The sequence below is a fragment of the Megamonas sp. genome (assembly GCF_986095205.1).
Window position 1 is genome coordinate 1 of the sequence record NZ_CFQVBI010000036.1, and the last position, 57,671, is coordinate 57,671.

The window sequence follows — 57,671 nt, forward strand, 5'->3', positions numbered from 1 at the left end:
TAAAAGGACTTAGTCCCGTAGAATACAGAACTAAGTCTCAATTAGTAGCTTAATTAATATGTCCAATATTTTGGGTGCATGTCAAATTTAGTACAGTTCTTTTTTTATAATTTTACATAATATACAACATTTAAACAAATTTTAGCAACATAAAACATTGCTATTGGTAACGATATAAAATATAATAATAACAAAGCTTTTAGATAGAAATGTACATTTCAGGTTAATTGTAAACGTTTTCAAAATAAAAATTTTCAAAAAAATCATATACTTTTATTTATTATTATATATTTGATAAGTTGAGCATTTTCTTATTTATTATATTTTAATATTAAAGAGAGGGATTTAATATGAACTCAAATACAGTAATTACAATAAGTAGACAGTATGGTTGCGGTGGTCGTGAATTAGCTGAAATTTTAGCTAAAAAATTAAATGTAAAATTGTACGATAGACAAATTGTGCATATCGCAGCAGCTAAATTAGGTATCAATGATTTATCTGAACAAGATTTATTAGATTTAGAAAATACTGTTCATCCATTGACATTGACATTCATGCCATTCCATTCTTTTGGTACTCGCATGGGTGAATCTAGTAGAGGCATGTTCTTATCTGAAGCTAGTGTAGTAAGAAAACTTGCTAATGATGGACCATGTGTTATCTTAGGTCGTTGCGCTGATTATGTATTAGAAGATATGCCAAATCATTTCTCCATCTTCGTTTGTGCAAATGATGAATATAGAGAAAAAAGAGGTAAAGAAGTTTACGAAGGTAAAACTTTAAAAGAATTGGATGCAGAAAACGAAAAAAGAGCTAGATATTACAATTATTACACAGGTAAAAAATGGGGCGAAGCTTCTAACTATGATTTAATTGTAAATACTAGCAATGCTCCTTTAGATAAAATAGCTGATGCTATCATCGAATATATTAACACAGTTAAATAATTTTTAGTGTAGTCATTAAATTTTTAATAACATAATGGGAGGCCTTTATATGTCAAGATTTTTATCACGTGTGGCATATGCGTGCGGTACCTTTGGGCATGACTTTTTCTATGCAATGATTGGTACTTATTTTATGATTTTCGTAACAAGTAATTTATTTAATACAGATGATACAAGTTATAATGAATATATGATCGGTCTTGTAACAACAGTTATTCTTGTTATTCGTGTTGCGGAACTTTTCATTGACCCATTCATTGGTAATACTATCGATAAAACAAAAACTAGATGGGGTAAATTTAAACCTTGGGTTCTTTCTGGTGCAGTTATTGCCGCAGTTACTTTAGCTATCTTATTCACAGATATTGGCGGTTTAGCTGAAACAAGCCCTATAATGTACTTAATTGTTTTCGCTATTTTATATATAATTATGGATATTTTCTATTCAGCAAAAGACGTTGCTATTTGGTCCATGATACCAGCACTTTCTTTTGACTCTCGTGAACGTGAAATTACAGCTACTTATGCACGTATTGGTTCTGTATTCGGTGGTCAGCTCGTAACTATCATTGTTATTCCAATTGTTTTAGCTTTCTCTGAAAATAGCAATGGTGGTGCAGGTGATGCTACAGGTTGGTTCGCATTTGCTGCAATTGGTGGTTTAATTGCTACTGTAGGTGCTATTATTCTTGGTATTGGTACAAAAGAACATGACTCTGCTCTTCGTGAAAACAAAACAGATACATCTTTTGGACAAGTTTTCTCTGTATTAATGAAAAATGACCAGCTCTTATGGATTGCATTTGCTTATCTTATCTTTGGTTTAGGTCAAAACCTTATCAATAACTTCAACCTTTACTATTTCATTTATGTATTAGGTGATTCTTCTCAGTTCTCCTTCTTAGGTGTAATCAACGTTATCATTGGTTTAATGGCAGTTGCTTTATTCCCATCATTAACTAAAAAATTCAGCAGACGTAATTTATTCTTCTATTCTATCGCTATTATGTTAATTGCAGTAGTTATTTACTACTTTGCAGGTCAAAATGTATATTTAACATTACTTGGTGCTGGTTTATTTGCATTACCACAGCCACTTATCTTTCTTGTTGTATTAATGACAATCACAGATACTGTTGAATATGGTCAATTAAAACTTGGTCATCGTGATGAAGCACTCGTACTTTGTGTACGTCCTTTAATTGATAAATTAGGCGGTGCTATCACATCTGCTATCGTAGGCTTCACAGCTGTTTGGGTTGGTATGTCTGGTAATAAAGTTACAGCAGAAAGCATAACTCCTGATAATTTACTCAACTTCCAAATTATCATGTTTGCAATTCCATTTATCTTACTCATCATTGCAACATTCATTTACAAAGCTAAAGTTAAATTAACAGAAGAAAAACATGCTGAAATTGTTAGAGAACTTGAACGTACTTGGGGTAAAGATAATAAATAATTGATATAAAATTTATAAAAAGGATATTCTTTTTAAAGAATATCCTTTTTTTTATGTTCAAATATAATTATTAAAAATTAAAATTTTATTGAATTTTCATTTAAATAGACGTTTTATAAATATAATGGTATTATTATTATTAGAAATTTGAAGAGAAAAGAGGCCTGGCACTAAATGAAAGTTTATCTCTATATTAATAAACAAGGGTTTAAAGAAAATACTTTTAGAGTAGCTTTTAAAGAATTGGTAAAAGTTGTGAAAGACGAGCAAAGTAAGCCTACTGCTTATTTAGTAGGTAAGTATGAAGTAAGGGATTATGAACATAGTTACGATGTGCCTTATAATAAAAAATACGAAAATAGATATTTTGCTATACCTATCAGCGACAGAGAAAAAGGTTTCTTTAATTTAACAACTATTTTTTGCAATAATGATTTGAGCGATTATGAAGTAATTAATGAAGCAACTTTAAATGCAGTGATTAATACTTTACTTAAAGAAGCAGATGAAAGATTATCTAGTAGTATTAGCTTAGAATATGTGGGTGGACGTTCTAAAGAAAATCAGAATATCATTGAAGATATTTCAGCTTCTTCTTTTATTGCTATGATTAATATGTTAAATACTTGGGCAAAAGAAGAAAAACAGGAAACTGAATTTAAATTACAAATTGAATTTTAATAATATTAATAATGGAATTATATTTAAGGGATTGGCTTTATGCTTAATCCCTTTTTATTTTTGTTTAATTAGTTGTAAAAACAACAGAATTTATATCTTTTTTATTTATAATGATAATTAATTTATAAGAAAAGAGTGTGTATAATGAAAAAATGGTTGATAGTTTATTCTAGTGTAACTGGAAATACAAAACAGATAGCAGAGGCTATTTATGATGGTTTTGGTGAAGATATGGCAGATATTTTTGCTATACGAGATGAATTTAATTTTGAGGATTATGATAATATTGCTGTAGGATATTGGCTCACTCGTGGCGAACCAGATAAAATGGTACAGGAATTATTGAAAAAATTAAATAATAAAACAGTAATTTTATTTCAAACACAAGGGGCAGAATTAAATAGTGAACATTCTATAACTGCTTTTGCTAGAGCTGCTAGTTATTTAGGAGAAAATTGCAAAGTATTGGGAACTTTTGCCAGCCAAGGAAAAATAAATCCAGCAATGCTGGAAAGACGTAAAAATGCTGATAAAAATGATCCTCATGCAGCGATACCACGTAATCTTGAACGTTGGCAAAAAGCTTCAATGCATCCTAATGAAGAAGATTTTTCTCGAGCAAAAGAATTTGTTAAGGCCATGCAACGAAAAATAGCTTTGAGAGAAAAATATTTAAATATGAAAAAATAAAAAAGACGGTTTTAATACCGTCTTTTTTGTTGTGTTTTAAGTTTTAGATAAGAGATTTAATATCTTCTTCTACACTATTGATACCAGAAATACCGAAGTTATCCACAAGAACTTTAGCTACATTTGGAGATAAGAAAGCTGGAAGTGTAGGGCCAAGTTTTATATTTTTTACACCAAGATAAAGAAGTGCTAAAAGAACGATAACAGCTTTTTGTTCATACCATGCGATATTATAAGCAATTGGTAATTCATTGATATCATCTAAGCCAAATACTTCTTTAAGTTTTAAGGCAATCAAAGCGAGTGAATAACTGTCATTACATTGACCAGCATCTAAAACGCGAGGAATACCATCGATATCGCCTAGATTTAATTTATTGTATTTATATTTTGCACAGCCAGCAGTTAAGATAACTGTATCTTGAGGAAGTGCTTTAGCAAAGTCAGTATAATAATTTCTAACTAATTGACGACCATCACAGCCTGCCATAACTACAAATTTTTTGATAGCACCAGATTTTACAGCTTCAACTACTTTATCAGCAAGAGCTAAAACTTGATTATGGGCAAAACCACCTACGATAGAGCCTGTTTCAATTTGTGTTGGTGGTGGGCATTTTTTTGCATGTTCAATAATAGCAGAAAAATCTTTAGTTTCGCCGATTTCACCAGGAATATGTTTGCAACCTGCAAAGCCAACAACACCTGTAGTATAAATTCTGTCTTTATATTCAGATTTTGGTGGTACAAGACAGTTAGTAGTCAATAAGATTGGGCCGTTAAAGGATAAAAATTCTTCTTTTTGTTTCCACCAAGCATTACCATAGTTACCTGCAAAGTTTTTATATTTTTTGAAGAATGGATAATAATGTGCAGGAAGCATTTCGCTATGTGTATATACATCAACACCAGTTCCTTGAGTTTGTTCAAGAAGCATTTCTAAATCGCGTAAATCATGACCAGAAATCAAGATTGCTGGATTATTGCGAACGCTGATATCTACAGATGTGATTTCTGGATTTCCATAGCGAGAAGTATTAGCTTCATCTAAAAGTGCCATGACTTTTACACCGAAAGCACCAGTTTTTAAAGCAAGAGCTGTTAATTCTTCTCCAGATAAATTATCATCAACAGTTTTAGCTAAAGTAGCTTGTAAAAATGCGTCAATTTCATCATTAAATTTACCAAGGGCATTTGCATGTTTATTATATGCTGCCATACCTTTTAAACCATAAGTGATTAATTCACGAAGACTGCGAATATCTTCATTTTCAGTAGATAATACACCGATAGTAGCACCTTTTTCTAGGTAGGAATTTTCATCATTAGTAGTCCAAAGAGCTACAGGAGATAAATTATCTTTATTTTGTAATTTTGCAAGTAGTTCTTGTTTATAAGTTAAAGTATCTGTGATGCGTTTTTTGATAATATCATCATCAAAATTGGCATTAGTGATAGTGATAAATAAACTTTCACAAATGAATTGATTTAATTTACGACTGATATCTTGTTTTTCTTGACGAAGTTTAGTAGTGATTTCGCAAAGACCTTTAGTTGCATAAATCAATAAATCTTGAAGTGTAGCAGTAGTGGCAGATTTTCCGCAAACACCTACACGTGTACAACCTTTGCATTGAGCTGTTTCTTGACATTGAAAGCAAAACATTTTATTTTCCATAATTATCTCTCCAATAATTTTATTTGTAATTTAATTGATATATTTATTATAATTAGGCTTAATTTAAAAGTATGTTGTAAAAACAACAAAATTTATAAATTAAAAATAAAAAAGCTAGAATATATAAAAAATTATATTCTAGCTTCTAAAATTTAGAAATTATTTGTATTTATTACCATAAACCTAAAAGGTGTTGAACAAATAAACTTACGCAGGCAATAGCTACCCAACAGCAAAAACCCATGATGATAGGACGGCCACCATTTTTTATTAAATCGATGATATCAGTGTGTAGACCAATAGCTCCCATGGCCATGATGATAAAGTATTTACTACAGAATTTCATTAAAGCAAAAAACGTTAAAATAGCCGAAGATAATTCAGCAGAAAAAATATTTACATCCATAAAATAGTTTAAGATAGTTGTAATGATAGAGGCAATAATGAAATATAAAATAAACATTGGAAAAGCAGATTTTACACTAGCCTTATTTTGACCAGAGGCTTTTTTGGACTGATAAAAACCTAAGATTAATGTGATAGGAATGATAGCAAGTGTTCTTGTGAGTTTTACAATAGTGGCACTATCTAAAACTTGTGTACCAGTATTGTGCATGCTATCCCAAGAAGAAGCTGCTGCTGTAACCGAAGAAGTATCATTGACAGCAGTACCTGCAAAAAGTGCAAATCCATGGTTGGATAAACCTAAAAGATTACCTAAAGTAGGAAAGATTAAAGCAGCGATGATATTGAATAAGAAAATAACAGAAATAGCTTGAGCGATTTCCTTATGATTAGCATCAATAACAGGTGCTGTTGCAGCGATTGCAGAACCACCGCAAATAGAAGAACCTACACCAATTAAAATAGAAGATTTTGCAGGAATATTGATTAATTTAAAAATTATGTAGGCTGTAATTAATGAAGTGGCAATTGTAGAAATGATGATTGGCAAAGATGTAGCACCTACAGCGATAACAGTGCTTAAGTTTAGACCAAAGCCCAATAAAATAACAGCATATTGTAAAACTTTTTTAGAAGTGAATGTAATACCACTTTTTAAGATATCTTTTTCGCGAACAAATTTTGATAATAGCATACCAAGTAAAATGGCAAAAACAGGACCGCCAATGATTTCAAATTCTTTACCTAAAAAATAAGCAGGTAATGCTAGGACAAAACAAAGAAGAAGTCCTTGAATGCGGTCTTTAATTAATAACATATAATAATACCTCCTATATTTAATTACCTATCAAATATTTATATTTAATCGGTAATTTTTATAACAAGGAGATATTTTAACTTATTTTTTTGATTTGTGCAAGGTTATTGATTTTATTTTTGTCTTAATTCATAGATATCTAAACGACGATGTCTTAAAAGTGGTATTTGTTCACGAACGAGATTAATTTCATTTAAATCTATAGTTGTAAATAAAAAGTTTTCTTCAAAATCTGCTTGATTTAAAACTTTTCCCCAAGGAGAAACGATGATGCTATGACCATAAGAATGGTAAGAAGCATTTAAATCTCTAGCAGGAGCGGTACCAATGGTGAATACTTGATTATCTACAGCACGACTTTGGAATAATAATTCCCAATGAAGTGGGCCTGTAGTCATATTGAAAGCAGCGGGAACAAGGATAGTTTTTGCTCCTAAATCTACCATTAATCGAGCGAGTTCGGGGAAGCGAAAATCATAACAAATGCATAATCCCATTTTGCCCCATTTAGTGTCAAAGACAGTGATATTATTACCAGCAGATAAAGTATCTGATTCTTTAAAGCGTTGACCATTTTTCACGTCAATATCGAATAAATGCATTTTGCGATGTTTAGCGATGCAATTACCATTATTATCAAAGACATAAGCTGTATTAAATAAATGATTTTGGGCATCTTTTTCAGGAATGGAGCCTGCACTTAAATAGATATTGTATTTTTTAGCTAGATTTTGACAAAATTTGTAAGTAATATCTCCTTCGAATTCAGCATATAAAAGAAAAGATTTATTATAATAAGGGCAGTTAAACATTTCTGGTAAGGTTACAATATCAGGCTGAAGATGAAGAAATTTTTTGAGATAAGCTTCAATGTAATTTAATGTTTGTTCCTTTGAAGATAAGACTTTTGTTTGTAATTGTAAAATATTAAGCATAGATACCTCCAAGAATATTATTGTTATATTGACAATTATAAAGCTAAATCATATAATTTCACTATGAAATATTAAATAATAAGAGGTTGGAAAAATGAAAAAAATAATTTTAGCTATAACTTGTGCGTCAATTATTAGTAGTGTAAATAGTTTTGGTGTGGCAAATGCACATTATCACGATTATCATGGACATCATGATATGAATATAAATACGCAGACAAATCGTCTAAATTTTGACCCATTAATCAATAATGAAATTGTAGATAGTATGCATATGCCAATGATGAATGAAGAATTTGTACAAAGTGGCAATGTGGACAAAGATTTTATCGCTAATATGATACCACATCATCAAGGTGCAATAGATTCTGCAAAATTAATTTTAGAATATGGCAGTAATGAAGAAGTAAAAGCAATAGCTCGTAATATCATAAAGACACAGACAAAAGAAATTGAAGATTTCAATGAGCTTTTAGTTAATGGAGATTTTAGCAATAGTAATTTAAGTGAAAAAGCTTATGCTGAATTTGTGGCTAAAGAAAAAGAAAATATGGCGGAAATGATGAATAAAATGATTGCTGTAACTAGAACTCGCGATAAAAAAACGGCAGATTATACTTTTGTTTTGGCAATGAAATATCATCATGAAGGTGCGCTAGAAGCTAGTAAACAGATATTAGCATATACAAAAAATCCGCAAATAAGAAAAATTGCTAAAAATATCATTAAAGACCAAGCAAAAGAAATAAAACAATTTGATAAATTAATAGAGCAAGGTTTATAATAAATGAGAATGTAAATTAAATATATTTTTTATAATGAATGGTTTACATTTGTCAAAGCAAAACGTATAATAATCTTTATGTGTTTTGATTTAGTATTTATTTAAGGAGGAATTTACCTGTGAAATGGGCTGAAATTAGCATTCAAACTTCACATGAGGCTACTGAAGCTGTAGCAGAGATTTTTCATGAACTTGGAGCATCTGGTGTATTGATTGAAGACCCAGAACTTGTGAATACTTATATTCATTCTGGAGCTTGGGACTATACAGATATACCACTTGCTGAAGAAACAGAAGTTGTTACAGTGAAAGCATGGCTTCCTACTGATGAGGATTTACCAAGTAAATTAGAACAGTTGCGTTTGCATATTGATGAAATGAGCCAATTTTTAGATAAGGGTTCAGGCGTGATTAATTGCAGTGAAATCCAAGATGAAGATTGGGCTAATAATTGGAAGCAATTTTTCCATCCAGAACGCATTGGTGAAAAAATTGTAGTAAAGCCATCTTGGGAAGAATACACTCCATTAGATAATGATATAGTAATTGAATTAGACCCTGGTATGGCATTTGGTACAGGTACACATGCTACAACATCTATGTGTATTCAATTATTAGAAGAATATGTAAAACCAGAAATGAAAGTTTTCGATGTTGGTACAGGTAGTGGTATTTTAGCAATTGCTGCTTCAAAATTAGGAGCAAAAGATATCGAAGCTGCTGATTATGATAATGTGGCAGTTGATGTTGCTAGAGAAAACATCGAAAAAAATCATGAATGTGAAAATATTAAGATTTTCCAAAGCGATTTATTAAAAAATATGAATGGCAAAGCTGACTTAATCATAGCTAATATTATAGCAGATATCATTATTCGCATGTTTAATGATGTAGATAATTATTTAAATCAGCATGGTGCTATTTTGACAAGTGGTATAATTGCTGACCGTATAGCAGATGTTACTAAAGCTGCTGAAGAACATGGCTTTATGGTAGAAAAAATGAATGAAAAAGCTGGTTGGGCTGCGATTATTTTCCGTCGTAAGGAAGATATGCAATGAGACGTTTATTTATAGATGAATGTCTAAGTGAAGATATCACGATTAAAGGCGATGATGCAAAACATCTTCTTTATGCTATGAGAGTAAGACCTGAACAGGTTTTTACTATTGTTGATAGAGAAAGTAAAGTAGCACAGGCAAAAGTTATTTCTTGTACAAGTGATACAGTGCAATTAAAATTATTGCAGTATATAGAAGATGCTGATACAGAAGCACCTATAGAAGTAGTCGTTGCACAATGTTTGCCTAAAGGCGATAAAATGGAATTTATCGTGCAAAAAGCGGTGGAATTAGGAGCATCAAGTGTTGTTCCTGTAGTTAGCCGTCATTGTGTAGTGAAATATGATGATAAGAAAAAATTAGCTCGTCAACAAAAATGGCAGAAAATCGCTGATGAAGCAGTAAAACAGTGCGGTAGAACAATAAAGCCGACAGTTGAAGCTATTGTGAGTTTAGAGCAATTAGCAAAAGATTATGCGGATTATACTCGTTTTATTTGCTATGAAGCAGAAGATGAGCAAAGTTTTAAAGAGATGTTGCAATCAGTAGATAGTAAAAAATATCTTATCTTGATTGGCCCAGAAGGTGGTTTTGCTCCAGAAGAAGTGCAATTATGCAAAGATGCTGGATTTAAAAGTATATCCATGGGAAAACGTATTTTGCGAGCTGAAACTGCATCAATTGCAGCACTTACTATCGTCATGTATGAAAAAGGCGATTTAGGTGGCATTTATTAATTTTTGATTTAGATTTAATATTAAAGATTTTTGTTTAGTATAACTATTTTATGGGAAACTGTAATTTAGTTATACTAATTTTATATTAGTAGTTTTTTAGTTTTATTTTAATTGAGGAAGTGAAATTTTGCCAAAAGTTGCATTAACAACACTTGGTTGTAAAGTTAATCAAGTAGAAACAGAAATTATGGAAGGTCTATTTCGCAATCGTGGCTATGAAATAGTGGATTTTTCTGAACCTGCTGATTTTTATATTATAAATACTTGTTCTGTTACTCATTTAGGTGAGCGCAAATCTCGTCAATTAATTCGCAGAGCAAATCGTTTAAATGATAATGCTATCATAGCTGTAACAGGGTGCTATGCACAGATTGCTTCTGATGAAATCAGTAAAATTGAAGGTGTTCGCGTAGTAATCGGTACTAAACAGCGCGATAAAATTGTTGATTTAGTGGAAAAAGCAGCTCGTGAAGATGGTTTATTTAATGAAGTAAATGATGTTATGCATATGCATGAATTTGAAGACATTCCTCTTTATGGTACACCACATCGCACAAGAGCTTTCTTAAAAATTCAAGATGGTTGTTGTAATTTCTGTTCATATTGTATTATTCCATATACTAGAGGGCCTATTCGTTCACGTAAATTGGAAAGTATAAAAACAGCAGTAGACCAATTAGTAGAAGAAAATTTCCATGAAATAGTATTTACTGGCATTCATTTAGGTGCTTATGGTAGAGATTTTAAAGGTGAAAATATTTCTTTAAGCGATGCTGTAGAAATTTGCTTAGCCAATGAAAATTTAAAAAGATTGCGACTAGGTTCTTTAGAGTCTATTGAAATATCTCCTAGATTATTGGAATTGGTGAAGACTCATAAACGTTTTACTAAGCATTTACATTTGCCACTACAAGCTGGTAGTGATGAGATTTTAAAAGCTATGAACCGCCATTATACTACTGATGAATTTGCTAGATTGATAGAAAATATTCGCCGTGAAGTTCCAGATATTGCTATATCTACAGATATTATCGTTGGTTTCCCTGGTGAAACAGATGAATTATTCCAAAAATCTTTGGAATTTGCTAAATCTATGAGATTTATGAAAATGCATGTATTCCCTTATTCTAAACGAGCAGGTACTCCAGCTGCCAAAATGACAAATCAAATTGATGAAGCAGTGAAAAAACAAAGAGTTCATTTGATGCAAAAAATGGCAGAACAATCAGCAACTGAGTTCTATCAAAGATTTTTAGGACGCGAATTAGAAGTTTTATTTGAACAAGAACAAGATGGATATATGGAAGGTTTAACTTCAAATTATATAAGAGTGTATATCAAAAATGATGAGAAAATAACATCTGGTGATATTCGTCTTGTAAAATTAGTTAAATTATTTAAAGATGGTATTTTAGGTGAATTAATTTAAAATTTGTCTAAATAAAAAAAGGATTTTACTAATTTTATAACGAATATATATAAAGTTATAGAGTTAGTATTAAAGTTTAAGTAAATTTTATTTAAACTAGGTATATATTAAATATTTATTTGATATGTCAATTCTATACTAATTAAACTATAAAAGGAGGTGCCTTATATGTCAGATTGTATTTTTTGTAAAATAGCAAATAAAGAAATTCCAACTCAAGCTGTATATGAAGATGACATGGTCATTGCTTTTAATGATTTAGAGCCACAAGCTCCTGTTCATGTATTAGTTATTCCTAAAAAACATATTGCTAGTCTTCTTGCAACAACTGCTGAAGATAAAGAACTTTTAGCACATATCACTTGTGAAGTAATTCCTATGCTTGCTAAAAAATTGAATATTGCAGAAACTGGCTTCCGTACTGTAGCAAATACAGGGGAAGAGGGTGGCCAAACAGTTCAGCACCTTCATTTCCACCTACTTGGCGGTCGCTCTATGCAATGGCCACCAGGCTGATAAAAAAATCATATCAAATTTGTATATAATTGCAGGTTATGGTTGACAATGCACTTATAAGCAAGGTATAATATTTGGGTATGATTATTAAGTACAACACTCCCGTGTTAGGTGGAGGGGAGGGAAATATAAATGTCATCTGAAATCAAAGTTGGTAAAAACGAAACAATTGATAGCGCTCTCCGTAGATTTAAACGTACTTGCCAGAAAGCTGGTACTTTAGCTGAAGTTAGAAAACGTGAGCATTATGAAAAACCAAGCGTAAAACGCAAAAAGAAATCAGAAGCTGCTAGAAAACGCAGATACAGAGCTTAATTAGCTCACAAACGGAGGTAATTCATATGTCACTTAAAGCCCAGTTAATGGACGACATGAAAGCTGCTATGAAAGCCAAAGAAGATGGAAAACAGAAACTTGCTGTTATCCGCATGGTTCGTTCAGCTATTCGTCAGACTGAAATTGATGGTCAAAAAGAACTTGATGATAACGATATAATTGCACTTATTAGCAAAGAAGTAAAAATGCGTAAAGATTCTATAGATGAATTTAAAAAAGGCGGTCGTGAAGATTTAGTCGCACAGACTGAAGCTGAAATTGCCGTTTTAATGCCATATTTACCAGAACAGTTATCAGAAGAAGAAGTTAGAGCGTTGGTTAAAGAAGCAATTGCTGCTACTAATGCAACAACTCCTAAAGATATGGGTAAAGTCATGGGACAGCTCATGCCTAAAGTTAAAGGACGCGCTGACGGAAAAATGGTTAATACCATCGTCAAAGAATTACTAGGTTAATTATGAAAACAGATAAGATTACTAGATAGTGGTCTTATCTGTTTTTTTATATAAATTTATTAGGTGTAGGTGAAGGAATATGCAAGAAAAACAAAATGATTTTACTAAAAATAGTATGGCTTATAATATTATGAGTTTAGCTATTCCTATGACCATAGCACAGTTGATAAATGTTTTATATAGTCTTGTAGATAGAATGTACATAGGGCATTTGGCACAAAATTCTACTTTAGCTTTGACGGGATTAGGAATTACTTTTCCTATTATTATGTTAGTTACAGCAGTTACTAATTTATTTGGTATGGGTGGAGCGCCACTTTGTTCTATCGCTAGAGGTAGAGGCGATGATGAAAGGGCAGAAAAAATAATAGGTAATTCTTTTGCTATGCTGATTATCTGTAGTTGTATTTTGATAATTATTGGCTTGGTGATGAAAAAGTCCTTATTATATTTATTTGGGGCAAGTGATGAAACATATCCTTATGCTAATGAATATTTTTCTATTTATATTTGGGGAAGTATTTTTGTAATGGTAGGACTAGGCATGAATACTTTTATTAATGCTCAAGGTTTTGCAAAAAAAGGAATGCTCACTATATTAATTGGTGCGATAATTAATATTATCTTAGACCCTATTTTTATCTTTGGTTTAGATTTAGGTATAAAAGGTGCTGCTATCGCTACTGTCATTGCACAATTTATTTCAGCATCATGGGTATTGCATTTTTTATTTAGTGATAAGGCAATTTATCGCATTAAAAAATCTTGCATGAAATTAGATTTTAAATTAATAAAAGAAATTGTTTCTCTAGGATTTTCAGGTTTTGTTTTTGCCACTACAGGGAGTTTAGTGCAGATTGTCTGCAATAATGTATTGTTATTTTGGGGCGGAAATATTTATGTAGGCATAATGACAGTACTAAATTCTATACGTGATGTTTTGCAAATGACAATAGAAGGCATTCGCTCAGGTGCTCAACCTGTTATCAGTTATAATTATGGTGCAGGGCAATATTTACGTGTAAGGCAGGGCATAAAATTTTTGACAAAGATAGCACTATTATATACAAGTATAGCTTGGTGCATATTAGATTTTTTCCCAGAGTTTTTTATTCATCTATTTAATAGTGAAGAAGAAATGTTATTGCTTGGCGTGCCAGCATTACATATATATTTTTTAGGATTTTTTATGATGGCTTTTCAATCTGCTGGACAGACAACGTTTATATCGTTAGGCATGGGAAAATATGCAACGTTTTTTTCGCTGTTTCGTAAAGTCATTTTAGTTATCCCATTGACGATTTTTTTACCAAATTTATGGGATTTAGGTGTATATGGAGTCTTTTATGCTGAAATGATTTCAAATTTTGTGGGCGGTATAGCATGTTTTTCTACTATGATGATGGTCGTCTGGAGACGATTAGGAAAATTAAATAAATAAGTAAGAATAAGTAATTTAAACTATTGTTTAGATTACTTATTTTTTTATAAAAAGGTTTATTATGAGATATTGTCGAATATATTATTTATATTGTTGAATAGAAAAATAAAAGGAAGTGATAATATGGACTTTATTATAGATTCAAGTATATTGCAATCATTGCTTTTGAGTGTTATATTTCTAGCTATTTTAGTAGAGATAAAAACAGGAGGTACAGGCATAGGGGCATTACTAGGTATCATAGCAGCTGGCGTATTTTTTGGCAGTAGTTATGTGAAAGGTTTAGTCAGTTTATATCAGATTGCAATATTTATTGTGGGGATTATTTTTATCATAATTGAAATATTAACCCCAACAATAGGATTACTTGCAGGACTCGGAGTAGTAGCCATATTATATAGTTTGATTTTAGCTATGGGTGGCGATATTGATGCAATGTTGATGATGGCAATTTCTTTTGTTATTGCGATAATAATTTTTGCATTGATAATAAAAAAATTACCTACGAGCAAATTATGGAGTAAAATAATTTTGACAAAGACATCTTCTAGTGAAGAAGGTTATGTAAGTAGCGTAGATTATTCAAGATATTTGCATAAAGAAGGGATTGTTTTGACAGAACTAAGACCTTCTGGAAGTGTGAAAATTGATGATGATGTATTAGATGTTGTATCTGAAGGTAGTTATATCAGTAAAGGCGAAAAAATTCGTGTAGTAAAAATTGAAGGTATGCGTATTATTGTACGTAAAATCTAAAATAAATTTAAGGAGGATTAATCATGGAAGCGATTATCGGTTCTGGTTTTATCGTAGTAATTGTCATTGTGGCGATTATGTTATTTTTGCATTTTGTACCTATAGGATTGTGGATTTCAGCATTAGCATCAAATGTTCATGTAGGTATATTTACATTAGTTGGTATGAGAATGCGTAGAGTTCCGCCACAAAAAATTGTATTGCCACTAATTAAGGCAAATAAAGCAGGATTAAATGTCAATGTAAATCAACTTGAAGCACATTATTTAGCTGGCGGTAATGTGGATAAAGTAGTTGATGCACTCATTGCTGCTCATAGAGCACAAATACCTCTTCCATTTGAACGCAGTGCAGCTATTGACCTTGCAGGTCGTGATGTATTAGAAGCAGTACAAATGAGCGTAAATCCAAAAGTTATTGAAACACCTGTTGTATCTGCTGTGGCTAGAAATGGTATAGAATTAAAAATTAAAGCAAGGGTTACAGTTCGAGCTAATATTGATAGATTAGTCGGAGGTGCTGGTGAGCCTACAATTATTGCTCGTGTTGGCGAAGGGATAGTAACGTCAGTTGGTTCTTCAGAAGCTCATACAGATGTACTTGCTAATCCAGATGATATATCTAAAACTGTACTTGGCAAAGGTTTGGATGCAGGAACTGCTTTTGAAATTTTATCCATTGATATAGCCGATGTTGATGTAGGCAGAAATATCGGTGCAGAACTTCAGACAGACCAAGCAGAAGCTGATAAACGTATAGCTCAAGCAAAAGCCGAAGAAAGACGTGCTATGGCTGTGGCTAAAGAACAGGAAATGAAAGCATATACGCAAGAAATGGAAGCTCGTGTAGTTGAAGCTCAATCAGAAGTTCCACACGCATTAGCAAAAGCTCTTCGTGAAGGCAAACTCGGTGTAATGGATTATTATAATTTAAATAATATCAATGCTGATACGCAAATGCGAGAAGCAATAAGTAAAACAGGAGATAGTACAGTCCCACAAGGACAAGTACCAATAAAATAATTTATCATGGAAGGATTAGCACCTTTTCTGCTCTTTTTGTTTTTTATGATAATAAATATCTATACTGGCCAAAAACGTAGAGAGCAAAAAAAGAAACAAAAACAAGAATTTCCTGATATATATGATAATCCATCACCAAGACAAAATAGAAAAAGAAATCTTGATTATATGATGGCAAAGCCAAGGGGGAACAATGATAATATTGAAATTGTGGCAAATGATTTACAACAAGAAAAAATAAATGATTTAGCACAATATATCGATAAATATGAACAGGATTTGCAAAATAGATATCAAGAAAAATTAAAGCAAAATAGAACTAATCTACAGGCAAAAGATTTTATTCAACAAACAGAGATAAAAGCTGTAGATAAGGATAAAAAAATACAAATAGATATTGAAAAAGAGCATATAATAAAAGCAATAACGTATGCTCAAGTTTTAGAACAACCAAAATCACTGCAATATTTAAAGCGATTTGGTATAAAACGCGTAATTCATAAAGATTAAAATAAAGCTATAATCATTAGGAATTTTAAGAAAAATAAAATTTTGTAATGGTTATAGCTTTTTTTATTTATATAATTTATAATAGAAAAGGATTGATTTTCATAAAAGTTGAATAAGAAGTCTTTAAGTAATTTTTTGGTAAAAAGATTTAGCACTATAGAATGAATATGTTATAATGAGAATATGACTATTACTTTAAAAATAATGGAGGGCGAATGCTTTTGCCAAATTTTGCAGAAATAAAAATACCTTTTCAAGACAGAGCAGAAACAATTGGTATTCTTGGTGAAAATGATGAATTTTTGCGAGTTTTAAATGATAGTTTTGCCTGTCGTATTGTTGGTAGAGGTACAGATTTATCAATCAATGGTGAAGAAGGAGAAGTAAATGCTGCCAGTCAAGTCATTGAAGCTTTGCTTTTATTGTATAGACAAGGTACAAAGCTTACAATGCATGAGGTTCGATATAGTATAAAACTGGTTAAAGCAGGTCAATCTAATGAATTAAAATCTTTATTCACAGATGTATTGACTGTTACTTCAAGAGGAAAATGCGTTCGACCAAAGACTATTGGACAGAAAATTTATATTGATGCTATTCGTCGTCATAGCATAACTTTTGGTTTAGGTCCAGCTGGTACAGGGAAAACTTATTTAGCTGTAGTCATGGCTGTTATGGCACTTCGCAATAATGAAGTAGATAAACTTATTTTGACTCGTCCAGCAGTTGAAGCAGGAGAACGTTTGGGCTTTTTACCTGGTGATTTACAAGAAAAAATCGATCCATATTTAAGACCGCTATATGATGCATTACAAGATATTTTAGGTTTAGAAGCTTATCAAAAATTATTAGCTAGAAATATCATTGAAATAGCACCGCTTGCATATATGCGTGGTCGCACATTAGAGAGAGCTTTTGTCATCTTAGATGAAGCTCAAAATACTACACCTAGACAGATGAAGATGTTTTTAACTCGTTTAGGTTTTGGCTCAAAAATGGTAGTAAATGGAGATTTGAGTCAGATTGATTTGCCAAGAGGTAGTGGCTCAGGTTTGACACAGGCGACAAAAATATTAGATGGATTAGAAGGTATTTCTGTGATACATTTTGATGATAGAGATGTTATTCGTCATGATGTTGTTGCACGAATTATTAGAGCTTATGATGCTTATGAAGCTGCTAATCCGCCTAGTGAGAATAAAGATAAGAATTTCTATAAACATAGTTGATAAAGTAATAAATAGCAAAATTAATTTACTAAATGGGAGATTTTATTATGGAAATAATTTTAAGCAATTTACCTGAAAATCTTGAAGTAGATGAAAAATTAAGTGATACAGTGAAAGAAGCTGTAGAAAAAGTTGGTCAATTATATGCTTTAGATAATGCAGAAGTGAGCATTACGCTTACAGATAATGAACATATTCATGAAATAAATCGTGAATATAGAAAAGTGGATAGACCAACAGATGTAATATCTTTTGCTTTGAATGAAGGTGATGAACCTAATATTGAAGGAGAAATTCCTGTAAATATGTTAGGTGATATTATTATTTCTGTAGAAAAAGCGATAGAACAAGCTGGCGATTATGGTCATAGTGTTCGTCGTGAAATAGCATTTTTGACAGTTCATGGTATGCTTCATTTATTAGGATATGATCATATAGAAGAAGCTGACCGTGTAGAAATGCGAAAAGAAGAAGATTTTGTTATGGAACAATTAGGAATAAGTAGAGATTAAAAAGGAGTTAATTTTTTGGAGAATAAACATTTTAAATCAGGTTTTGTAGCAGTTATTGGTAGACCAAATGTAGGAAAATCTACATTGATAAACAGTCTTATTGGACAGAAAATAGCGATAATGTCTGATAAACCACAGACTACACGCAATAAAATTATGTGTGTATTGACTACAGATAATGAACAAGTAATTTTCTTAGATACGCCAGGTATTCATAAACCTTTGCATAAATTAGGTGAATACATGGTAAAAGCGGCAGAAGGCACATTAAAAGAAGTTGACGCTATTTTATTTGTGGTTGATGCTACTGAAGATTTAGGTGGCGGTGAACGTTATATTATGGAACGATTGCAAGCTACAAAAAAACCAGTTATTTTGATTGTAAATAAATTGGATTTAATTGATAGACAATCCGTATTGCCGATAATTGAAAAATATACAAAAGCATATGATTTTGCAGGTGTAGTGCCAATTTCTGCTAAAGAAAAAATGAATTTGGATAGCTTACTTGCAGAATTAAATAAATATTTACCAGAAGGGCCACAGTATTATCCAGCAGATACAGTAACTGACCAACCAGAACGTTTGATAGCTGCAGAAATGATACGTGAAAAGGTACTTCATTTGACTCGTGATGAAATACCACATGCTATAGCTGTAGATATTGAGGAAATGAAATCCCGTGCTAATGATAAAGTTTATATTCGTGCAACTATCTATGTTGAACGTGAATCACAAAAGGGAATTGTCATTGGTAAACGTGGTGCATTATTAAAAGAAATAGGGGCATTAGCTCGCAAAGATATCGAGACAATGCTTGGCTCTAAAACTTATTTAGATTTGTGGGTAAAAGTCAAGAAAGATTGGCGCGACCGCAGTAATGTACTTCGTGAATTAGGTTTTAGAGATTGATAAAGGAAGACGTGCTTAACATGATGAATAGATTATCACATTATTTTATTAATGGGCTTATAGTATTAGTACCAATTGTTATAACTTACTTTGTAATTGCTACAGTATTTGCTTTAGTAGAAGGTATAGTAGAAAGTTATATACCACTTAAATTTCCAGGTGCAGGTGTAGCCTTATTAATTATCGTTATTTTAGTTGCTGGCTGGATAACATCAACTTGGACATGGGCTTCTCAGCGAATTATCAGCTATTTTGAAACAGTAGTAGATAAAATTCCAGTTGTAAAATTTATTTACAATAGTGTTAAGCGTGTTTCTACAATGTTATTTGAATCAAAAACGATGTTTAGTCAAGTCGTTTTAATTCCTTATCCACATCCAAATGTAAAAACTATTGGATTTTTAATGCCAAAACCATCATCATTACTTGCTCCATATTTAAGTAAAGATGAAGAATATGAATCTGTATTTTTACCATGGAGTTTAAATATGACTTCTGGATTTAATGTATTTGTACCCAAAAAAGATATAATTTATGTGGATATCTCTGTAGAAGATGCTTTTCAATATATATTGACAGCTGGTGGTGTAATGCCAGGTGCTGATGTAAAAGCAGATTTAGCAAAAATACAAGAAGTTAAGGAAAAAATGGAAAAAGCTCAACAAGAAAAAAATATAGATTCTGTTGAAAACAAGTAAAATATTAAAAGGGAAAATAAACTAATATGGCTATTTATACAACAGAAGTATTAGTTTTAGGTGTAAAAAATTGGGGTAACGCAGATAAAATCGTTACCCTTTTATCACCTACTTATGGAAAAATAACAGCAGCAGCATATGGTTGTCGACGTCCTAAGAGTCCACTAGCAGCATCTATGCAGCCTTTTTCATGGTTAGATATTCAATTATCTAAAGGGGAAAAGATGGATACAGTTCGCCAATGTGAACATAAAGGATTTTTTTCTGATTTATATGAGGATTTGACGGCAATGGCATATGCTTCTTTTATTGCAGAATTAGCTAAAGAATTATGCAGTGAAGATGAACCACAAGCAGAGATTTATGAAAAATTATTAAAGATTTTACCTTGTCTAACAAAATTTAATCCTCGTATTTGTGCTTTGGCTAGTGCTTATCAGATTTTTGAATATACTGGCTGTCAACTTCATTATAGCCAATGTGCATTATGTGGAAGTAAAATCGAAGGTGATTGTCATTTTGATGCCATGCAAGGTGGAGCAATCTGTACATCTTGTAGTCAAGGAAAGCAGATAAATTATCCATCTTCAGTAAGATTATTTATAGAACATCTTTTACATTTAGATTGGGACAATCCACCTAAATTTCAAGTAAAAGGTATTGATTTGATAAATGCTGAAAAAATTCTATTAGATTATATACAATCCTTAATTGGCAAGCCTTTTAAATCGCTTACTTTTATTAAGCAAGTTACAAGTTTATCGTAAATAAATTTTATAAAAATATTTGCAAAATTTATTCAAAAAAGCAGGATTTTTAGCTATATATATAGAATATAACTAATATAAAATAACTTGAAAATATATTATAATCAAGGCACCAAGGAGGGTTTGGTTATGGATAACGTAAAACGTATTTTAGTTCCAATCGATAGCTCTGAAATTGCTGAACGTGCTATGCAACAGGCTATAAAAATTAATCGCTTTAATGAAGCAGAAGTTCATATTTTATATGTAGCAGATATTAATAAGTTAGCAATTAATGCTTATTTATCTGGTAACGTATTGATTGAAATTGAAAAAGCAGGTCAACGCATTTTAAATGCAGCAAAAGAATTGTTCCCAGAAGGAATGAAAATTGTTTGTGCATATAGAACTGGAGACCCAGCTGAAGCAATTAGAGATTATGAAAAAGAAATTTCTGCAGATTTAATTGTTATGGGTAGTAGAGGTTTAGGTCTTGTACGAGGTGTATTGCTTGGTAGCGTAAGTAAATATGTGTTAGAACATGCCAAATGCCCAGTTTTGATTGTAAAATAATATAAATATTAATTAAAAAACTAACCCCAATAATTAGTACATTCTAGTTATTGGGGTTTTTGTTTTGTATTGAATTTAATTTGTATTAATAGGGTTAATATCCACTGTTATATTTTTATCAATATCTACTTTACATTCACGCAAATAATTTCGTAAGGTATCTAAATCATTTGTTTTTAATAGTAAATTAAAGCGATACATTCCTTTAAAATTTGCGATTAAAGATGGAGCAGGGCCCATGACAATAATATTTTTATTATCTTGGAATTTATCTTTGATGAGTTTTTTTAAATTTTGTGCTTTAGTTAAAGCATTTTCTTCATTTTCGTCTTGAATTATTAATTTTATGAGTTGACAGAAAGGCGGATAATACATAGCTTTACGCAATAAAATTTCTTCATTATAAAAATGATTATAATCTTGTTGAATACCGCATTGTACAGCATAATGTTCTAAATTATACGTTTGTACGATTACTTGTCCACGTTTATTTTTTCTACCAGCACGACCAGCCGTTTGAGTTATTAAACCAAAACAACGTTCTCCTGCTCTAAAATCTGGTAAATTTAGGCTAGAGTCTGCACTTATGATGCCAACAGCTGTTACAGTAGGTATATCATGACCTTTAGCGACCATTTGTGTACCTAATAAAATATCATATAGACCAGCTTTAAATTGCTTTAAGATATCTAGATGAGCGAATTTTTTGCCAGTAGTATCTCTATCTAAGCGAATTATTCTAGCTTGAGGAAATAAAGTGGATAATTCTTCTTCAAGTTTTTCTGTTCCTGAGCCGAAAAATTTAATATATTTACTATTACATTTTGGGCAAATAGTAGGAACAGCTTCTGTAATATCACAATGATGGCATTGTAAGATACCACGGCGATGATAAACAAGAGGTAAACCACAGTACTTACACTTGATAACATGACCGCAAGCTCTGCACATTACAAAAGTGGAAAAGCCTCTGCGATTTAACATGATGATAATTTGTTCTTTTTTAGCTAGAGTATCTGCAATTAATTCTTTTAATTTTAAAGAAATAATTTTTCGATTGCCCATGCGTAGTTCTTCACGCATGTCTACTCCTTCAATATATGGTAAAGGTAGGTTATCTATACGATTGGGCATTTTTAATAAAACATATTCACCTATTTGCGTTTTATAATAACTCTCTAAAGAAGGTGTAGCACTACCCATGATTAAAGTAGCATGATAAATTTTAGCCATTTTTTCAATGATATCATGACTGTGGTATCGAGGTGATTCATCTTGCTTATATGAAGGGTCATGTTCTTCGTCCATTACAATTAAACCTAAATCTTCAAATGGAGCAAATAATGCTGAACGAGCTCCAATGATGATACCTACTTGTTTCGTGCGAATTCGCCAAAATGTATCATTTCTTTCTCCAACGGATAATCTACTATGAATAACAGCGACATCATCAGTAAAATATTCTTTAAAGGAAGTTACTAATTGCCCTGTAAGGACGATTTCAGGAACTAATATAAGAACTTGTTTACCTAAAGCACGTGCTTTTAAAGCAATTTCTATATAGATTTGAGTTTTGCCACTACCTGTAACGCCATATAGTAAAAATTTTTGCTTGCCTTGATGTTGAGCTATTTCTATATTTTCTAAGGCTGTCATTTGGTCTGATGTCAGCTTTTTATTTGTATTTTGTTTAGTAGTTATGTGGTAATAGCTATCTCGCAATATTTGTTTCTTTTCTAATTTTATATAGTCTAAATCAGCAAGTGCTTTTAGTGTAGGTAGAGAGATTTTTTCATTTGCTAAATCTTTAGTAGAAGCTTCTTTTATTTTAGCTAAATATAATAGAGCTTTTTTTTGAGCTGGTTTATTTTTTAAAGTTGCTAAAATATCATCATTAACTGTTACATTTAAAGAGGCATAAGTGATATAAATTTTATTAGCTTTTGTTTTATAAGTATAATCTCGGATAATTAGTTTTTTTGCGATGAGTTTATCTAGTAAAGAAGATAAATTATCAATTGTATTGAATTTATGTCGTAAAGTCAATAAATCAGTATTTTTTTGTAGAGAAAGATATTCAAGCAAAGATATTTCAATAGGTGATAGTTTATTTTTAAGGAATAAATCATATTCTTGTTGGTTGATATTAAAAATAGGGCGAATTTGTACACTATTTTTTCCAGGGATAAATAACCGCATAGTTTCGCCTAAAGAACATAGATAAAAATCAGCCATCCATTTGGCGGTAGTATACATTTGAGATGTAAACCAAGCTTCCGTATCAATAATATCTTTGATTTCTTTTAATTTAGTTATATCTATATTATGTTCGTTATTTGCATATATTTTAATAATAAAGCCTTCCATAATTCTATTGCCGAAAGGCACTAAAACACGACAACCTTCTTTTAAAATATCAAATTTCTCAGGAATTATATAAGTGTAAGCCTTAGCAATACTTTTAACGGGAATATTAATATATATATCTGCAAGTTTTTTCATATAATCACGTACCTAATCAAGTAATATGTTTATATTATAATATATCTATTTAATTTTAGAAAACAGATCTTAAATAAACTATCATATATTTAGTTACAACTTGACAGCATATAGATTAATTTATATACTTTTAATAATGTTATAAAGTAACATAGTAAATAATGAAGGGATATGAACTAATGTTTTTTTGTTTAAAAAAAACTATAAGTAATATATGTATTAATATTCCTTTTAAATTTTATTATGTAATAAGAGAGAGATTAATAGTATATTTATATCATTTGGAAATATATAAAGTAAAGTTAGTATTATAAAATATATATAATTATCTTATTTAAAAATATATTTAGATAATAAGTAATATTATATAGTAGATGTGATTTTTTACTTTATGATTATATTTTCTATATGAAGTAAAAAAACTGCATCCAAAAGGAAGCAGTTTTTTTTATGCATAATTCGTAGAGTAACTCACTATACGAAATTTAGTTACAAAATTACAATAGATTATAGTAAAAGTATATAAAGTAATAATTATCTTGTCAAGACAATTAATAGTAAATTTTTAAAGTTATAGAATATATGATTAAAGGTATATATATATTATTTATTTTTAATAAATAATATATAAAAACCGTCAAAAATATTGTCAAAAGGGGTCTTTAGATTATGCCAAGAAAAGGTGAAAATATTTATAAAAGAAAAGATGGTAGATGGGAAGGTAGATATACTATAGGTAGAACTATAGAAGGAAAAATTATTTATAAATCTATATATGGACATTCATATCTTGAAGTGAAAGAGAAACTGATTATTCAAAAATCTATGTATCAAAAAGATAATGTTATTATATCGAATAAGATGATTATAACTACTATTAGTAAAGAATGGCTGACTTTTATAAGAGAACATGTAAAAGAATCTTCATTTATAAAATATAATAATATTATTGAAAATTATATTATTGTTAATTTAGGAAATTTGAAAATAAAGGATCTTAATATTGAATATATTAATTTATTTATATTAAATTTAAAAAAAAGAGGAGGTAAGAAAAAAAAGCAGCTTTCAATAAAGACTGTAGCTGATATATTTTCTGTGTTAAAGCAAATATTAAAATATGCAGAAAGAGTATATCAGATAAATATTTGTGATTTGAGTGGATTAAAAATAAAATTAAAAAAACAACCTATAAAAATATTGACTCAAGATGAATGTAAAATTTTAATAAAATATTTAGTAAAACATGCAAATAAAATAAATATAGGAATATTATTAGCCTTGTTTACTGGTATACGCATAGGAGAATTGTGTGCATTAAAATATAGAAATATATTATTTGATGAGGCAATAATGATTATTTCTGAAACATTACAACGAATTCAAAAAAAAGATCATAAAAGCTTAAAGAAAACCAAAATTATAATTACTACACCTAAAACTATGTCATCTATAAGAAAAATACCTATTCCTTTAAGTATATTACCTCTAATTATTAAAGTTTACAGTAATGGTTCAGGATTTTTATTGACAGGAGATGAAAATAAATTTATTGAACCTAGAACAATACAAAATCGTTTTCGAAAAATACTAAATGAAACTAAGATATCACAAATTAATTTTCATATATTAAGACACACATTCGCAACACAATGTTTAATAAATGGAATGGACATAAAAAGTTTAAGTGAAATATTAGGTCATGCAAATGTAAATATAACATTAGATAAATATGTTCATCCATCATTTGAAGAAAAAAGAAGAAATATGAATAAATTAGGTGAATATTTAACCGTCAAATAAATTGTCTATTTAGAAAATTATATATTATTTAGTGATAAAAGAATTTTTATTCGTTGAGTGAGTTACTCTACGAAATTATTATCAAGTAAAAAAATACACATCATTATTTTTACTTATTATTATAAAAAAAATTGATTATTATATAATTTTTAATTATTTTTATAATATCTTTAATAAAAAGATATTATAATTTATAACATAGTATTTTTAAGAAAGGATACATAGAGATAATGAAAAAAAATAGTATTTTAAAAGTGATGAGTTTATGTATGTTTGTTTTTCTTTTTACCACTAATATAGTAAGTGAAGCTTCTACAAAAAAAGTGGCATTAGGAAATTTTGAAAATGGTGCAAAATCTCGTTATGGCAGTCTAGCTTGTACAAATCTAGAAACAAATATTTTCAGTGGATTAGTACAAAATAAGAATTATGATGTAGTAGAAAGAGCCGCTTTAGATCAAGTCTTTCGAGAATTAGGATTACAAAACTCAGGTGTAGTAGATAGTAATTCAGCTATTGAAATTGGTAAATTATCGGGTGCAGATTATACTTTAGTGGGGAGTGTTATTACAGCAGAAGTAATACCTTTTGATAATATTTTTTATCAAGGATATAAAGGTAAAGTAGCTTTTGAAATGCATCTTGTAGATAATAAAACTGGAATGGTCTTGTATTCAGATGTAATTTCTGATACAGAAAGTCAAATGTATACACCAGGTGTTTCTGTTAATGAAAGGAATCTTATAAGTGGTGCTTCTAAGAATGCAGCTGAAAAGGTATTAGAAAAAATGAATGAGTTAACTCCGCTTACAGGTACAGTGTTAACAGTAGATCATAATGAAGATTTAGTTTATTTTGATTTAGGGTATGAAAACGGAGTGCAAAAAGGAGATATTTATACTATTTATAAAGAAGGAACACCTATTATACATCCACGAACAAAAGAAATATTAGGTATAAAAGAAAATGTACTTGGAACAATAAAAGTTACAGATGTAAAATCAAATTATGCTATAGGTGAAATAAAAAAAGAAAAATCTACATTTAAAGTTGGTGATAAAATTAAGCGAGGCGAATAATAAATGAAAAAAATAATTTATTTATTATTAATAGCATTTTTTTGTTATTTTAATGTAGGCTCAGCTCAACAAGTTAATATATCTGGTTATGGTACGACTATTGATGAAGCTGAACGTGATGCACTTAGAAATGCAGTTGAACAAGCTGTAGGAACAATGGTAGATTCAACAACATTAGTAAAAAATAATATGCTTATTAATGATGAAATATATACACAATCTCGTGGATATATAACAAATTATACGATTTTATCGAAACGTTTAAGTGCCGATGGAATGTATGAGATTATAATTAATGCGAATGTAGATACTAATCCTAATTCAAAATTAATGAATGAACTTACTCGTTTAGGTATAATTAATCGTCAATTACGTGATCCTAAAATAGCTGTTATTATTCCTGAATATCATATAAAGGCACGTATTCCAGATCCTGCTGGGGAAACAGCTGTAATTAGAAAATTAGTGGATGCAGGTTTTTCTCGTATTACAGATATAAGTGATATTCGTTATAACTTAAATAACTTAAGTGCGTTGACAAGACAAGATATGGAAAATATAGCAAGAAGTCGTAATGTTGATATTTTAATTGTGGGGGAAGCTTTTAGCGAAGGTGTTGGCGATGTTGGTAAATTTTTACCAAATGGAAGAAATACAGGTATTATTTCTTGTAAGGCACGTCTTGAAGCAAAAATTTTTATCGCTAAAACAGGACAAATAATTTCTGCTAATGGTACATATGGTACAGCAGCAGATTTAACGGAGTTTATTGCTGGTAAAAAAGCTTTAAATAATGCTGGTGAAAAGATGGGAGATTACATTGTTGAAAAGCTTTTAAATTATGGTAGTAGTACTAATCAAAATTTAGAAATGATAGTTTCAACAGTAGATTTTAACAAAATAAATGCGATTAACAGCGCTGTACAAACTATTCGAGGTGTAGAAAGTTCTATGGTAACAGATTATAACAATGGGAAGGCAACAATTTCTGTAAAATATTCAGGAACGCCACAAACATTATTTAATCAGTTAAATCAAGCGGTTAATTTTAATATAAATTTACAGTCTTTTACATATAATACATTGAATATTGCCGCTTATTAATAATTTTATTACTGAAAGGATGTTTTTTATGAAAAAATCATTAATTGCTTTATCTGGTGCATTAGCTTTTTCAATAGCAGTTGGAGCTGTTCCATTAAATGACTATGTAGCACCAACAAAAGTATTAGCAGCACAATATCAAATGAATAATTCAGTGGAAACAATTATAGCTGAAGGTTATGGTCGTATGCCAGTTAACATGCCAGCAGGTTCTGCTAAAGTATTAGCACGAAGAGCGGCAGTAACAGATGCTCAACGTAATTTGTTAGAGTCTGTAAAAGGTGTAGCTGTAGATTCAGATACTACGGTTGAAAATTTTATGTTAAAGAGTGATATAATTCATACAAAAGTAAATGGTATTATCACAGGTGCTAGAGTTATTTCAGAAGAAGTACAATCTGATGGTGTATATAAAGTGACAATGGCTGTACCTGTTTATGGTGTAGGTAGTATTAGTGATGTAGCAATAAATGCAGTAATTGGTGAAAGTGCTCCAGTGCCAGTACCAGTGCCACCAGTAAATTATCAACCAACAGTTTCAATATCCGGTGGATATACAGGACTTGTTATTAATGCTAAAAATAGTGGATTAGTGCGTACATTCTGCCCAGCTATTTATGATACTAATGGTAGAGCAATTTATGGTGTACATAATGTAGATAAAAAATATGCTATTGATTATGGGGTTGTAGGATATGCTAAAGGTGAAGATGGTTGGGATAAAGTTTTAGCAGGTACTTCTCGTGCTGGTAATAATCCATTGAATATTAATATAGTTAGTGTACGTGAGCGTACCGTTAATAAATGCGATGTTGTGATATCAGTAGAAGATGCAGATCGTATTTTAGCAGAAAATCAAAAAAGTCATTTTCTTGATAAATATGCTGTAATGTTTGAAATATAAATTAATTTTGTTTGAAATATTTGGGAGTGATTATTATGCCAAAAATAATTGTTTTAATTATTTTTATGTATATATTATTTCCAGTGAATGTATTTGCTAGTCAAAATTTAAATTCTATACCGTGCTTTGCTGATTTAACATGGGGTGAATCATCTAGTACAGTATTGCAAAAATATCGTTTAAGTAGAATGCCATCTCATAGTAATATGAGGAATGTTACAGTATATCAATTACAATTAGATAAACCTTATGTATATGATATACGAGTATTACCAACAGCAATAGTTTCTTTTGTTAGTGATAAGCTATATAGTATATCACTAACGTTTAGCTTGTATGGTAATAAGGTAGATTATGCTAGATTTAGAAAAAAATTAATAGATGAATTTGGTGAACCCGATAATGCCAATATATTTATGACACATTATGAAGTAACTAGTTGGAATAAAGCAATTTTTTCTATTACTTTGACACAGTCAAATGTAACATTTAGTAATAATGAATTATCTGAACAATTTAAGAGAGAAGTAGATATATCTCAAGGAAAAAATATAACAGATTGGAATAGTTATGTTCATTAGAAAATTTAAGGTAGGATGTGTTTTATATGAGAAAGATTTTTTTATTAATGATATCATTATGTATGTTTAGTTCAGTATGTTTAGCCTCTATGGCAGATAAAGTAAATGCAATATCTTCTTATACAGGAGAAACAAAGAAGGTATCTGTATTATTAGATGCGCCACTTGGTTATGTAAGTAATGAAGAAATTAGGAAAATAGTTGTAGATAAAGCAGATGAAATGTTTCCTACACCACAATTTCTTGTAACACCATTTGAAGATAGTCAAATGATGAAACAAATTTATCGTGAAGAACATGGAATGCCGACAACAGAATATGCATCTAATTTTGGAACTACCTTAAAAATGGCAGATATTCAAGCTATTGGACAGAGTTTAAATACAGATTATGTGTTATTTATTCAAGTTAGTGATAGTGGACCAAGTTATAGTAGTAGTAATACATGGATACCATTTATAGGTGGTGTAAGTTCAACAAAAGCAAAGACATCTGTTAAATGTGATGTTAGAATTATGAATGTAAAAACAGGAAAATATGTAGCGATGAAACAAACTGTAAAAGATGGTGCAGATTCTTCATCTTCTTTTATGGGAATTGGTGGAGATATGCCATCTTTTGATAAAGCATATCAAGAAGCGATTGAAAGATGTCTTTTTGAATTAGATATTGATACTTCAAAATTATAATGTTATTTATATATTCCCAAATGGATAATTATCTATTTGGGAATATAATTAATATAGTAAAATTTTAATGAATATTTTTGTCCATTGATAAAAATTTAACAGATGATAATATAATTGTCAATAGAAAATTAAGAATATTTAAAAGATAATTAAGTTGTAATAGATATAACTAAATAAAATATATAAAAAGGATATATTACACTTGTTACAGAATTATAATGAGTAGTGATTTTTCTATATAAAAAGGAGTGATTCGATGGATTCACTATTACGAAGATTATTACTCATTTTATTAGGTATTGTAATAGCTTTTTCGTTTTTAGCATTTTTTTCAGCAAAATAAGTTTTGAAATTAAGAAATATTATGGATAAATGAAAAAGTAAAATGAGGCTTAGTGGTGTTTTATATAACACCACTTTTTATTTTATAAGAAGAAATGGTGATTATTATGCGAAAAATTTTGGGGCTATTTATATTTATATGTTTGATATTTTCAGGAAATTGTTTTGCTATGCAGTTTTCTCAACCAGTAGAAATAGGTGGTATAGGTGTTATGCAGGCAAGTGGTGGTGGCATATATGTTGATGGAGCTGATTATAATAATGGAAAATTTTATACTAAATATAGAAAAGATAATACACGAGGATATGAAGAAGGTATTGCTGGCTTCGGTAAAGGAAAAGATATCATATATGTTCATTATGATTACAATGTATATGAGGGATTTTATTTTGGTGGAAAAGATAAAAATAATACAATAAAAGATGATTTTCCTTGTTATGATATTTATAAAATGAATACAAATGAAAATATTACAATATATATATTATCTAAAATTTATGGACCAGAATTTGATTATCTTATTATCGGTAAAAGAGCAGATGGTAAATTTGTAAAATATATTGATACAAGAGAAATTACAAAAAGATATTTTGGTTGGGATATATATGGCGCTTCTCCAGCAATATATGCAGATTTGAGTGTTCAAGGAGATACTTTAGTTATGAAGTATAATTATAGGAATAGAGTAAATAGAACTATAACAGAAGGAAGATTTATTTTTAAATGGGATGATAAAGCACAATGGTTTAGTGTTGATAAAACAGTAGATCATGTAAGGAACGGATATTGATGAAGAAATTATTTAGTATTTTTATCGTGTTGGGAATACTGATGTTTTCAACAACATGCTTTGCTTCAGCATTTAATGAAGTTTATTTTAATGGAAATAAAAATTACATTAGTTTTGATGGTGGAATGGGAAGAATATGGTATGTAGTAGCTAATACAATAAATGTACAACGATATAATCCTCCAGAATATATTATTGCTATTGATATTGTTCAAGTAAATCCTGAAAATAATACAATGGGAAGACAGCGGACAGAACGTTTTTTATATAATTATGATTTACAAGAAATGTATATTGAATCATATAATCCAGAAAATAAAACATATTATTGGGAATATTTAAAGGACCCAGAAAAAGCTGTAAAAGTACATGTTTCTTCTATGCCTATATCTATGGGAGAAATTGCTTTTGCATTAGCATATAATATGAGTTTTTATAAAGATGGACCGTTATCTTGGTATGCACAAAAATATTTTGAAACTTTAAAATAGATGATAGTTATGTGCAAAATTTTGGAGTTTAAATTTATATGTATATTTATAATTTTTTAGTTAATAAAAATAAGTAATATGAAGATTAATGTTATTGTATATTAATTTTTATGGAAATATTATTATTTATTTTATATTATGTTTATGGTAAAAATATTAAGTGTACGCATTATTAGGTATAAATTTTGAAGAATAAAATAAGATAGAAAGCAAATATAATTATTTGTTAATCTATATAATATTATTGAAAGGAGATTTTATAATGTTAAAAAACAGAATTAAAAAATCTATTGGTATTTTAACTATGGCATGTTTCTTAGCAACACCTATTAGTTATGTCATAAGTGCAAATACAACAGAGGCTGCTCCACCACCTCCACCACCACAGCATAAAGCACCAGATTGAAAAAAAGCACCACCTCCTCATCAAGACAGATGGAAGCCAGCACCTAAAAGACAAGCTCCACCGCCTCCACCACCTAGACATGGTCGTCATAGATAAAGAAAAACCTCTGATAAATTATTTATCAGAGGTTTTTTATATAATATTATTATAAGCCAGCTTGTTTTCTTAATGTTTCAGCTTTATCAGTATGTTCCCAAGGAAGATCTACATCTGTACGACCGAAATGACCATAAGCTGCTGTTTGAGCATAAATTGGACGGCGTAAGTCTAATTCTTTGATGATACCTGCTGGACGAAGGTCAAAGTTATCATTTACAAGTTTTGTGATAACATCTTCAGCTACTTTATTAGTGCCAAAAGTATTGATGCTGATAGATACAGGTTTTGCAACACCAATAGCGTATGCTAATTGGATTTCACATTTATCAGCAAGACCAGCAGCTACGATATTTTTAGCTACATAACGAGCGGCATATGCTGCAGAACGGTCTACTTTTGTTGGATCTTTACCGGAGAAAGCTCCGCCACCATGACGAGCCATACCACCATAAGTATCAACAATGATTTTGCGACCAGTAAGACCAGTATCACCTTGTGGACCACCGATAACGAATTTACCAGTAGGATTGATGAAATATTTTGTTTCAGCTGTTAAAAGTTCAGCAGGAACAACAGGTTTAATTACTTTTTCCATGAGGTCTTGTTTAATTTGTTCTAAAGTAACATCTGGATCATGTTGAGTGGAGATAACAATAGTATCTACAGCAACAGGTTTACCATCTTCATATACAACTGTTACTTGAGTTTTGCCATCTGGACGAAGATAAGAGAGTTCACCAGATTTTCTAACTTCAGTAAGACGACGAGCAAGTTTATGAGCTAAAGCAATAGGAAGAGGCATATATTCAGGAGTTTCATTTGTAGCATAACCGAACATCATACCTTGGTCACCAGCACCAAGATCTGTTTCGTCAGCTTCGCCTTCTTTTGCTTCCAAAGATTTATCTACACCCATAGCAATATCAGGGGACTGTTCATCAATAGATAAAGAAATACCACAAGTATCGCAGTCTAAACCGAATTTTGCACGAGTATAACCGATATTGCGGATAGTTTCACGAACGATAGATGGAATATCTACATAGCAATCAGTGGATATTTCACCAGCTACATGGATTTGACCAGTCATAGCGAAAGTTTCACAAGCTACACGACCATTTGGATCTTTGGCTAAAATTGCATCTAAAATGCTATCAGAAATTTGGTCTGCTACTTTATCAGGATGACCTTCAGTAACAGATTCAGAAGTAAATAATACTCTGTTGGACATTTAGGAACCTCCTAGTATATTTTTTTATATCTTAACAATTAAAAAATAACATAAAAAAAACTCTCTAAACTTAAACGCGAGAGAGTTTATATCCATCTCTCATCTTCTAAGTAAAACTTAAAGGATTTGGCACCGTTTGATAAATGCTCAATGGTTGCCGCAACGTCATTGGGCCAGTCCCTCAGTTGCTCTTGATGAGTTATTCTATATAATTGCTAATCATTATCATATAGAAAAAATAGATTTTTGTCAATATCTTTGTTATAAAAATAATTTATTATTCTAATCTAAAATATAAATAAGAAGGCTCCTAAAAATAGAAGCCTTCTTGGAGAATTTTATTAAATCATATTGTTTCTATAAGTTGCATAGAGTTCTTTTAATTCTTCCATTTTATCATACATTTCTACCTGTAAGCTAGAAGCTGTAGCAAAATCTCCAGAATTTAAAGCATTGATTAACTGAGTGAATAAGGATTTATTATCGATGCTGTCTTTAGCAAGATAATAACGAATGCGGTTGAGTTTATTCCAGTTGTAAGAATCTTCATCAGTTACATATGCAGATTTAATTTCTTTAAATTTGCTGATAAGCATACGATTTTCAGGAATAATACGGCTGATAAGTTCAGTTTTCCAACGAATTAATTCACCTTCAACAAATGCATCGATAATTTTATCGCTGAATGCTTTACCTTCAGTTAAAACTGCACGTTTTTCAGGATATTTTTTCAAGTTAGAGAAGTTTTCCCAAACAGTTGCAGGATGTACACCAAAACGTTGATGACGTTCTTCTTCAGTATAATCTTCAAATACATCATCTTCTGCACGATAAGCACGATCTTTTTCTAAGTAACCAGCTTCATCACCTACATCTTTGGAGATTTCAGCAAGTAATTCAGCAGTAGTTTTAGTAACAGCGTATTTAACACCATCAAGGATAGATGTATAAATAGCAGCAAGTACAAGATAAGTGTTTGTATATGGATTACAAGCACGAAGTTCAAAACGAGTAGCTTTTGGATTATTGATATCACGAATAAGACCAGCTAAAATTGTACGGTTACGAGATGGAACTTCTGGGTTATGACCTAAAGAAGTAACTATACATACAGGAGCTTCAAAACCTGGTTTTAAACGATTTAAAGAGTCATTAGTTGCGGATACAAATGGGTTGATAACTTCATAGTTTTTAAGTAAGCCCATGATAGCACCATAACCTACAGCACTCATATAATCTTTTTTCATATCAGTTGGTGCGAATAAGTTTACAAAAGAACCATCATTCATAATAGCACCCATACCGAAATGAGTATGTTCACCATTACCAGCAAGACCGATCATAGGTTTTGCTTTGAAGTTAACCTCAAGACCATTTTCACGGAAAATTTCTTTTACAAGGATACGAACAACGAGTTCATTATCAGCAGCTTGAAGTGCATCAGCGAATTTCCAGTCAATTTCTACCTGTTCGCAAACATGAGTCATATTACCATCAGTGTCGATATGACCTTTCATACCACCAACTTCTTTATGTCCCATTTCTGGAGAAAGACCATAAGCTTCAAGAGCTAACATGCATTGTTCAAGAGCTGTACGAACTGCACCGCGTGTACGTTGCCAATATTGTTCTTGCATAACCTGAGATGCGGACATTTCAGGGATATCTGCTTCACTAAGTGGAGTTTTTACCCAGAATTCAAGTTCAGTAGCGGAAGTAAATACGATATCTTTTACATCTGCACCATTGATATGTTCTAAGCCGGAGATTTTAGCATTATTTTTAAAGAGGTCTAATAAACCTTTTTTTACATAAGTTAAAGTATTAGCTAAGATGGAACGGGAGTCTACAGCTTTGCCATCATGAATAAGAGCTGCAGGAATGCGGAGAGTACCAACTGGTTTACCGAGTTCATCATCATAGCTTTCGATATTGTAATCAACAAACCAATTAACAGTAGGATCAATTGGCATATCTACTTTAGCATTATTTAATGTAGCAATACCTGTTAATACTACAGAAGAACCATCTGTTTGAACAGCAGAGCCATTATAGAAAGAGTCAATATCTTCAAGAAAAACTCTCATAGGAATTTTTTCATCAGTATCATTACCAGCTAAATCGATACCTACTAAAGAAACAAATTTAATTTCAGGATGTTGTTTCAATGTAGCAATAATATCTTCTTTTTTAGAATTTGCAGGGATAACATATAATAAATCGTTCATTAAAAGACCCACCTTTTATTTATTAACAAAAATTTATGTAGCAACTAAAAAAAGCCGTATGAAAACAATTCTGACTACATTAATAATATAATATCCCCCTAAAAATATAAAATTAAAATAAACTAATAAGTTAATTTATATATTTTTTAGACTGAAACAATTACAATACTAATGTACAGATGTCTCATATGGCCCCATTGCCTTTGCTGTTCTGTTTTACGTGATTTATAATATCATATTCAAAAGTGTTTGTCTAGTAGTTATTTTTTATTTTTAATTGTAACATTGTATTTTTATTGTTTATTTTTTGTAAAAAGTTGTTAAATATTTAAAATAGCTTAATATTTTTATAAAAAAATACACCCTAAAAGATATACAATAAATACCTTTTAGGGTGTATAGATTAATTTTATTTAAAGATTATTTATTTAAATATTATGCTTCCATTTTACGAATTGGATTAAATGTGAATTCTTCACCGTTTACATTAATATCTACAGTGTCGCCTTCTTTGATATTACCTTTGATGATTTCTTTACTTAGTTGAGTTTCTACAGTATGAGATAATAATCTACGAAGTGGACGAGCACCAAAGTTTGGTTCAAAACCTTCATCTGCAAGTTTAGTCAAAGCTTCATCAGACCAAGAAAGTGAAATATTAACTTGATGTTGTAGACGTTTATTGAGATTTTCGAGCATGATGCGAGCAATTTGACGTACTTGTTCTTTAGCTAAAGCTTTGAATACGATAATATCGTCAACACGATTTAAAAATTCAGGACGGAAATAATCTTTTAAGATATCGCGTACTAATTTTTCAGCTGTAGCAAAATCTTTTTGATTTAAGATTTCATGACTGCCTAAGTTTGATGTCATAATGATAACAGTATTTTTGAAGTTTACAACTCTACCTTTACCATCAGTTAAACGACCATCATCTAAGATTTGTAATAATACATTGAATACATCACGATGAGCTTTTTCGATTTCATCAAGTAAAATTACGCTATATGGACGACGGCGAACTGCTTCAGTAAGTTGACCACCTTCATCATAGCCAACATATCCTGGAGGAGCCCCGATTAAACGAGCTACAGAATGTTTTTCCATATATTCGCTCATATCGATACGAATAATACTGCGTTCATCATCAAATAGACTTTCAGCTAAAGTTTTTGCAAGTTCAGTTTTACCTACACCAGTAGGGCCGAGGAAAATGAAAGAACCGATTGGACGATTAGGGTCTTTGATACCAGCACGAGCACGGATGATAGCTTCACTTACAGCTTTTACAGCTTCATCTTGACCGACAACACGTTCATGGAGAACATCTTCTAGATGTACGAGTTTTTCTCTTTCACCTGTGAGCATTTTAGTAACAGGAATACCAGTCCAACGACTTACTACTTGAGCGATATCTTCTTCAGATACTTCTTCTTTTAAGAGACGATTACCTTCTTCATCATGAACAGCTTTTTCCATTTTTTCAAGTTCTTTTTGAAGTTGTGGTAATTTACCGTATTTGATTTCAGAAGCTTTGGCATAATCGCCACTGCGTTGAGCTTTTTCCATTTCAGTATTGGCACTATCCATTTCTTTTTTGATAGCACGTACACGAACAATACCTTGTTTTTCTTTATCCCATTTTGCTTTTAATTCATTTTCTTCATTTTGTAATTTAGTTTTTTCATCAATGAGTTTAGCAAGTTTTTCTTTAGATGCTTCATCAGTTTCTTTATTTAATGCTTCTTCTTCTATTTGTAATTGCATGATTTTACGACGCAATTTTTCAATAGGTTCTGGCATAGATTCGATTTCAGTACGAAGTTTAGCAGCAGCTTCATCAACTAAGTCGATAGCTTTATCTGGTAAAAATCTATCAGAGATATATCTATCAGATAATACAGCTGCAGAAACAAGGGCATTATCACGAATTCTTACACCATGATGAACTTCATAACGTTCTTTTAAGCCACGCAAGATAGAAATAGTATCTTCTACAGATGGCTGACCTACCATTACAGGTTGGAAACGACGTTCAAGAGCTGTATCTTTTTCAATATATTTACGGTATTCATTTAAAGTAGTAGCACCAATACAGCGGAGTTGTCCACGTGCTAACATTGGTTTTAATAAGTTACCAGCGTCCATAGCACCTTCAGTTGCACCAGCACCTACTACAGTATGAATTTCATCGATGAATAATAAAATCTGTCCATCGGATTTAGAGATTTCATTTAATACAGATTTTAGACGTTCTTCGAATTCACCACGATATTTAGCACCAGCGATTAATGAACCCATATCAAGAGAATACAATGTTTTATTTTTTAGAGATTCTGGAACATCACCTGCTACGATACGGCGAGCTAAACCTTCAACAATAGCAGTTTTACCAACACCAGGTTCACCGATTAATACTGGATTATTTTTAGTACGACGAGATAAGATTTCAATAGTACGGCGGATTTCTTCATCACGGCCAATAACAGGATCGAGTTTACCAACTCTTGCCATAGCTGTTAAATCACGACCGTATTTTTCAAGTGATTTATAACCACTTTCAGGATTATCACTATTTACATTTTGTTTACGTTCTGATTTAATTACAGATTGAATTTTATTTTGGTGTAGATTGAATTCTCTACATAATGCTTGCATTTCATCATCGCTATCGCTGACAATAGCCAATAATAAATGTTCTGTACTTATATATTCATCATTCATGTTTTCAGCAAGTTTTGCTGCTCTGCCTAATACACGAACCATTTCTGTACTCATACCTAAGCGACTTTGACCTTTTACGCTAGGAATTTTTTTGAGCATTTGTTCTAGTTTTGCTTTGAGCATAGGTAAATCTACTCGACATTCAGCAAAAATAGTTGCAAGTAAACCTTCTGGTTCTTTTATTAAAGCAGAAAGAACATGAGCAGATGTAATTTCTTGATGATAGCGAAGAGCTGCTTCTTGCTGTGCAGATTGCATAGCTTCTAAAACTTTTTGTGTATATTTTTCTTCACCCATGATTTATACCTCCAAGTCATGATGAGTAACATTTCAATTAATAATAGTATAAAAACAATAATACAGTAAATATAAATATTAAAGTAATAATTTATGTTATACTTTAGTTTTATATTTGCTTACAAAACATATTATAAAAGCTAAAAGTCAAATTGTCAAACATTATTTTGACTTTTTGACATTTATTTTTAAAAATTTTTTATCTATACTAAAAATCTTTATATTATAATAGAATAGAGGTGATTTTATTTATGGAAAGACTCATAGGATTTGCTCCATCCATTGATGAAAATTGTACAACTATTATCTTAGGTTCAATGCCAAGTGTGAAATCTTTGGAACAGCAACAATATTATGCTCATCCTCAAAATAGATTTTGGAAATTAATGGCTATATTTTTTAATGAAGGAATAATACCAACTATTTATCAAGAGCGATTAGAATTATTGAGAAAAAATCATATTGCTCTTTGGGACTCTATAGATTCTTGTATTCGAGAAGGTAGTTTAGATAGTGCTATTTGCGATGAAGTGCCAAATGATTTTAAAGCTTTATTTGCCAAATATCCTAAAATAAAAACTATTTGTTTTAATGGCGGAAAATCTTTTCAGTGCTTTAAGAAATATAATAAAGATATTTTAAAAGATAAAACATATACTTTTTATACTTTGCCATCTACAAGTCCAGCAAATGCTAAATTTCGTTTGCCGATGCTTCAAGAAGTTTGGCAACAAGCTTTAGCTAGACATATAAATAATAAATAGATTTTATAAAATAAAAAAGGTACCTACAAAATATTTCATAGGTACCTTTTCGTTATTATCATGGTAATGTTCTTAATTTATCAAGTGGCCAGAAGATGAGTATTGCTTTACCTTTGATTAAATCAAATGGTACCATGCCTACATCAGCGAAACGACTATCTTCGGAATTATTGCGGTTATCGCCCATTACGAAAATATGTCCTTCTGGTACAGTAGCCAGTGGATAATCCCCTCTAGTTGTGCTTAAGATATATGGTTCATTTTTTAATTCACCATTTACATAAACATGACCATCTTTGATTTCAATAGTATCTCCAGGAATTGCAATTACACGTTTGATAAAATCACGGCTAGGATCTTTTGGATATTGGAATACTAAGATATCACCACGTTCAGGATCATGTAAATTATAAATAAATTTATTAACGACTAAACGCTCTTGATTTTGTAATGTCGGACGCATAGAAGGTCCATCAACTAAATATAACTCTACTACAAAATGACGAATGAATAAGGCTAAAACAACAGCGATAGCTATGGAAATAACCCAATCTTTAATTTCACTACCTAAAGATGACTCTTTTTTATCAGCCATGATAATCCTCCCTCTACTAGAACATACTAATAAAACAAAAGGGACTTGCCATAGGCAGTCCCTCTTATGAAGATATTAGCGTCTTTCTTTAATACGAGCAGCTTTACCAGTAAGGTTACGAAGATAATAAAGTTTTGCTCTACGAACAATACCTCTACGAGTAACTTCGATTTTTGCAAGGCGTGGGGAATGTACTGGGAAAGTACGTTCAATACCAACACCATAAGAAATTCTTCTTACTGTGAAGTTTTCACGAACGCCAGAACCTTGGCGAGCGATTACAACACCTTCGAACATCTGAATACGTTCGTTGGATCCTTCAACTACTTTTACATGTACGCGAACGCTATCGCCAGGGATAAATTTAGGGATATCGTTACGTAATTGTTCCTGTTCTAAAGCCTGAATAATATTCATTATTTTTCCTCCTTAATTCAAACGTTCATATAAGAATATCTCACAGCGGACCGTTTGTTGCATACTAGGCTATTTTATCATATAAAAATGGGCTATGCAATATATTTTTTGGAGATTTTTCGAGAATTTGACAAATATTTTAGGATAATTTATATTAAAGGCAGAATATGAAAAAGGGAGCTTGTAGACAGGCTGAGAGGAAGTTGTGAACTTCGACCTATGACCTGATTTGGATAATGCCAACGTAGGGAAATATTAGTTTGATTACGTATTTTCAAGGAAATGGCATGGCTATTTCCTTTTTTTATTTTTAAATATTTTTATTTTTTATGAGGTGATTTTTTGTCTACATTTTTTACATCAACAAATAATTCTAGTTTTAATGTATCATTGATTTGGTTTGGTACAGCAGTTTCTGTGGCTGAAATCATGACAGGAACTTTTTTAGCACCACTTGGCATGAAAGATGGATTTTTAGCTATTTTAGTAGGTCATGTAATTGGCGGAATTATTCTTTATTTAGCAGGGATTATCGGTGCTAATAAACGTTGCAGTGCTTCTGAAAGTATTAATTTATCTTTTGGTAAGTTGGGTTCTGTTAGTTTCTCTCTATTAAATACTATTCAATTAATAGGTTGGACTTCTATAATGACCATCATTGGGGCACAAGCTTTCAATAAATTAATGGCATCTTTATGGAATATAGGAGAAAATACTATTTTATGGACAATTATCATAGGTCTTTTTCCTTGCATTTGGATTTTTAGTACAATGGATTTTGTAAGTAAGATAAATAAAGTAGTAATGCTTTGTTTATTGCTTGCTTCTTTATATTTAGGTTTTGGGGCGGTAGTTTCTGCAAATGAAGTGGTAACTTCCTTAGATGAAAGTATGAGTTTTGGCATGGCGGTAGAATTGAATATTGCTATGTGTTTATCATGGATGCCAGTTATTTCAGATTATACAAGAACACTTAAAAATCAATCTACAGGTACAGTGAGCTGTGTAGTGGCATATTGTTTTGGCAGTATTTTAATGTATACAATTGGTTTAGGTAGTGCTGTTCATTATGGTATAACAGATATTTGTGATATTTTTATGTTATCTGGATTGGGTGTTATTTCTTTAGTTGTTATTTTATTATCTACAGTAACAACTAATTTCATTACGATAAATTCTTCAAGTATTTGTTTAAATCATATCAGTAATCAATTAGATGTAAAATATACAGCATTTTTTGTATGTATAATTTCTACATTGCTTGCTATTTTCTTATCTATGGAACAATATGAAACTTTCCTTTATTTTATAGCAGCAACTTTTGCACCGTTATTTGCTATTGCTTTTTCTGAATATTTCTTTAGTCATAATATTTATCATCAAAATTCATTTATCACTGGTAAAAATTGTCTTTTATGGTTAATTGGTTTTATAGCTTATGAATTGTTGATTGATTATAGCACATTTATTGGGATTACTGTGCCAGTTATGTTAGCTATAGCCATTATTAATATTTTTGTTAATCAATTGATTGGGGCAAAAAAATTTAGTTTGAATAAGAAATATTAAAAGTATTTTATTATTTAGCCATAAATCTAAAAGTAAACAACATAAATATATTGACAAGGATTTTTTCTTTTGCTAGACTTTATGTACAGCAATGAACTAGAAAAGTAACTTTAATCAGCGAGTAGTGATGGTGTAAGACTACAAAAAGTGAATGGCGCTAGGGAGCTTTATAATAATAAATAACATTCTAAAGAGGACTTAAATATATTTAAGTCAATCAGGGTGGAACCGCGGGAATACATCTCGTCCCTGTAACATTTTGTTGTTACATGGGCGAGATTTTTTATTTTGTCGCCCATGAATATCAAGGAGGTATATTTATGACATTTCAGGAAATTATCCTGACTTTGCAGGAATTTTGGTCTAAGCAAGGCTGTATTTTAGCTCAACCTTATGACGTGGAAAAAGGTGCAGGTACTATGAACCCTTCTACATTTTTACGTGTACTTGGCCCTGAACCTTGGCATGTAGCATATGTAGAACCATCTCGTCGTCCAGCTGATGGTCGTTATGGTGAAAATCCTAACCGTTTATTCCAACATCATCAATTCCAGGTAATTATGAAACCATCTCCTGATAATATTCAGGAACTTTATTTACAGAGCTTAGCAAAACTCGGTATCAATGAAAAAGAACATGATATCCGTTTTGTTGAAGATAACTGGGAATCTCCAACACTTGGTGCTTGGGGTCTTGGTTGGGAAGTTTGGCTCGATGGTATGGAAATCACACAGTTTACTTATTTCCAACAAGTAGGTAGTGTTGATGTAAAACCTGTAGCTTCTGAAATTACTTATGGTCTTGAACGTATTGCAATGTATATTCAAGAAAAAGAAAATGTTTATGATATTGATTGGAATGGCACATACACTTATGGTGATGTATTCCATCAAAATGAATTTGAACAATCCACTTATAACTTTGAACTTGCAGATACTGCTCTTTTATTTGACCTTTTCGATAAATACGAAAAAGAAGCTGTTCGCGTAATTGAGCTTGGCTATGTTCATCCAGCATATGATTATGTATTGAAATGTTCTCATACATTTAACTTGCTTGATTCTCGTGGAGCAATCAGCGTATCTGAACGTACAGCGTTTATTTCTCGTGTACGTAATCTTGCTCGTCTTTGTGCTCAATGTTATTTAAAACAGCGTGAAGAACTCGGCTATCCTCTCTTGAAGAAAGGAGCAAAATAATAATGGCTAAAGATTTATTATTAGAAATTGGTACAGAAGAAGTTCCTGCTCATTTTATGCCAGGAATTTTAGCTCAATTAAAAGAAAAAGCAACTGCAAAATTTCAAGAAATGCGTCTTGATTTTGATGAAGTAACAACTCTTGGTACACCTCGCAGAACTGCACTTTTAGTAAAAAATCTTGCAGAAACTCAGCAAGGTGCATCTAGTGAATATAAAGGCCCATCTACTGCTATCGCTTTTGATAAAGATGGCAATCCTACAAAAGCAGCTATCGGTTTTGCTCGTGGCAAAAAAGTAGATGTTGCTGATTTAGTAGTAAAAGATGGTTATGTATATGCTGTTTCTAGTGAAGAAGGCAAACAGACTGTAGAACTTTTACCTACTTTATTAAAAGAATTAGTAGAAGGCTTGAATTTCCCTAAAAATATGCGTTGGGGCGATTTAGATTTCCGCTTTGTACGTCCACTTCGTTGGCTCGTAGCTTTGTATGATGAAGAAGTAATTGATTTTACAGTAGCTAATGTAAAATCTGGTCGCGTATCTCGTGGTCATCGTTTCTTAAGTGAAGGCGATTTCACAATCAATAAAGCAAGTGATTATGAACAAGCTTGTAAAGATGCATTTATTATTGTAGACCAAGAAAAACGTCGCGATATCATCAAAGCACAGATTGAAGAAATTGCAAAAGCTCATAATGGTCATGCAGAAATCACTGAAGATTTATTAGAAGAAGTAATTTATCTTGTAGAATATCCAACAGCACTTTGCGGAACTTTTGAAGATAAATATCTTAAATTACCAAAAGAAGCAGTAATGACTCCAATGAGAGATCATCAGCGTTATTTCCCTGTTTTAGATGATAATAACAATTTATTACCATTATTTATTACAGTTCGCAACGGTGGCGATTATTGCTTAGATAAAGTACAGCATGGTAATGAACGTGTACTTCGTGCAAGACTTGCTGATGCTCAATTCTTCTTTGATGAAGATAGAAAGCATAGTCTTTATGATTATGTAGAAAAATTAAAAACTGTAGTATTCCAAGAAGGTCTTGGTACAATTTATGATAAAGCTAATCGTTTAGCAGAACTTTCTGCTTTTATTGGTGAAAAAGTAAATGCTACAGAAGATGAAATAAAAACAACTAAACGTGCTGCAATCTTAGCAAAAGCTGACCTTGTATCTGCTATGGTTTGTGAGTTCACTGAACTTCAAGGTATCATGGGTCGTGAATATGCACTTTTAGATGGTGAAGGTCAAGAAGTAGCAACTGCTATTTATGAACATTATATGCCACGTTTTGCAGGTGATGCAGAACCAGCTAGCGTAGCAGGTCGTCTTGTTTCTTTAGCTGATAAAATGGATAATATCGTAGCTACATTCAGTCGTGGACTTGTGCCAACAGGTTCTCAAGATCCATTTGCACTTCGTCGTCAAGCTCTTGGTATTGTGCATACAATTATTGAAGCAAACTACACTATTTCTATCAGTGAAATTGCAGATAAAGCAATGGATTTACTCAATATCACTGATAGTGAAAAACGTGCTGAAATCCAGAAAAATGTAGCAGAATTCTTCACTTTACGTCTTAAAAATGTACTTGGCGATAATGATGTTCGCTATGATATTATTGATGCTGTACTTGAAAATGCAGATGAAGTTGCAGGCACTTATGCTAAAGCTTGCGTAACAGCTCAAGAAATTGCTTCTGGTGTATTAAATGATGCAATTCAAGCTTTTGTACGTGTAGGTAATATCAGTAAAAAAGCAGAAAATAATGTTATTAATGAAGCATTATTTACATTAGATGAAGAAAAAGCTCTTTATAATACTTATGTAGCAGTAGCTAAAGATGTAGAAACTGCTTTAAATAATAAAGATTATAAAACAGCTATTGATAAAATGCAGGAACTTACTGCACCAATCAATAATTTCTTTGATAATGTAATGGTTATGGATAAAGACGAACAAATCAAAAATAATCGTCTTGCACTTCTTAAAAATATTGATACACTTATTAAATCTATTGCAGATTTCGGTAAAATCGTATTATAAGAATGATTGAGAAAAGGCTAGGTAGTTAAATGTTAGGTTTAACTATCTAGTTTTTTTGTTATTAAAAGTGAAATTAAATTAAACAATAAAAAGACTTGTTATAGTTATTTTTCTATAGCAAGTCTTTTTTAGTATTGATATTTACTAATGCCAAAGTTGAAGCAAAAAGCAGGATTTATATAATATGGTGTTTAAGAATATAAAGATGAATTACAAATTCTATTGATTTGAGAAAATGAATTATAGATTTAATTTGAAAAGTAGAGGATATATAAATGAAAGAAAAAGAAATTCTAATCAAAGGTGCTTTACTGCATGATATAGGAAAAGTATGTTATCGTGCAATGAACAAAAGGATAAATCATTCTAAATTAGGTGGAGATTTTTTAGAGCAGTATTTAAAATCAAATGAAGAAACAGAGCGTTTATTGAATTGTGTGAGATATCATCATAAAGATTATCTCCAAAAAGCCAAATTAGATAAAAATGATTTAGCATATATTGTTTATGAAGCAGATAATATTGCTTCAGGCATGGATAGACGAGAAAATGAAGGCGAAGAAAAGGGTTTTGATCCAAAATTAAATTTGGATAGTATATTTAGTGTTTTTTATAGTGATAAAGAAATACAAGTAGCAAATAAATATCCTTTAATATATAAAGATATAAATAAATCATTCAATTATCCACGAACAGATATTTCTTTGGCAACGAATAGTAATTATGAAGCTTTATTGAATAAGATAAAATCACATTTTATCACAAAAGATATAAGTCAGATATCGATAAATCAATTATTGCAAATTCTAGAAGAAGGTTTTTCATATGTACCATCGAGTACAAATAGAGCAGAAGTTTGTGATATTTCATTATATGTTCATTCAAAAATAACATCGGCAGTGGCTAGTTGTATGAAATTATATTTTGATGAACAACAGATACAAGATTATAAAAAATATTGTTTTAATAGTGGAAGTAAAATTTTTAGAAATGAAAAAATATATCTTTTAATTTCTGGTGATATATCAGGTATACAGGATTTTATTTATACTATTCCATCAAAAGGTGCTTTGAAAACTTTGAGAGGTCGCTCACTTTATATTGATTTATTATTAGAAGAATTTATAGATGAATATTTAGAGCAAATAGGACTATCAAGAGCAAATGTATTATATTCTGGTGGAGGGCATTTTTATATTTTAGCTCCGAATATAGAAGATACAAAAAAAGCTATGGATAAATTACAAGCAAAGATGAATAGATGGCTGATGGAAAATATAGGCATTAATTTATATTTAGCTATCGGTATAGCTGAATGCAGTGCTAATAATTTGATGAAATCTGAAGCTCAAGGAAATTTATTCGCTACAGTTAATAAAAAATTAAAAGATGATAAAACTATACGATATAGCAAAGATGAAGATTTTTTAGAGTATATATTTAATGTAGAAAAAGAAGAAGATACAGCAAAAAAAGAATGTAATATTTGTCATAATTTAGTAGATAAACTTTGGAAATATAATAGTGATGAAGAAATTGCTTGTGAATTTTGTCTGAATTTATATAAATTAGGGCAAGATATATTGACACAAGATTTAGTTTTTGTCATCAGTGAGGAAAAAATAGATGGTGGCATCAAAATTTTTGGCAAAGATAAAGATTTATATATGTATGCTGTAAATATAGAAGATATAGATATGTTTAAAGGAAAAATCCTGCGTATTTATAGCAAAAATAATCTTTTAGAAAATGATTTGGCTATACGTTTATATTTAGCAGATTATAGTGCCAAAAATGAAAATGATGAGGTCATGACTTTTGATGATTTAGCTAAGAGTAGTTGCAAAATAGATAAAGGTATAAAAAGATTAGGTGTATTGCGATTAGATATAGATGATTTAGGTATAGCTTTTAGCAGTGGTTTTGTAAGTGATAAAGATAAAATAGAAGATAATTTAAGATATGCTACCTTATCTCGCTATGCAGATTTATCAAAAGATATATCTATGTTTTTTAAAGTGGCGATAAATAAAATCTGTGCTGGCGATTTAATAGGGTGCGTAGATTTTGAAGAGAAAGCTTTCAATATTTTTGGCATAGCTAAAGCCCAAAAACGCAAGGTAAATATTATTTATGCTGGCGGTGATGATTTATTTTTAGTCGGTGCATGGGACGAAGTATTGGAAGTAGCAATAGATATAAATAGAGCTTTTAAACAATTTACTAATGGAAAATTGACACTTAGTGCAGGTATGGCAATGTTTAGCCCGACATATCCTATCAGTAAGATGGCAGAGATTGCAGGTTTATTAGTACAAATGAGCAAGAATAGGAAAGATAAAAATAGCATAGCTTTATTTGGCATGGAAATAAATTTAAAAGTAAATGGTCAGCTAGAGTGCAAGCATATATATACATGGGTGGATTTTGAGATGAAGGTCTGCAAAGAGAAGATGAATTATTTATTAGCTCGTCTTTCTTTTGATGGTGATAAATTTAATAAATTATCTGTAGGAAAGAGTTTAATTTATAGATTGATGGATTTAATACAATTAGCAGATGAAGATAAATTGAATATAGCAAGATTTGCTTATGTATTGGCGAGAATGCAACCTAAACAAGATAAAGATGAGCAAAAAAGAAAAGTATATGAAGATTTTGTAAGTAAAATGTATCAATGGATAAATAATAATGAAGATAAAAAGCAATTAGCGACTGCTTTAAATTTATTAGTATATTATTTAAGAGATAAAAAGGAGTAAATATTTATGGAAAATATAGTGGATAAAGCAGAATTAGCAATAAAATCTATTGGCAAACCAGATAAAAATAATCCCAATAAATTATATATAAAGCTAAAAACTAATCAAATAAGAAAAATTTTAACAGCGGTGAATATCTTAAAAAATAAGGTGGATATCTATAAAATAGCTAAGTCTAAAGAGAAAAAATTAGATGAAGAATTGCAATTAGATGAAGAATTGCAAATGGAAATAGAATTTTTGCGTGTGAATATGTCTTATCAAGCAGGTAGAGATAATTTAGTTAGGGAGTTTATAGAAAAAGCAGATTTATTGAATATGGTAAAAGACATCAATGGCGATATAAAAGCTTTTGAGAAATTTTGTAAATATGTAGAGGCTTTAGTGGCATTTCATAAATTTTATGGAGGACAAGATAAATGATGAATATACAAGGACAAAAACAATTACAGGGAAAATTATTTATTACAGCAAATTTAAAGCTCATAACAGGTATGCATATAGGGGCAAATAGTGATTTTGCACCTATTGGGGCGGTGGATAGTCCATTTATTCGCGATTGTTTGACTCATGAACCAATCATTCCTGGTAGTTCTTTGAAGGGAAAACTTCGCACTTTATTGGCTAAAAGCAGATGTAAAAATTTGATTTTAAATAATATAGATGATGATGATGATGTGATATCACGTCTATTTGGTTCAGCAGGGAAAAAAGGTGCTTGTTTTGCAAGATTGCAGTTTTTTGATTTATTTTTAACTAGTGAAAGTGTAGAATTATTTAAAAATCTCGATACAGATACTTATATTGGTGAGATAAAATGGGAAAATACTATAGCTAGATTGACAGGCTCGGCAAATCCTCGTCAGATTGAAAGAGTACCAGCTGGAGCAGAATTTGCATTTAAACTTGTTTATAATATTGAAGATGAAGACCAAATAGATGAAGATATGAAGATTTTAGCTCAAGGTTTGCAATTGTTGCAGATGGATTATCTTGGCGGACATGGTTCTCGTGGATATGGCAGAGTGAAATTCAGTAAATTCAAAGTTAAAGCTATAAATAAAAAAATTGATATTAATAAATACGAATGTGATTTCAAGGGAAATGTTAATAATGAAATATAAAATTTATCTTTTAGAGTTTTTGACACCTGTGCATTTTGCGGATAATAAATTTGGCGGAGATTTAGAAAAAGCCAGTTTTTATTGTAGTGCAGATACTTACTTTAGTGCCATTTGTTCAGAAGCTAATTTAATTTCTAAAGAAATATTACAAAGCATTATGGAAAAATTTGAGCAGAGAAAATTAGCGATATCCAGTTTATTTCCCTATTATTATTCTGTTCAAAGTGATGATTTACAATTATATTTGCCAAAGATATATTTATCTGTGGATAATTTGTCGAAGATAGACTCTTATTCTGAACAGAAAAAATACAGTAGATTATGGAAGCAAAATGATAAAGAAGATTTTATTCGCATTAGTGAAATTAAAAATTGGCTACAATCTATAAATGATAAAGAAGTATATAGCATAGATAATCCTATTTTTGCCATAGAAAATACAATGGAAAAAGTAGCTTGTAGAGGTCAAGAGCCTTTACCTTATTTTGTGAATAGCTATAAATTCAATGATAATGCAGGATTGTATTTTATCTTGGGTTATGAAGATGATGATGACGCTATTATTATGGAAAAAATAATAGAAAGTCTGGGTTATAGTGGTATTGGTGGCAAAAAAAGCAGTGGTTATGGTAAATATAAATTTTTTGATGATTTTATAGAATTAAGTGAAACAGATAGTATTTATAAAGATGATTTGATTTTGACTAAAATGATAAATATGGATATGAGTGTAAATAGGGGCAGAAAATTATGTATAGCACCATTATTGCCTAGAAAAGAAGATGTAAAATATATATCTGTTGGCAATTATAAGATTGTAAAACGCAGTGGTTTTATCTATGACCAAAATACACATAATAAGAAGCGAAAAAATAATCTATATATGTTAGCAGAAGGTTCTTGTTTGATGAAGTATTTAGAAGGCATGATGCTAAAAGAAGAATATGAGGGCATATCTTATCCTATTTATCGAAATGGTATGGGTATGTTTGTGGGGATAGATTATGAATAATACGAATTTGATAGAATTTAATAAAATGTATCTGGATATCATCACACCTGTCAATATAGCCAGTAATGAAAAATTAAATACTACAGATTATATATATGATAGTAAAAATCAAGTAGCATATTTTTTAAATCCTTTATTGTGGCATAAATTTATTTATACGAAAAAATTATTTCCTGCTTATATGGATTTTATCAATGATAAGACTAAACCACGAAAAATATTATATAAATGGTTGATAGAGCAAGGTTATAATATCGAGGATATAAAAGAAGTCGTAAAATATAAATTAATCGCACATGAAAATATAGATAAGATAAGTAAAGATAGTTTAAATGATATTATTTTGCAGACAAAATTAATAGATGGCAGAGCTTATATACCAGGTAGTACGCTAAAAGGCTTGATAAGAACGGCTATTTTATATGATTTATTGCAAAAAAATCCGCATTTAAAACAAAGACTTTGGCAAAGTTTGGAAAGAGCTATAAATGGTAATAAATCTTATGATGAAATAAAAAGGGTTGAAAATAATTTAAATAGATTATTGATGGCTGAAATAGAAGGTACAGGAAAGAGAGAATATACGAAATACGATAAGAAAAGTACAAAAATTGAGTATTATAATTTTATGCAGGGAATAAAATTAAGTGATGCTATGGCAAAGACAGAGCATAATAACTTAGTTTTATTGAAAAAAATTGATTTAGCAGTGAAGGATAATTATATAAAAGAAAATTCGCTAAGTGTTTATCGTGAATGTATAGAGCCGAAGACGAGATTTTATTTTGATATGCAGATAGAAAAAAGATTTACGCAAAAGTTAAATATAAATTCAGCAGAAGATATTTTAATAATGATACAAAATTTCTTTGACGCTAGTAATGAATTATTATCATCTGCTTTTGGCAAAGATTATGGATTTTTATTTAATGATACGAATGTAGGCAATACTTATATCGGTGGTGGTACAGGCTTTTTGACGAAAACTCTAGTGGCTTATCTAGCACCTACAAAGATGAAAGCAAAAGAATTTATTAGTAGATATTTAAATATGAAATTCAAACAAAGAGTAAATCGTGGTATAAGAGATACGAAGATTGCTCCACGAACATTGAAGGCTACAAAATATAATGGAAAATTGACTTTGCTAGGTATAGCGAAGATAGGTAAAGTATAATTATGTTGAAAATAATTGAGATAGTATTAAAAGCTAAAGCTGATGAAGAAATACAAAAGGCAGAAAAATCTTTAGCGTTAATTATGAATGATGTTTTGATGCAATATGTAGACGACAAGTATCGAGAATATTTATCTATGCAGATGATAAAGCCATATATACAATATATAATAAAAGATATAGAGGCTGAAGATATATATTATTGGCGGATTGCAACACTAAATCTATAAGCTACAGAAAATATAGCTTATAGATTGATGGATAAATTGACGAAGGAAAATTGCGAGCTTATAACAACTGATAAGATAGTATTTCAGATAGAGAAGAAAAGTTATATTCATAGTGCTACATATAAGCAATTAGTAACGAAATATTTTACACGTAGATTGAAAAGTAGCTATATTGAATTTAACTTTTTGACACCGACTTTATTGTTTGGCGAAGAAGACAAAATGATTTGTCAACCGCATGATATAATAATGAATTTAGTTTCTATCTGGAATTTATTTGCCATTGATGAAAAATTGTATGAACAAGATTTAATTGAAAATTTAGCACAAGAAATACAACTAGATGATTATGAAGTCGTTTTAAGACCACAGCTGATAAATGGCAAAAAAAGACCTACATTTCAAGGAAAATGTAGGTTTAGTTTAAAAAATAATATAATGGCAAATAAAATAATCTTAATGCTGGCAGAATTTTCCCAGTATACATCAATAGGAGCAAATACGCATCTAGGCATGGGAGCAATACAGATAAAATTAAATTAAAGCAAAATAAAAAGGCTTGTTATAGAAAAATAACTATAACAAGCCTTTTTTTATACAGTATCTGTTGATATTTATCCTTCACACTTCAGGAAGCATTCACCAGAGAAAACGGGTTTTCGTACAGTATCTGTTGATATTTATCCGCAAGTTAGCTTGTGGAATAATTTCCGATTATAAAGTTTTCGTACAGTATCTGTTGATATTTATCTGTTATATTAGATGATTTCTGGCTAGTAAAAGTGTAGTTTTCGTACAGTATCTGTTGATATTTATCGCCTTGATTTTATTTCTACAAATAGTATATCAAAGTTGTTTTCGTACAGTATCTGTTGATATTTATCCCTTAAAGATTAAGGTTTATGAAATATATTATATATGAAAATAGTGATTTTATCAAGGTTTAGGGATTTTTTACCAGCGAAAAGGATTTTGAGAATTTAATGACGAATTTTTGTTATAATTATTGATATATCAGCATTTTTGCATAAAGATGAATATATCACTTGGTAAATTCAAAGAAAGGGGCATTTTGATGAAAGTTTATCAAATACGCATAAAATTATATTTATTAAAGGATATCATGGCACAAGATGTGCAAATCATGTTGACTAGATTTATTGATAAAAGCTTATTTGCAAAAGAAAATCTAGGAAAATTACATAATACAAATACATATAAAAATTATTGCTATGATTTATTATCGCCATTGGAAAAAGATAAAATCTATAAAAAAGGCAAGATATATACTTTGACCATCAGAACTATTGATGAGGATATGGCAGAATTTTTCTATGAAGTTTGTCCAAATATAAATACTAGAGAATTTAAAGGGCTGACAGCAGAAAAAAGAGTTTTGCCACGAAAGATAATAGAATTTATCTATACTTTGACACCAATGATAATTAAGGCAGAAAATGGTTATTGGAAAAATTGCATGAGTCAAGAAGACTTTGAACAGCGATTTATCATTAATTTAACTAAGAAAATAAATAATTTTAAAGGCGATATAAATGATAAAGATGAAATAAATATGGAAAAATTTTATTCTACTATAGAATTTTTAAATAAAACACCTGTGCCAATGAAATATAAAAATATAAAACTTCTCGGCGATAAAGTACGTCTTGCTGTCTTAGATGATGAAAAATCTCAAGAAATGGCATATTTATCTTTAGGCGTGGGCTTAGGTGAGATGAATTCACGAGGAGCAGGTTTTGTGAATTATCGTTGGCTATAAATTTAAACTAGATGATTGAGTAAAAAACTTGATTGTCTAGTTTTTTTATAGAAAGATTTATATATATAATTAGGAAAAAACTTTATTATAATAATGGTTTTGAAGTTGCTTTATCTAGGATTTATGCCTATAATAAAGTATTGATATATCTTTGATGAGGTGGTCAAATGGCAAGTAAAGCTTTTTTAGTAGCACTACAGTATGGAATGCTTCTTTGTATCTGTGGTTATATTTTTGTAACAGTAAAATCCATGTTCAAAGATTTGAAAAGCACTTCCAGCTTAAAGCCAGTGAAAGAAGAATCTGCACAAAATGAAGTGGCTTTAATAGTGCTAGAAGCAGCAGATCCTAAATTGGCTAATAAGAAAATATCTTTTTCTGGTCAAATCTCTATCGGTAGAGGTAAAGAAAATGATATTGTATTAGATGATATTTATGTATCACATCATCATGCTGTTATTAGTCCAGTTCGCAATCTTTATCAGATTGAGGATTTACAAAGTCGAAATCACACCTATATAAATGGTAATATTCTTAATGGCAAAGAATTTTTACAAAATGGTGATGTTATAAAAATAGGTTGTGTATCATTCCGTTTTGAGAGGTGAGAGCTATGATAATTACTCATGCTACTGATATTGGTTGTGTACGTACTACAAATGAAGATAGTTATCTTTGTATTGAACCACATATTTATGCAGTTGCAGATGGCATGGGAGGACATGCAGCTGGAGAGATTGCCAGTCGCATAATGGTGGATACTATAAAATTTCATTTGGAGAATAAAAATCCTGATGAATGTAGTGAAGAATGTTTAAAATCTGTTGTCTTAGAAGCGAATAAACAAATTATGAAAGCTTCTAGTGAAAATCCTGATTATAATGGCATGGGGACTACGATTAGTCTATTTTATGTTCATTATGGCTATGCCACATGGGCTCATGTAGGTGATAGTAGGATTTACTTATTGCGCAATGGTCAAATTTATCAATTGACAAATGACCATTCTTTGGTGAATGAATTATTAAAACAAAATAAAATCACAGCACAGGAAGCTGAAAATTATCCACATAAGAATATTTTAACAAGAGCAGCTGGTGTTTCTGTGAATTTAAATGTAGATACAGGTTATTGTGATATTTTACAAGCGGATAAATTCCTTATTTGCTCTGATGGCCTTACAAATATGGTGGATAATGAGGAGCTAAAAAATATCTGTTATGATAGTAATATAAAAGATAAAGCTCAACATTTAGTACAAAGAGCTATTAATTATGGTGGAAAAGACAATATTACATGTATCGTGGTGGAAATATCATGATAAAAAAGGGATATATTACATTAGTATTTTCAATTTTATTATTATTTTTGGGCACATTATTAATCAATATCAAAAATAATACTTTGACTAATGAAGCATTTATTCCAGCTGGAATATTATCTGTCATTTTTATCGTAGTACAGATAATAAGCGTCAGATTGCGAAAAAATGCGGATAATTATTTATTATCATTAGTCATGTTTATGTCGAGTATCAGTGCTATCATGATTTTGCGATTGAAGCCAGATTTATATACGCATCAGATAGTATGGATATGTATAGGGCTTATTGTATTTTTGATAATTGTAGCAGTATCTGATAGGTTGTTAGAATTATTGGATTTTCCTTATGTACTAGGATTTGGGGCTTTGATAATTATTTGTTCTGTACTTATATTTGGTACAGATATCGGTGGTAATCGTAACTGGATTATCTTAGGGCCTATTCAAGTACAGCCTTCAGAATTTGCGAAATTATTGATTATAGCCTTTTTATCTTCGTTTTTATCCGAAAATAAAAATGTTTTAGTATTGCCTAGCCGTGGCTGGAAATTCATTCATTTACCGCCATTTAGATTTTTGGCTCCATTGTTATTGATATGGAGTGCATCAATTTTGATGTTTGTAAGTCTTCGAGATTTAGGCTCAGCATTATTATTTTTTGGCATAGTTGTCATCATGACTTATGTGGCTACAGGTAAAAAATTATATGTAGCGATAGCATTATTTTTCTTTTCATTATCTTCATATATAAGTTATTTATTGTTTGCTCACGTGCAAACTCGTGTAGCTATTTGGTTACATCCTTGGGACGATCCGATGGGCAGTGCTTATCAAATAGTACAATCATTATTTGCTTTTGGTTATGGCGGAGTTTTTGGTACAGGATATACATCTGGTTTTCCTCGTTTAATACCAGAAGTTCATACTGATTTTATTTTTGCTGCTATTGGAGAAGAATTTGGTTTAATAGGTGTAACCTTTTTATTGTTGGCATATTTATTATTATTTATGCGAGGCATAAAAGCTGCTTTACTTTTGACTAATGAAAAATATAAATTGATGGCATTTGGCTTAGCTATAACTTTATTATTACAGACATTTATCATATTAGCTGGTGTAACTAAGCTGTTACCACTCACAGGTATTACTTTACCTTTTATTAGTTATGGTGGTAGTTCTATGGTTTCATCTTTCATTTCACTAGGGCTATTATATGCTCTCAGTAGTAAGGAGAGATAAGTTTGCATAGACAAAATAGTATAGATAAACATATATATACAATCGTAAAAGTATTTATTGGCTTATTTGCAATAATCTTTATTAATCTAGCATATATTCAAATATATCAAGCTGAAGATTTATTAAAAGATAGTCATAATTCACATGTAGCAGAAAAAGCATTACAAGTACAACGTGGTAAAATTTTAGATAGAAATGGTGTGGTGCTTGCAGATACTACAGTGGAAAAAGATGGATTCAAAAGGGTATATCCTTATGGCGAGATTTTCGCTTCGCCAATTGGTTATGTAAGCGATAAATTAGGTTATGCTGGCATAGAAAGTACGCAAAATACTTATCTTGCTGGTAATAATTTAGTATTGCATGCATTAGGGCCTATTTCTCAAATTTTTGAACAAAATGTGGGCAATGATGTTCATTTAACACTCAATGCAGATTATCAACAAGCAGCTTATGAAGCTTTAGGTAATCGTAAAGGAGCAGTTGTAGTTTTAAATCGTAAAACTGGTGAAGTATTAGCAATGGTTAGTAGACCAATGTTTAATCCAAATACAATTGATGAAGACTGGGATAATCTTCGTGTAGATGAAAATAGTCCGCTATTAAATCGTGCCAGTCAAGGTTTATATCCACCAGGTTCAGTAATCAAGCCTATGATAGGTGATGGTGTATTGACAAGTGGAGTAGCAACTACAGATACTGTGGTTAATTGTACAGGGGCTTTACAATTAAGCGGAGGATATTCTCTATCAGATAGTAGTGGAGAAGTTCACGGTGGTGTGAATTTAGCCAAAGCTATAGAAGAATCTTGTAATAGTTATTTTGGTACAATGGGTATACGTTTAGGTAGTGATGGTTTAAAAGAAACTTTCTCTCGTTTTGGTTATGACCAAGAACTTGATACAGATTTTATCAACAATAAACCACAATTACCTGATTTTGATAATTTAAGTGATGGAGAACTTGCTCAAGTAGGTATTGGGCAATCTACTTTACTCGTAACACCACTTCGCATGGCTATGTTAGCTGGAAGTATAGGGAATGAAGGTATCATGATGAAACCTTTCGTAGTAAATGCCATTACAGCTCCAGATAATAGTATTTTAGAACAACATCAACCAATGACTTGGCGACAAGTATCTTCACCAGAAACAATAAATATCATCTATGAAGATATGAAAAATGTTATTAATCATGGTACAGGTACAAGAGCCAAAGTTCCTGGTATTGAAATGATAGGTAAAACAGGTACTGCTGAAAATTCTACAGGCAAAGACCACGCTTGGTTTATTGGTTGTGCAAATATGCCAAATGAAGATATTGCATTTGCTGTTATCGTAGAAAATAGCGGATTTGGTGGTAGTGAGGCTGCACCTATTATAAAAAATATACTCACAAGTATTTTAGCAAAGGAAGGGAAGTAAAATGTCTACGCTCTTAGACAATCGTTATGAATTAATTGAACGTATAGGCGACGGTGGTATGGCAGAAGTTTATCGTGCTCATGATAAGATGTTAGACCGTTTCGTGGCTGTTAAAATTTTACATCCGCAATTTACAAGTGATGAATCATTTGTAACAAGATTTCGTCGTGAAGCTCAAGGAGCTGCTAAATTATCACATCCGAATATTGTTAGTATTTATGATGTAGGCTCTTGTGATGGTAAATACTATATAGTAATGGAATATATAAAAGGAGAAACTTTAAAAGATAAAATAAATCGTGAAGCTCCTTTACCAATAGATGTAACACTTAAAATTGTACAGGAAATAGCAGAAGCTTTAGAAAATGCCCATGCAAACCATCTTGT

Annotated in this window: 56 protein-coding genes, 1 CRISPR repeat array, 2 riboswitches and 1 other annotated feature (1 of these 60 running past the window's edge); of the genes, 47 read left to right on the forward strand and 9 right to left on the reverse strand. The window is 30.7% G+C overall.

Going from position 1 to position 57,671, the window contains the following annotated elements; all coding sequences use genetic code 11:
* Positions 1 to 350: 350 nt before the first annotated feature.
* From AC5LAX_RS04520 to AC5LAX_RS04535, 4 genes are all read left to right on the forward strand, one after another.
* Positions 351 to 950 (forward strand): cytidylate kinase-like family protein, encoded by a 600-nt coding sequence (locus tag AC5LAX_RS04520; RefSeq protein ID WP_115151304.1) that lies wholly within the window; start codon positions 351 to 353, stop codon positions 948 to 950.
* 49 nt (positions 951 to 999) lie between these two features.
* A complete protein-coding gene (locus AC5LAX_RS04525) occupies positions 1,000 to 2,412 on the forward strand; it encodes a glycoside-pentoside-hexuronide (GPH):cation symporter (RefSeq protein ID WP_008538160.1) in 1,413 nt (470 codons plus the stop codon).
* 174 nt (positions 2,413 to 2,586) lie between these two features.
* Positions 2,587 to 3,093 (forward strand): hypothetical protein, encoded by a 507-nt coding sequence (locus AC5LAX_RS04530; protein WP_115151305.1) that lies wholly within the window; start codon positions 2,587 to 2,589, stop codon positions 3,091 to 3,093.
* Positions 3,094 to 3,237: 144 nt separating this feature from the next.
* Entirely contained in the window at positions 3,238 to 3,783 is a 546-nt protein-coding gene (locus AC5LAX_RS04535; protein WP_288908890.1) for a flavodoxin family protein, read from the forward strand.
* A 43-nt stretch (positions 3,784 to 3,826) separates the two neighbouring features.
* Here AC5LAX_RS04535 and hcp read toward each other — a convergent pair whose 3' ends face one another.
* From hcp to AC5LAX_RS04550, 3 genes are all read right to left on the reverse strand, one after another.
* Complete coding sequence (gene hcp / locus AC5LAX_RS04540) at positions 3,827 to 5,461, reverse strand: hydroxylamine reductase (protein WP_288908891.1); 1,635 nt, start codon at positions 5,459 to 5,461, stop codon at positions 3,827 to 3,829.
* Between the two features lie 172 nt (positions 5,462 to 5,633).
* A complete protein-coding gene (locus AC5LAX_RS04545; RefSeq protein ID WP_288908892.1) occupies positions 5,634 to 6,683 on the reverse strand; it encodes a YeiH family protein in 1,050 nt (349 codons plus the stop codon).
* Positions 6,684 to 6,796: 113 nt separating this feature from the next.
* Positions 6,797 to 7,618, reverse strand: coding sequence for a carbon-nitrogen hydrolase family protein (locus AC5LAX_RS04550; protein ID WP_288908894.1), 822 nt, complete (start codon positions 7,616 to 7,618; stop codon positions 6,797 to 6,799).
* A gap of 94 nt (positions 7,619 to 7,712) precedes the next feature.
* On the opposite strand from AC5LAX_RS04550, the gene AC5LAX_RS04555 reads away from it, so the two are divergent.
* The 17 genes from AC5LAX_RS04555 (at position 7,713) to AC5LAX_RS04635 (ending at position 21,335) form a co-directional block, all read left to right on the forward strand.
* Positions 7,713 to 8,402, forward strand: a complete 690-nt coding sequence (locus AC5LAX_RS04555; RefSeq protein ID WP_288908895.1) for a DUF305 domain-containing protein — start codon at positions 7,713 to 7,715, stop codon at positions 8,400 to 8,402.
* Positions 8,403 to 8,521: 119 nt separating this feature from the next.
* Positions 8,522 to 9,463 (forward strand): 50S ribosomal protein L11 methyltransferase, encoded by a 942-nt coding sequence (prmA, locus tag AC5LAX_RS04560; RefSeq protein WP_008538154.1) that lies wholly within the window; start codon positions 8,522 to 8,524, stop codon positions 9,461 to 9,463.
* On the forward strand, positions 9,460 to 10,200 hold the full coding sequence (locus AC5LAX_RS04565) for a 16S rRNA (uracil(1498)-N(3))-methyltransferase (RefSeq protein ID WP_288908897.1): 741 nt from the start codon (positions 9,460 to 9,462) through the stop codon (positions 10,198 to 10,200). The genes prmA and AC5LAX_RS04565 overlap by 4 nt, the downstream gene beginning before the upstream one ends.
* A 127-nt stretch (positions 10,201 to 10,327) precedes the next feature.
* Positions 10,328 to 11,629, forward strand: coding sequence for a tRNA (N(6)-L-threonylcarbamoyladenosine(37)-C(2))-methylthiotransferase MtaB (gene mtaB / locus AC5LAX_RS04570; protein WP_167625257.1), 1,302 nt, complete (start codon positions 10,328 to 10,330; stop codon positions 11,627 to 11,629).
* A 168-nt stretch (positions 11,630 to 11,797) separates the two neighbouring features.
* Complete coding sequence (locus AC5LAX_RS04575; protein ID WP_008538151.1) at positions 11,798 to 12,145, forward strand: histidine triad nucleotide-binding protein; 348 nt, start codon at positions 11,798 to 11,800, stop codon at positions 12,143 to 12,145.
* 132 nt (positions 12,146 to 12,277) lie between these two features.
* Positions 12,278 to 12,460, forward strand: a complete 183-nt coding sequence (rpsU, locus tag AC5LAX_RS04580) for a 30S ribosomal protein S21 (protein ID WP_008538150.1) — start codon at positions 12,278 to 12,280, stop codon at positions 12,458 to 12,460.
* Between the two features lie 26 nt (positions 12,461 to 12,486).
* Positions 12,487 to 12,936, forward strand: a complete 450-nt coding sequence (locus AC5LAX_RS04585; protein ID WP_022228659.1) for a GatB/YqeY domain-containing protein — start codon at positions 12,487 to 12,489, stop codon at positions 12,934 to 12,936.
* A gap of 79 nt (positions 12,937 to 13,015) precedes the next feature.
* Entirely contained in the window at positions 13,016 to 14,377 is a 1,362-nt protein-coding gene (locus tag AC5LAX_RS04590) for an MATE family efflux transporter (RefSeq protein WP_008538147.1), read from the forward strand.
* Between the two features lie 123 nt (positions 14,378 to 14,500).
* Positions 14,501 to 15,133 carry an NfeD family protein gene (locus AC5LAX_RS04595; protein ID WP_018998978.1) on the forward strand — a complete coding sequence of 211 codons (633 nt, stop codon included), beginning with the start codon at positions 14,501 to 14,503 and terminating at the stop codon, positions 15,131 to 15,133.
* Between the two features lie 23 nt (positions 15,134 to 15,156).
* On the forward strand, positions 15,157 to 16,155 hold the full coding sequence (gene floA / locus AC5LAX_RS04600) for a flotillin-like protein FloA (RefSeq protein ID WP_008538145.1): 999 nt from the start codon (positions 15,157 to 15,159) through the stop codon (positions 16,153 to 16,155).
* A gap of 45 nt (positions 16,156 to 16,200) precedes the next feature.
* On the forward strand, positions 16,201 to 16,665 hold the full coding sequence (locus AC5LAX_RS04605) for a hypothetical protein (protein ID WP_493263645.1): 465 nt from the start codon (positions 16,201 to 16,203) through the stop codon (positions 16,663 to 16,665).
* 215 nt (positions 16,666 to 16,880) lie between these two features.
* Complete coding sequence (locus AC5LAX_RS04610) at positions 16,881 to 17,894, forward strand: PhoH family protein (RefSeq protein ID WP_015562412.1); 1,014 nt, start codon at positions 16,881 to 16,883, stop codon at positions 17,892 to 17,894.
* Between the two features lie 47 nt (positions 17,895 to 17,941).
* Positions 17,942 to 18,406, forward strand: a complete 465-nt coding sequence (ybeY, locus tag AC5LAX_RS04615) for an rRNA maturation RNase YbeY (RefSeq protein ID WP_115151318.1) — start codon at positions 17,942 to 17,944, stop codon at positions 18,404 to 18,406.
* A gap of 15 nt (positions 18,407 to 18,421) precedes the next feature.
* The gene (era, locus tag AC5LAX_RS04620) at positions 18,422 to 19,318 is read left to right on the forward strand and encodes a GTPase Era (protein ID WP_008538141.1); all 897 of its coding nucleotides are present in this window, start codon (positions 18,422 to 18,424) and stop codon (positions 19,316 to 19,318) included.
* Positions 19,319 to 19,338: 20 nt separating this feature from the next.
* Positions 19,339 to 20,016, forward strand: coding sequence for a DUF502 domain-containing protein (locus AC5LAX_RS04625; RefSeq protein WP_018998984.1), 678 nt, complete (start codon positions 19,339 to 19,341; stop codon positions 20,014 to 20,016).
* A 26-nt stretch (positions 20,017 to 20,042) separates the two neighbouring features.
* Positions 20,043 to 20,783: a DNA repair protein RecO gene (gene recO / locus AC5LAX_RS04630; protein ID WP_270520765.1), complete on the forward strand. Its 741-nt coding sequence runs from the start codon at positions 20,043 to 20,045 to the stop codon at positions 20,781 to 20,783.
* Between the two features lie 129 nt (positions 20,784 to 20,912).
* Positions 20,913 to 21,335: a universal stress protein gene (locus tag AC5LAX_RS04635; protein WP_018998985.1), complete on the forward strand. Its 423-nt coding sequence runs from the start codon at positions 20,913 to 20,915 to the stop codon at positions 21,333 to 21,335.
* A gap of 75 nt (positions 21,336 to 21,410) precedes the next feature.
* On the opposite strand, the gene priA is transcribed toward AC5LAX_RS04635, so the two are convergent.
* The gene (gene priA, locus AC5LAX_RS04640; RefSeq protein ID WP_288908902.1) at positions 21,411 to 23,837 is read right to left on the reverse strand and encodes a primosomal protein N'; all 2,427 of its coding nucleotides are present in this window, start codon (positions 23,835 to 23,837) and stop codon (positions 21,411 to 21,413) included.
* 669 nt (positions 23,838 to 24,506) lie between these two features.
* Here priA and AC5LAX_RS04645 point away from each other — a divergent pair.
* From AC5LAX_RS04645 to AC5LAX_RS04685, 9 genes are all read left to right on the forward strand, one after another.
* The gene (locus tag AC5LAX_RS04645; protein ID WP_288908904.1) at positions 24,507 to 25,640 is read left to right on the forward strand and encodes a tyrosine-type recombinase/integrase; all 1,134 of its coding nucleotides are present in this window, start codon (positions 24,507 to 24,509) and stop codon (positions 25,638 to 25,640) included.
* 230 nt (positions 25,641 to 25,870) lie between these two features.
* Positions 25,871 to 26,719 carry a CsgG/HfaB family protein gene (locus AC5LAX_RS04650; RefSeq protein WP_462256249.1) on the forward strand — a complete coding sequence of 283 codons (849 nt, stop codon included), beginning with the start codon at positions 25,871 to 25,873 and terminating at the stop codon, positions 26,717 to 26,719.
* A gap of 3 nt (positions 26,720 to 26,722) precedes the next feature.
* Entirely contained in the window at positions 26,723 to 27,823 is a 1,101-nt protein-coding gene (locus AC5LAX_RS04655; protein ID WP_224169778.1) for a hypothetical protein, read from the forward strand.
* Between the two features lie 28 nt (positions 27,824 to 27,851).
* Positions 27,852 to 28,727 (forward strand): LPP20 family lipoprotein, encoded by an 876-nt coding sequence (locus AC5LAX_RS04660; RefSeq protein WP_224169779.1) that lies wholly within the window; start codon positions 27,852 to 27,854, stop codon positions 28,725 to 28,727.
* A gap of 35 nt (positions 28,728 to 28,762) precedes the next feature.
* On the forward strand, positions 28,763 to 29,308 hold the full coding sequence (locus AC5LAX_RS04665) for a hypothetical protein (RefSeq protein ID WP_288908906.1): 546 nt from the start codon (positions 28,763 to 28,765) through the stop codon (positions 29,306 to 29,308).
* A 26-nt stretch (positions 29,309 to 29,334) separates the two neighbouring features.
* Positions 29,335 to 29,997, forward strand: a complete 663-nt coding sequence (locus tag AC5LAX_RS04670) for a hypothetical protein (RefSeq protein WP_224169781.1) — start codon at positions 29,335 to 29,337, stop codon at positions 29,995 to 29,997.
* 512 nt (positions 29,998 to 30,509) lie between these two features.
* Positions 30,510 to 31,130: a hypothetical protein gene (locus AC5LAX_RS04675; RefSeq protein ID WP_288908907.1), complete on the forward strand. Its 621-nt coding sequence runs from the start codon at positions 30,510 to 30,512 to the stop codon at positions 31,128 to 31,130.
* Complete coding sequence (locus AC5LAX_RS04680; RefSeq protein ID WP_224169783.1) at positions 31,130 to 31,621, forward strand: hypothetical protein; 492 nt, start codon at positions 31,130 to 31,132, stop codon at positions 31,619 to 31,621. The genes AC5LAX_RS04675 and AC5LAX_RS04680 overlap by 1 nt, the downstream gene beginning before the upstream one ends.
* Positions 31,622 to 31,883: 262 nt before the next feature.
* Entirely contained in the window at positions 31,884 to 32,027 is a 144-nt protein-coding gene (locus AC5LAX_RS04685) for a hypothetical protein (RefSeq protein ID WP_288908908.1), read from the forward strand.
* Between the two features lie 145 nt (positions 32,028 to 32,172).
* Here the strand turns inward: AC5LAX_RS04685 and metK are convergent, their stop codons facing one another.
* The 3 genes from metK to clpB all read right to left on the reverse strand — a co-directional run bounded on the left by metK (position 32,173) and on the right by clpB (position 38,609).
* Positions 32,173 to 33,357, reverse strand: a complete 1,185-nt coding sequence (gene metK / locus AC5LAX_RS04690; protein WP_018998988.1) for a methionine adenosyltransferase — start codon at positions 33,355 to 33,357, stop codon at positions 32,173 to 32,175.
* A gap of 96 nt (positions 33,358 to 33,453) precedes the next feature.
* Positions 33,454 to 33,558, reverse strand: a riboswitch (SAM riboswitch).
* Between the two features lie 140 nt (positions 33,559 to 33,698).
* The gene (locus AC5LAX_RS04695; protein WP_288908910.1) at positions 33,699 to 35,585 is read right to left on the reverse strand and encodes a type I glutamate--ammonia ligase; all 1,887 of its coding nucleotides are present in this window, start codon (positions 35,583 to 35,585) and stop codon (positions 33,699 to 33,701) included.
* Between the two features lie 435 nt (positions 35,586 to 36,020).
* Positions 36,021 to 38,609 carry an ATP-dependent chaperone ClpB gene (clpB, locus tag AC5LAX_RS04700; protein WP_288908911.1) on the reverse strand — a complete coding sequence of 863 codons (2,589 nt, stop codon included), beginning with the start codon at positions 38,607 to 38,609 and terminating at the stop codon, positions 36,021 to 36,023.
* A 251-nt stretch (positions 38,610 to 38,860) separates the two neighbouring features.
* Between clpB and AC5LAX_RS04705 the strand changes: the two genes are divergently transcribed.
* A complete protein-coding gene (locus tag AC5LAX_RS04705; RefSeq protein WP_008538131.1) occupies positions 38,861 to 39,373 on the forward strand; it encodes a DNA-deoxyinosine glycosylase in 513 nt (170 codons plus the stop codon).
* Positions 39,374 to 39,431: 58 nt separating this feature from the next.
* On the opposite strand, the gene lepB is transcribed toward AC5LAX_RS04705, so the two are convergent.
* Together lepB and rplS are read right to left on the reverse strand one after the other, a co-directional pair.
* Positions 39,432 to 39,968, reverse strand: a complete 537-nt coding sequence (gene lepB, locus AC5LAX_RS04710) for a signal peptidase I (protein ID WP_018998992.1) — start codon at positions 39,966 to 39,968, stop codon at positions 39,432 to 39,434.
* A gap of 75 nt (positions 39,969 to 40,043) precedes the next feature.
* Positions 40,044 to 40,385, reverse strand: a complete 342-nt coding sequence (gene rplS / locus AC5LAX_RS04715) for a 50S ribosomal protein L19 (RefSeq protein ID WP_008538128.1) — start codon at positions 40,383 to 40,385, stop codon at positions 40,044 to 40,046.
* A gap of 163 nt (positions 40,386 to 40,548) precedes the next feature.
* Positions 40,549 to 40,655, forward strand: a riboswitch (TPP riboswitch).
* Positions 40,656 to 40,727: 72 nt separating this feature from the next.
* Between rplS and AC5LAX_RS04720 the strand changes: the two genes are divergently transcribed.
* From AC5LAX_RS04720 to pknB, 16 genes are all read left to right on the forward strand, one after another.
* On the forward strand, positions 40,728 to 41,954 hold the full coding sequence (locus AC5LAX_RS04720; RefSeq protein WP_288908913.1) for a cytosine permease: 1,227 nt from the start codon (positions 40,728 to 40,730) through the stop codon (positions 41,952 to 41,954).
* 82 nt (positions 41,955 to 42,036) lie between these two features.
* Positions 42,037 to 42,208, forward strand: a binding site (T-box leader).
* 66 nt (positions 42,209 to 42,274) lie between these two features.
* The gene (gene glyQ / locus AC5LAX_RS04725; protein WP_008538126.1) at positions 42,275 to 43,153 is read left to right on the forward strand and encodes a glycine--tRNA ligase subunit alpha; all 879 of its coding nucleotides are present in this window, start codon (positions 42,275 to 42,277) and stop codon (positions 43,151 to 43,153) included.
* 2 nt (positions 43,154 to 43,155) lie between these two features.
* Positions 43,156 to 45,213 carry a glycine--tRNA ligase subunit beta gene (gene glyS, locus AC5LAX_RS04730; RefSeq protein ID WP_117584894.1) on the forward strand — a complete coding sequence of 686 codons (2,058 nt, stop codon included), beginning with the start codon at positions 43,156 to 43,158 and terminating at the stop codon, positions 45,211 to 45,213.
* Between the two features lie 275 nt (positions 45,214 to 45,488).
* The gene (cas10, locus tag AC5LAX_RS04735; protein WP_288908915.1) at positions 45,489 to 47,975 is read left to right on the forward strand and encodes a type III-A CRISPR-associated protein Cas10/Csm1; all 2,487 of its coding nucleotides are present in this window, start codon (positions 45,489 to 45,491) and stop codon (positions 47,973 to 47,975) included.
* Positions 47,976 to 47,981: 6 nt separating this feature from the next.
* Entirely contained in the window at positions 47,982 to 48,398 is a 417-nt protein-coding gene (csm2, locus tag AC5LAX_RS04740; protein ID WP_117584892.1) for a type III-A CRISPR-associated protein Csm2, read from the forward strand.
* Complete coding sequence (csm3, locus tag AC5LAX_RS04745) at positions 48,395 to 49,099, forward strand: type III-A CRISPR-associated RAMP protein Csm3 (protein ID WP_117584891.1); 705 nt, start codon at positions 48,395 to 48,397, stop codon at positions 49,097 to 49,099. Before csm2 ends, csm3 begins: the two co-directional genes overlap by 4 nt.
* Positions 49,089 to 50,111 (forward strand): type III-A CRISPR-associated RAMP protein Csm4, encoded by a 1,023-nt coding sequence (csm4, locus tag AC5LAX_RS04750; protein ID WP_117584890.1) that lies wholly within the window; start codon positions 49,089 to 49,091, stop codon positions 50,109 to 50,111. Before csm3 ends, csm4 begins: the two co-directional genes overlap by 11 nt.
* Entirely contained in the window at positions 50,104 to 51,288 is a 1,185-nt protein-coding gene (gene csm5 / locus AC5LAX_RS04755; protein ID WP_117584889.1) for a type III-A CRISPR-associated RAMP protein Csm5, read from the forward strand. Before csm4 ends, csm5 begins: the two co-directional genes overlap by 8 nt.
* A 2-nt stretch (positions 51,289 to 51,290) precedes the next feature.
* A complete protein-coding gene (locus AC5LAX_RS04760) occupies positions 51,291 to 51,518 on the forward strand; it encodes a hypothetical protein (protein WP_288908917.1) in 228 nt (75 codons plus the stop codon).
* 27 nt (positions 51,519 to 51,545) lie between these two features.
* Complete coding sequence (cas6, locus tag AC5LAX_RS04765; RefSeq protein WP_493263646.1) at positions 51,546 to 52,061, forward strand: CRISPR system precrRNA processing endoribonuclease RAMP protein Cas6; 516 nt, start codon at positions 51,546 to 51,548, stop codon at positions 52,059 to 52,061.
* A 46-nt stretch (positions 52,062 to 52,107) separates the two neighbouring features.
* Positions 52,108 to 52,402: a CRISPR direct-repeat array (repeat unit 30 nt; unit sequence GTTTTCGTACAGTATCTGTTGATATTTATC).
* A 191-nt stretch (positions 52,403 to 52,593) separates the two neighbouring features.
* Positions 52,594 to 53,298 carry a CRISPR-associated endoribonuclease Cas6 gene (cas6, locus tag AC5LAX_RS04770; RefSeq protein WP_117584887.1) on the forward strand — a complete coding sequence of 235 codons (705 nt, stop codon included), beginning with the start codon at positions 52,594 to 52,596 and terminating at the stop codon, positions 53,296 to 53,298.
* A gap of 167 nt (positions 53,299 to 53,465) precedes the next feature.
* On the forward strand, positions 53,466 to 53,906 hold the full coding sequence (locus AC5LAX_RS04775; protein ID WP_008538123.1) for an FHA domain-containing protein: 441 nt from the start codon (positions 53,466 to 53,468) through the stop codon (positions 53,904 to 53,906).
* A gap of 5 nt (positions 53,907 to 53,911) precedes the next feature.
* The gene (locus tag AC5LAX_RS04780; RefSeq protein ID WP_015562391.1) at positions 53,912 to 54,619 is read left to right on the forward strand and encodes a Stp1/IreP family PP2C-type Ser/Thr phosphatase; all 708 of its coding nucleotides are present in this window, start codon (positions 53,912 to 53,914) and stop codon (positions 54,617 to 54,619) included.
* Positions 54,616 to 55,860, forward strand: coding sequence for an FtsW/RodA/SpoVE family cell cycle protein (locus AC5LAX_RS04785; protein WP_240921513.1), 1,245 nt, complete (start codon positions 54,616 to 54,618; stop codon positions 55,858 to 55,860). The genes AC5LAX_RS04780 and AC5LAX_RS04785 overlap by 4 nt, the downstream gene beginning before the upstream one ends.
* Before the next feature lie 2 nt (positions 55,861 to 55,862).
* Positions 55,863 to 57,284 carry a peptidoglycan D,D-transpeptidase FtsI family protein gene (locus AC5LAX_RS04790; RefSeq protein WP_018999004.1) on the forward strand — a complete coding sequence of 474 codons (1,422 nt, stop codon included), beginning with the start codon at positions 55,863 to 55,865 and terminating at the stop codon, positions 57,282 to 57,284.
* A gap of 1 nt (position 57,285) precedes the next feature.
* Positions 57,286 to 57,671, forward strand: partial view of a Stk1 family PASTA domain-containing Ser/Thr kinase gene (gene pknB, locus AC5LAX_RS04795; RefSeq protein ID WP_117584885.1) — the start only. 1,423 nt of this gene lie beyond the right edge of the window; 386 of the gene's 1,809 nt are visible here — the first part of the coding sequence; its start codon is at positions 57,286 to 57,288; its stop codon lies off the right edge, out of view.

Bases quoted from the DNA above. Each gene is read 5' to 3' on its own strand.
- lepB (WP_018998992.1), bottom strand. From the start codon at position 39,968: ATGGCTGATAAAAAAGAGTCATCTTTAGGTAGTGAAATTAAAGATTGG.
- AC5LAX_RS04650 (WP_462256249.1), top strand. From the start codon at position 25,871: ATGAAAAAAAATAGTATTTTAAAAGTGATGAGTTTATGTATGTTTGTT.
- AC5LAX_RS04785 (WP_240921513.1), top strand. From the start codon at position 54,616: ATGATAAAAAAGGGATATATTACATTAGTATTTTCAATTTTATTATTA.
- AC5LAX_RS04610 (WP_015562412.1), top strand. From the start codon at position 16,881: ATGCTTTTGCCAAATTTTGCAGAAATAAAAATACCTTTTCAAGACAGA.
- AC5LAX_RS04625 (WP_018998984.1), top strand. From the start codon at position 19,339: ATGATGAATAGATTATCACATTATTTTATTAATGGGCTTATAGTATTA.
- AC5LAX_RS04550 (WP_288908894.1), bottom strand. From the start codon at position 7,618: ATGCTTAATATTTTACAATTACAAACAAAAGTCTTATCTTCAAAGGAA.
- AC5LAX_RS04590 (WP_008538147.1), top strand. From the start codon at position 13,016: ATGCAAGAAAAACAAAATGATTTTACTAAAAATAGTATGGCTTATAAT.
- hcp (WP_288908891.1), bottom strand. From the start codon at position 5,461: ATGGAAAATAAAATGTTTTGCTTTCAATGTCAAGAAACAGCTCAATGC.
- floA (WP_008538145.1), top strand. From the start codon at position 15,157: ATGGAAGCGATTATCGGTTCTGGTTTTATCGTAGTAATTGTCATTGTG.
- priA (WP_288908902.1), bottom strand. From the start codon at position 23,837: ATGAAAAAACTTGCAGATATATATATTAATATTCCCGTTAAAAGTATT.
- cas6 (WP_493263646.1), top strand. From the start codon at position 51,546: ATGGATAAATTGACGAAGGAAAATTGCGAGCTTATAACAACTGATAAG.
- AC5LAX_RS04555 (WP_288908895.1), top strand. From the start codon at position 7,713: ATGAAAAAAATAATTTTAGCTATAACTTGTGCGTCAATTATTAGTAGT.
- AC5LAX_RS04665 (WP_288908906.1), top strand. From the start codon at position 28,763: ATGCCAAAAATAATTGTTTTAATTATTTTTATGTATATATTATTTCCA.
- csm2 (WP_117584892.1), top strand. From the start codon at position 47,982: ATGGAAAATATAGTGGATAAAGCAGAATTAGCAATAAAATCTATTGGC.
- AC5LAX_RS04680 (WP_224169783.1), top strand. From the start codon at position 31,130: ATGAAGAAATTATTTAGTATTTTTATCGTGTTGGGAATACTGATGTTT.
- AC5LAX_RS04545 (WP_288908892.1), bottom strand. From the start codon at position 6,683: ATGTTATTAATTAAAGACCGCATTCAAGGACTTCTTCTTTGTTTTGTC.
- AC5LAX_RS04670 (WP_224169781.1), top strand. From the start codon at position 29,335: ATGAGAAAGATTTTTTTATTAATGATATCATTATGTATGTTTAGTTCA.
- csm4 (WP_117584890.1), top strand. From the start codon at position 49,089: ATGAAATATAAAATTTATCTTTTAGAGTTTTTGACACCTGTGCATTTT.
- rpsU (WP_008538150.1), top strand. From the start codon at position 12,278: ATGTCATCTGAAATCAAAGTTGGTAAAAACGAAACAATTGATAGCGCT.
- cas6 (WP_117584887.1), top strand. From the start codon at position 52,594: ATGAAAGTTTATCAAATACGCATAAAATTATATTTATTAAAGGATATC.
- AC5LAX_RS04685 (WP_288908908.1), top strand. From the start codon at position 31,884: ATGTTAAAAAACAGAATTAAAAAATCTATTGGTATTTTAACTATGGCA.
- AC5LAX_RS04760 (WP_288908917.1), top strand. From the start codon at position 51,291: ATGTTGAAAATAATTGAGATAGTATTAAAAGCTAAAGCTGATGAAGAA.
- AC5LAX_RS04535 (WP_288908890.1), top strand. From the start codon at position 3,238: ATGAAAAAATGGTTGATAGTTTATTCTAGTGTAACTGGAAATACAAAA.
- cas10 (WP_288908915.1), top strand. From the start codon at position 45,489: ATGAAAGAAAAAGAAATTCTAATCAAAGGTGCTTTACTGCATGATATA.
- AC5LAX_RS04525 (WP_008538160.1), top strand. From the start codon at position 1,000: ATGTCAAGATTTTTATCACGTGTGGCATATGCGTGCGGTACCTTTGGG.
- AC5LAX_RS04595 (WP_018998978.1), top strand. From the start codon at position 14,501: ATGGACTTTATTATAGATTCAAGTATATTGCAATCATTGCTTTTGAGT.
- rplS (WP_008538128.1), bottom strand. From the start codon at position 40,385: ATGAATATTATTCAGGCTTTAGAACAGGAACAATTACGTAACGATATC.
- AC5LAX_RS04695 (WP_288908910.1), bottom strand. From the start codon at position 35,585: ATGAACGATTTATTATATGTTATCCCTGCAAATTCTAAAAAAGAAGAT.
- csm3 (WP_117584891.1), top strand. From the start codon at position 48,395: ATGATGAATATACAAGGACAAAAACAATTACAGGGAAAATTATTTATT.
- clpB (WP_288908911.1), bottom strand. From the start codon at position 38,609: ATGGGTGAAGAAAAATATACACAAAAAGTTTTAGAAGCTATGCAATCT.
- AC5LAX_RS04520 (WP_115151304.1), top strand. From the start codon at position 351: ATGAACTCAAATACAGTAATTACAATAAGTAGACAGTATGGTTGCGGT.
- csm5 (WP_117584889.1), top strand. From the start codon at position 50,104: ATGAATAATACGAATTTGATAGAATTTAATAAAATGTATCTGGATATC.
- AC5LAX_RS04775 (WP_008538123.1), top strand. From the start codon at position 53,466: ATGGCAAGTAAAGCTTTTTTAGTAGCACTACAGTATGGAATGCTTCTT.
- AC5LAX_RS04660 (WP_224169779.1), top strand. From the start codon at position 27,852: ATGAAAAAATCATTAATTGCTTTATCTGGTGCATTAGCTTTTTCAATA.
- glyS (WP_117584894.1), top strand. From the start codon at position 43,156: ATGGCTAAAGATTTATTATTAGAAATTGGTACAGAAGAAGTTCCTGCT.
- recO (WP_270520765.1), top strand. From the start codon at position 20,043: ATGGCTATTTATACAACAGAAGTATTAGTTTTAGGTGTAAAAAATTGG.
- AC5LAX_RS04635 (WP_018998985.1), top strand. From the start codon at position 20,913: ATGGATAACGTAAAACGTATTTTAGTTCCAATCGATAGCTCTGAAATT.
- AC5LAX_RS04675 (WP_288908907.1), top strand. From the start codon at position 30,510: ATGCAGTTTTCTCAACCAGTAGAAATAGGTGGTATAGGTGTTATGCAG.
- AC5LAX_RS04645 (WP_288908904.1), top strand. From the start codon at position 24,507: ATGCCAAGAAAAGGTGAAAATATTTATAAAAGAAAAGATGGTAGATGG.
- glyQ (WP_008538126.1), top strand. From the start codon at position 42,275: ATGACATTTCAGGAAATTATCCTGACTTTGCAGGAATTTTGGTCTAAG.
- metK (WP_018998988.1), bottom strand. From the start codon at position 33,357: ATGTCCAACAGAGTATTATTTACTTCTGAATCTGTTACTGAAGGTCAT.
- AC5LAX_RS04530 (WP_115151305.1), top strand. From the start codon at position 2,587: ATGAAAGTTTATCTCTATATTAATAAACAAGGGTTTAAAGAAAATACT.
- AC5LAX_RS04705 (WP_008538131.1), top strand. From the start codon at position 38,861: ATGGAAAGACTCATAGGATTTGCTCCATCCATTGATGAAAATTGTACA.
- ybeY (WP_115151318.1), top strand. From the start codon at position 17,942: ATGGAAATAATTTTAAGCAATTTACCTGAAAATCTTGAAGTAGATGAA.
- AC5LAX_RS04655 (WP_224169778.1), top strand. From the start codon at position 26,723: ATGAAAAAAATAATTTATTTATTATTAATAGCATTTTTTTGTTATTTT.
- AC5LAX_RS04575 (WP_008538151.1), top strand. From the start codon at position 11,798: ATGTCAGATTGTATTTTTTGTAAAATAGCAAATAAAGAAATTCCAACT.
- AC5LAX_RS04585 (WP_022228659.1), top strand. From the start codon at position 12,487: ATGTCACTTAAAGCCCAGTTAATGGACGACATGAAAGCTGCTATGAAA.
- AC5LAX_RS04605 (WP_493263645.1), top strand. From the start codon at position 16,201: ATGATAATAAATATCTATACTGGCCAAAAACGTAGAGAGCAAAAAAAG.
- AC5LAX_RS04565 (WP_288908897.1), top strand. From the start codon at position 9,460: ATGAGACGTTTATTTATAGATGAATGTCTAAGTGAAGATATCACGATT.
- AC5LAX_RS04780 (WP_015562391.1), top strand. From the start codon at position 53,912: ATGATAATTACTCATGCTACTGATATTGGTTGTGTACGTACTACAAAT.